Here is a 57,671-nt window from a genome sequence, read left to right on the forward strand (position 1 = left end):
CACGCCGCATCCGACCTTGGGAGCACCATGCCTGATGCGACGCTTATCGCGTCTTATCAGGCCTACAGGTCACACGTAGGTCGGATAAGGCGTTCACGCCGCATCCGACCTTGGGAGCACCATGCCTGATGCGACGCTTATCGCATCTTATCAGGCCTACAGGTCACACGTAGGTCGGATAAGGCGTTCACGCCGCATCCGACAAACAATGCCAAAGCAGATTACCCTACCTTAACCGCTTTACCCTTCAATAACTTCCGTACCCATAACCGATTTGGATTTAATGCCGCCAGCGTACTGGCATCCATCGGAACAGGTTCTTCACTCATCTGTGCCGCCAGAATCTCGGCGCACAGCGGGGCAGAGCACAAACCGCGCGAACCCAAAGCAGCAAGCATAAAGAGATCGTCATAGACTGGTGCGCTTACCGCTTCATCTTTCTGTTCCGCCAGCGAGGTATATTCCGCGAGCGTGGCGTCATAATCGGGGACATTTCCCACCATGGGCAGATGATCGCGCGTGGCACAACGTACACCACAACGAGCCTCTTTATCACTGACATCAACTTCTTTCGTCCACTGCGCCTGCGGGAAGCAATCAATCAACCGTTGGCGATTCTGCTGCTGATCGTCCTCACTGTAGGTCGTATCTTCACTACCGCGGTGATAACTGGCACCAATACAATGGTGCTGATTCGCCGGATTTTGTGGTGTGAGATAACCGTCATAGCACAGCACCTGCTTCAGTTTCGCCAGTTCCGGCGTTGTCGGAATATGACTGACCTGTCCGGCAACCGAATACACCGGTAGAGGTGACGTCTGGCTGAATCGGCTGATTTGATGCCCGTTCGCCAGTACCACCACGCTATGCATCACCTGCTGATGATCTGCAAATGTCAGTTGCCACCCGTCATCCTTACGCAATAAATCCTGCAACTGATGTTGATAACGAATCTGCAAACCTTGCTGTTCCGCCTGTTCCAGTACATTACGGGTAAGTTCTGCCGGACATAGCCAGCCGCCTTGCGGATAAGTAATACCGCCACAATTTGTCGCAACACCTGTAATGTTTTCAACCTCATTTGCGTTGACCGCCATCGCCAGATCTGCGGGTAAATCCATCGATAACATCTGCGCGATTTTGTGCTGGCTTTTCTCATCCCAGGCTAGCTGCGTTACGCCGCACCAGTCATGATTAAATTTAACGGGTAATTGACCGTAAAGCCGACGGGCAAAAGTAAATGCATTAGAGAAAAAGCGGTTCAGCGCCTCATCGTGTTTGCTTAATAACGGATACAGCGCTCCCTGACGATTACCAGAAGCACCAAGCGCGGGAGCGTTATCCGCGCAGTAAAGCGTTACCTGCCAGCCGCGCCGCAACAGCGCCAGTGACAACAACGCGCTGGCGATACCGCCGCCAATAATCGCCACTTCCCGTTTGTTGCTACCTGTGCGATTAAACCACGGTGCGGAAGAGGGCAGTGATAATGTCTGTTCCATCACGCCGCAAAGCATCTCCCGTTTCCGCCCAAAACCCTTACGCTTTTGCATCGTGAATCCAGCTTCCTGCAAGCCCCGGCGGACAAAACCGGCAGACGTGAAGGTCGCCAGCGTGCAGCCAGGACGTGCCAGACGCGCCATGGCGTTAAACAGATTTTGCGTCCACATATCCGGGTTTTTCGCTGGCGCAAAGCCGTCCAGAAACCAGGCATCCACTTTTTGATTTAGTGAATTGTCCAGTTGGCTGGTGAGTTCGTTAATATCGCCAAACCATAAATCCAGCGTTACGCGGCCTTCATCGAGCAATAAACGATGACAACCGGGCAAGGGTAAAGGCCACTGCGCCTGAAGCTGTTTCGTCCACGGTGCCAGTTCTGGCCAGTGTTGATGTGCTAACGATAAATCAGCCTGGGTGAGGGGAAATTTCTCAAAACTAATGAAGTGCAATCGCTGCAATTGTGCCTGTGGATGCGCTTCGCGAAACTGATCAAATGCCTGCCATAGCGTCAGGAAGTTTAATCCGGTGCCGAAGCCGCTCTCTGCTACCACAAACAGAGGATGTGGATGTGTGGGAAAACGTGCCTCTAATTGGTTACCCCCCAGAAAAACATAACGCGTCTCTTCCAGTCCGTTATCGTTGGAAAAATAGACATCGTCAAAATCTCGGGAAACAGGTGTACCCTCAGCATTAAATTCGAGGTTGGCAGGTTGTATAGCGTAGTGTTTCACGTAAGTTACTCGTCTTACAGGCGGTGGCTCGATCTTAGCGATGTGTGTCAGGCTGCGCAAATTTCTCTATAAATTGTCTGATCGGACTTGTTCGGCGTACAAGTGTACGCTATTGTGCATTCGAAACTTACTCTATGTGCGACTTACAGAGGTATTGAATGAAACGTGCAGTGATTACTGGCCTGGGCATTGTTTCCAGCATCGGTAATAACCAGCAGGAAGTCCTGGCATCTCTGCGTGAAGGACGTTCAGGGATCACTTTCTCTCAGGAGCTGAAGGATTCCGGCATGCGTAGCCACGTCTGGGGCAACGTAAAACTGGATACCACTGGCCTCATTGACCGCAAAGTTGTGCGCTTTATGAGCGACGCATCCATCTATGCATTCCTTTCTATGGAGCAGGCAATCGCAGATGCTGGCCTCTCCCCGGAAGCTTACCAGAATAACCCGCGCGTTGGCCTGATTGCAGGTTCTGGCGGCGGTTCCCCGCGTTTCCAGGTGTTCGGTGCTGACGCAATGCGCGGCCCGCGTGGCCTGAAAGCGGTTGGCCCGTATGTGGTCACCAAAGCGATGGCATCTGGCGTTTCTGCCTGCCTCGCCACACCGTTTAAAATCCACGGTGTTAACTACTCCATCAGCTCCGCTTGTGCGACTTCCGCACACTGTATCGGTAACGCAGTCGAGCAGATCCAACTGGGCAAACAAGACATCGTGTTTGCTGGTGGTGGCGAAGAGCTGTGCTGGGAAATGGCGTGCGAATTTGACGCGATGGGCGCGCTGTCTACCAAATACAATGACACCCCGGAAAAAGCCTCCCGTACTTATGACGCTCACCGCGATGGTTTTGTTATCGCTGGCGGCGGCGGTATGGTGGTGGTTGAAGAGCTGGAACACGCGCTGGCTCGTGGTGCTCACATCTACGCTGAAATCGTTGGCTACGGCGCAACGTCTGATGGCGCAGACATGGTTGCTCCGTCTGGCGAGGGCGCGGTTCGCTGCATGAAGATGGCGATGCACGGCGTTGATACCCCAATCGACTACCTGAACTCTCACGGTACTTCGACTCCGGTTGGCGATGTGAAAGAGTTGGCAGCTATCCGGGAAGTGTTCGGTGATAATAGCCCGGCGATTTCTGCAACTAAAGCGATGACCGGTCACTCACTGGGCGCTGCAGGTGTGCAGGAAGCAATCTACTCTCTGCTGATGCTGGAACACGGCTTTATCGCCCCAAGCATTAACATTGAAGAGCTGGACGAGCAGGCTGCGGGACTGAACATCGTAACCGAAACGACCGATCGCGAGCTGACCACCGTTATGTCTAACAGCTTCGGCTTCGGCGGCACCAACGCCACGCTGGTAATGCGTAAGCTGAAAGATTAATTCTGCGACATGTCGGAGTCGGTTGGAGCAGCTCGGATAAGACGCGTAAGCGTCGCATCCGACATTACGCGCCAGCTCCGCATTCGGCAGTAACGCAAAAGGGAGCCTGATGGTTCCCTTTTTCACATCATTGACAATCGCTGTTTGTTCCAGGCAAACTTCTTGCTTTGTCGATATCCTGCTGAAAATACGTACGCGTTAAACCCTTCCAACGCACTGTAACCCTGAAAACCAGAGAGATAAGACGGGGAAATTCTTCGCCTTGCGCTGCATTCTGGAGTAATGCATGACTGCTGTAAGCCAAACAGAAACACGATCTTCTGCCAATTTTTCGCTTTTTCGCATCGCTTTTGCGGTTTTTTTGACCTACATGACCGTAGGGTTACCTTTGCCGGTGATCCCACTTTTTGTCCATCATGAGCTAGGCTATGGCAACACCATGGTCGGAATTGCCGTTGGCATTCAGTTTCTGGCTACGGTATTAACACGAGGTTATGCCGGACGGCTGGCCGATCAATATGGGGCAAAACGTTCAGCACTTCAGGGCATGTTATCCTGTGGCCTGGCCGGTGGTGCTTTATTGCTGGCTGCGCTTTTACCCGTTTCTGCGCCGATTAAATTTGCCCTGCTGGTCGTCGGGCGTTTGATCCTTGGCTTTGGTGAAAGTCAGTTGCTGACTGGTGCTCTGACCTGGGGATTAGGCATCGTCGGGCCAAAACACTCCGGAAAAGTGATGTCGTGGAATGGGATGGCGATTTACGGCGCACTGGCTGTCGGCGCACCGCTTGGCTTACTGATCCATAGTCATTACGGTTTTGCCGTCCTGGCACTTACGACAATGATACTGCCGTTGCTGGCGTGGGCCTGCAATGGCACGGTGCGCAAAGTACCAGCTCTGGCGGGAGAACGCCCCTCGCTGTGGAGTGTCGTCGGTCTTATCTGGAAGCCTGGGCTGGGCCTGGCGCTTCAGGGCGTGGGCTTTGCGGTTATCGGAACCTTCGTTTCGCTTTACTTTGCCAGCAAAGGATGGGCGATGGCGGGCTTTACGCTCACCGCCTTTGGCGGCGCATTTGTCGTAATGCGCGTAATGTTTGGCTGGATGCCAGACCGTTTTGGTGGCGTAAAAGTGGCGATAGTCTCTCTGTTGGTAGAAACGGCCGGCTTGTTGATGCTCTGGCAGGCACCGGGAGCGTGGGTCGCATTAGCGGGCGCGGCGTTAACCGGGGCTGGGTGTTCGCTTATATTCCCGGCCCTGGGTGTGGAAGTGGTTAAACGCGTTCCTTCCCAGGTGCGCGGCACAGCGCTCGGTGGCTATGCCGCGTTTCAGGATATCGCCCTCGGTGTTTCCGGGCCGCTGGCGGGTGTTCTGGCGACCTCGTTTGGCTACTCTTCGGTATTTCTTGCCGGGGCGATATCGGCGGTGCTGGGGATTATTGTGACGATACTGTCGTTTCGCCGGGGTTAACCCACTAGCCAGATCAACATCACAATGATGACGACGAATAATATCCACAGGCTGGGGCGCATTGACATTTCTTTCATCGTGTCAATTAATGGGGTAAAGGGATTGAGCAGCGGTTGAATATCACGCGGTTCAATGCCTTTCACCCGCCGCTGATAGAGCTGGTTAAGGATATCTTCGGCCTGTGCAGACGTCAGGGCTGATTGTGTTGAAAGCCCATACTTTTGCTCAACATACGTCGATAATACCGTCAACTCGCTTGCATCCAGTGGCTGCTTTAGCGCCATCTGGAGTGACTCCAGCGTCGGAGTGTGTTGCTGACTTAACGCCTGACGGGCCTGTAACCAGGTGACCAGATGGTTAAACAGTTTCGCCGGAATCAACTCGCCATCTTTCACCCCTGAAAGTTCCAGCATCGATTGCCAAATCTGTTTGCTGGGTTCCCCTGTTGCCGCCGCGAGTTTGGTGACCAGTTGCTTGAGCGTATTGTGTTCCGCTGGTAATAAAGGTCGGTCGGTCGCCTGGCGCTGTTGCGGCTGCGGGATAACCATCTTCCCTTCCTGTAGTAGCGTCAGGACGGTTTTTAATTGCTCTGGTGAGAGTTGATTTAGCGGCGTCTGACCAAAGTTATGCCGGATATAATCCGTGACGGCCTGACGATTATTTCCCAGACGTAAATACTCCCCCAATTGGGCCAAAAGTTGGCGGACAGAATAACTTTTTTGCGCAGACAGCAAACGTTGCGCAAGGTTTTGTTCTGCTGCCGGGAAATGGCGTGAAAGCAAAGGTGAATCACCCGGCAGACCGATGTCGTGCTTTATATTGGCCCACAACTCTGCGCTCTGCTGTTGCGTCAGCGAAGTCACTTTGATCATCAAACTTTCCAACGCGGTACGTTGCAAGCTGGATAAAGGCTGATTGCCTGCGCCAGACGACAGGTTATCCCCCTGACCTGGTGGTTGCGCAGGAGGAGGGCCTGAAAGAGGTTGTATCATTACGTATCCTTATACCTGAAATCATCGCAAGTATGCCTGGCCGCGAGATTATGGCACACTTGTCCGGTTAACTCTCGTTCTCATACAGGTAGCACAAACGTGAAAATCCTTGTTGATGAAAATATGCCTTATGCCCGCGAATTATTTAGCCGTTTGGGTGAGGTGAAAGCGGTTCCGGGGCGTCCAATTCCAGTCGCAGAACTGGATGGCGCGGATGCGTTGATGGTGCGTTCGGTCACGAAAGTGAACGCGTCGCTGCTGACGGGGAAATCAGTAAAATTTGTTGGCACCGCCACTGCGGGGACCGACCATGTTGATGAGGCATGGTTGCAGCAGGCAGGGATCGGTTTTTCTGCCGCACCTGGCTGCAATGCGATTGCGGTAGTGGAATATGTTTTCTCGTCGTTGCTAATGCTTGCCGAACGCGATGGATTTTCACTGCATGACCGTACCGTGGGGATCGTGGGAGTTGGTAACGTTGGTCGTCGATTACAGGCGCGGCTGGAGGCGTTGGGAATTAAAACCTTGCTTTGCGATCCGCCACGCGCCGATCGTGGGGATGAGGGAGATTTCCGTTCTCTTGATGAGCTGGTTCAGCACGCGGATATTCTGACGTTCCATACACCACTCTTTAAAGATGGTCCGTACAAAACGCGGCATCTGGCGGATGAAAAACTGATCCGCAGCCTGAAGCCGGGGACGATTCTGATTAACGCTTGCCGTGGCGCAGTCGTCGATAATACCGCACTGCTGACCTGTCTGAATGAAGGCCAGAAGTTAAGCGTGGTGCTGGACGTCTGGGAGGGCGAGCCAGAACTCAACGTCGAGCTGCTGCAAAAAGTGGATATCGGCACGCCGCATATCGCGGGCTATACCCTCGAAGGTAAAGCGCGTGGCACCACGCAAGTGTTTGAGGCTTATAGCAAGTTTATTGGTCATGAACAGCACATCGCGCTGGATACCTTATTGCCAACACCAGAATTTGGCCGTATTACGCTGCATGGCTCGCTCGATCAGCCAACGCTAAAAAGGCTGGTGCATTTGGTGTATGATGTGCGCCGCGATGACGCACCGCTGCGTAAAGTCGCCGGGATACCGGGTGAGTTCGATAAACTGCGCAAAAATTACCTTGAACGCCGTGAATGGTCGTCTCTGTATGTGATTTGCGATGACGCCAGCGCGGCGGCATTACTGTGTAAATTGGGTTTTAACGCCGTTCATCATCCGGCACGTTAATCTCTTCTTCATGCTCTCTGCTGTAATATCGGCAGGGAGTTTTGCTATTTCTGGAGTAAACCACCATGTCTGAAGGCTGGAACATTGCTGTCCTGGGCGCAACTGGCGCTGTGGGCGAAGCCCTGATTGAAACGCTGGCTGAACGTCAGTTCCCGGTTGGGGAAATTTATGCACTGGCACGTAACGAAAGCGCAGGTGAACATCTGCGTTTTGGTGGTAAGACAATCACCGTGCAGGATGCTGCCGATTTTGACTGGACGCAGGCGCAACTGGCGTTTTTTGTTGCAGGTAAAGAAGCTACCGCCGCCTGGGTTGAAGAAGCCACTAACGCGGGATGTCTGGTCATTGATAGCAGCGGCCTGTTTGCTCTCGAACCTGATGTTCCGCTGGTGGTGCCGGACGTGAATCCGTTTGTACTGGCGGACTACCGTAACCGTAACGTTATTGCTGTTCCTGATAGCCTGACCAGCCAGTTACTGGCTGCACTGAAACCGTTAATCGATCAGGGCGGTTTGTCGCGCATCAGCGTTACCAGCCTGATTTCTGCCTCCGCTCAGGGCAAAAAAGCGGTGGATGCATTAGCCGGGCAGAGCGCGAAATTGCTCAACGGTATTCCGATTGATGAAGATGATTTCTTTGGTCGTCAGTTGGCGTTTAATATGCTGCCCTTGCTACCGGATCGCGAAGGTAACGTACGCGAAGAGCGCCGTATTGTCGATGAAGTGCGCAAAATTATGCAGGACGAAGGGCTGATGATTTCGGCTAGTGTCGTTCAGGCACCGGTATTTTACGGTCATGCTCAGATGGTCAACTTCGAAGCATTACGTCCGCTGGCGGCAGAAGAAGCGCGTGATGCGTTTTCCCAAAGCGAAGATATTGTGCTTTCTGAAGAGAATGAATTCCCAACGCAGGTGGGCGATGCGTCTGGTTCTCCGCATCTTTCTGTCGGCTGTGTTCGTAATGACTATGGTATGCCAGAGCAAATCCAGTTCTGGTCGGTGGCCGACAACGTCCGTTTTGGGGGGGCACTGATGGCGGTGAAGATCGCTGAAAAACTGGTGCAGGAGTACCTGTACTAATGTCCGACCAGCAACAACCGCCAGTTTATAAAATTGCGCTGGGTATTGAGTACGACGGCAGCAGATATTACGGCTGGCAACGGCAGAATGAAGTCCGCAGTGTGCAGGAAAAGCTGGAAAAGGCGCTCTCGCAGGTAGCGAACGAACCCATCACCGTGTTCTGTGCCGGGCGAACCGACGCAGGGGTACACGGCACTGGGCAGGTAGTGCATTTTGAAACCACCGCGTTACGCAAAGACGCTGCGTGGACGTTAGGCGTAAATGCGAATTTACCTGGTGACATCGCCGTGCGTTGGGTTAAAGCTGTACCCGATGATTTTCACGCCCGATTTAGCGCTACGGCTCGCCGTTATCGCTACATCATCTACAATCATCGACTGCGTCCGGCGGTACTGAGTAAAGGTGTTACCCACTTTTACGAACCGCTGGATGCCGAACGGATGCATCGGGCGGCACAATGCCTGTTGGGCGAGAATGATTTCACCTCGTTCCGCGCGGTGCAGTGTCAGTCCCGAACGCCGTGGCGTAACGTTATGCATATCAACGTCACGCGTCACGGTCCCTATGTGGTGGTAGATATCAAAGCGAATGCCTTTGTACATCATATGGTGAGGAATATTGTCGGCAGCCTGATGGAAGTGGGTGCCCACAACCAGCCGGAGAGCTGGATAGCAGAGCTGTTGGCGGCTAAGGACAGGACGCTGGCGGCAGCAACGGCGAAAGCGGAAGGGTTGTATCTGGTCGCGGTGGATTACCCGGACAGATTCGATCTTCCAAAGCCGCCAATGGGCCCGCTCTTTCTGGCGGACTAATTTTAGTCGTACAAGGCATAGGCAAATATGGACCTGATTTATTTCCTCATCGATTTTATCCTGCACATTGACGTGCATTTGGCGGAACTGGTCGCGCAGTATGGCGTCTGGGTTTATGCCATTTTGTTTGTGATTTTGTTCTGTGAAACTGGTTTGGTAGTGACACCGTTTCTGCCGGGAGATTCGCTGCTGTTTGTTGCCGGGGCGCTGGCCTCGCTGGGAACTAACGATCTCAATGTCCATATGATGGTAGTACTGATGCTGGTTGCCGCGATTGTTGGCGATGCCGTTAACTACACTATTGGGCGGTTGTTCGGTGAGAAATTATTCAGCAATCCGAACTCGAAAATTTTCCGTCGCAGTTATCTCGACAAAACCCATCAGTTTTATGAGAAACATGGCGGCAAAACCATTATTCTCGCCCGTTTTGTGCCAATTGTCAGAACGTTCGCCCCGTTCGTTGCGGGGATGGGCCACATGTCATACCGTCATTTCGCCGCTTATAACGTGATCGGCGCGCTGTTGTGGGTTCTACTTTTTACCTACGCAGGCTATTTCTTCGGTACAATCCCAATGGTTCAGGATAACCTTAAGCTGCTGATCGTCGGGATTATTGTGGTTTCCATTCTGCCGGGCGTCATCGAAATTATCCGTCACAAACGCGCTGCGGCACGCGCCGCAAAATAAAAAGTAACTCCGCGGTTCGACCACTTTTTTATCCAAAGTTTCGGGCTGTTATGTTTTAATGTGCAACATTCATGGTCTGTTGGGGGCAAAAATGGCATTATGCGTCCCCAAAGATAAAGCTGGCATCGAACCAGGTTCAGACAGAAAGGTCCCTAATGAGCTGGATTGAACGAATTAAAAGCAACATTACTCCCACCCGCAAGGCGAGCATTCCTGAAGGCGTGTGGACTAAGTGTGATAGCTGCGGTCAGGTTTTATACCGTGCTGAGCTGGAACGTAATCTTGAGGTCTGTCCGAAGTGTGACCATCACATGCGTATGACGGCGCGTAATCGCCTGCATAGCCTGTTGGATGAAGGAAGCCTTGTGGAGCTGGGTAGCGAGCTTGAGCCGAAAGATGTGCTGAAGTTCCGTGACTCCAAAAAGTATAAAGACCGTCTGGCATCTGCACAGAAAGAAACCGGCGAAAAAGACGCGCTGGTAGTAATGAAAGGCACCTTGTATGGAATGCCGGTCGTTGCTGCGGCATTCGAATTTGCCTTTATGGGCGGTTCAATGGGATCTGTGGTGGGTGCGCGTTTCGTGCGTGCCGTTGAGCAGGCGCTGGAAGACAACTGCCCGCTGATCTGCTTCTCCGCTTCCGGTGGCGCACGTATGCAGGAAGCGCTAATGTCGCTGATGCAGATGGCGAAAACCTCTGCTGCGCTGGCGAAAATGCAGGAGCGCGGTCTGCCGTACATCTCCGTGCTGACTGACCCAACCATGGGCGGTGTTTCTGCGAGTTTCGCGATGCTGGGCGATCTCAACATTGCTGAACCGAAAGCGTTAATCGGTTTTGCCGGTCCGCGTGTTATTGAACAGACCGTTCGCGAAAAACTGCCGCCGGGATTCCAGCGCAGTGAGTTCCTGATCGAGAAAGGCGCGATCGACATGATTGTCCGCCGCCCGGAAATGCGCCTGAAACTGGCGAGCATCCTGGCGAAGCTGATGAATCTGCCAGCGCCGAATCCTGAAGCGCCACGCGAAGGCGAAGTGGTGCCACCAGCACCGGATCAGGAACCAGAGGCCTGATAACTGATAAGGGCAGGGCCGCTGGCTCTGCCCTTTTGCTATTATCCCCGTAATGAATCAGCGGATACCATGATTATCAAACGCACACCTCAAGCCGCGTCGCCTTTGGCTTCGTGGCTTTCTTATCTGGAAAACCTGCACAGTAAGACTATCGATCTCGGCCTTGAGCGCGTAAGCCAGGTGGCAGCGCGTCTCGGCGTTCTGAAACCAGCACCGTTTGTGTTTACTGTCGCGGGTACTAATGGCAAAGGCACAACCTGTCGCACGCTGGAGTCGATTCTGATGGCGGCAGGGTACAAAGTGGGGGTCTACAGTTCGCCGCATCTGGTGCGTTATACCGAGCGCGTTCGTGTGCAGGGTCAGGAATTACCGGAATCGGCCCATACTGCCTCTTTTGCTGAGATTGAATCGGCACGCGGTGATATTTCTCTGACCTATTTCGAATACGGTACGCTGTCGGCGTTGTGGCTGTTCAAACAGGCACAACTTGACGTGGTGATTCTGGAAGTCGGGCTGGGCGGTCGTCTGGATGCCACCAATATTGTTGATGCTGATGTCGCGGTAGTGACCAGCATTGCGCTTGATCATACCGACTGGCTGGGGCCAGATCGCGAAAGCATTGGTCGCGAGAAAGCGGGGATCTTCCGCAGTGAAAAACCGGCGATTGTCGGTGAACCGGAAATGCCGTACACCATTGCCGATGTGGCGCAGGAAAAAGATGCATTGCTGCAACGTCGCGGTGTTGAGTGGAATTATTCTGTCACAGACCATGACTGGTCGTTTACCGATGCTCACGGTACGCTAGAAAACCTGCCGTTGCCGCTTGTCCCACAACCAAATGCCGCAACGGCGCTGGCAGCACTTCGCGCCAGCGGCCTGGAGGTCAGTGAACAGGCAATTCGCGAGGGCATTGCCAGTGCAATTTTACCGGGACGTTTCCAGATTGTGAGTGAGTTGCCACGCGTCATTTTTGATGTCGCCCATAATCCACATGCGGCAGAATATCTCACCGGACGTATGCAAGCGTTACCGAAAAGCGGGCGCGTGCTGGCGGTTATCGGTATGCTACATGATAAAGATATTGCCGGAACTCTGGCCTGGTTGAAAAGCGTAGTTGATGACTGGTATTGTGCGCCACTGGAAGGGCCACGCGGTGCTACAGCAGAGCAACTGCTGGAACATCTGGGTAATGGCAAACCATTTGACAGCGTTGCGCAGGCATGGGATGCCGCGATGGCGGACGCTAAACCGGAAGATACCGTGCTGGTGTGTGGTTCATTCCATACGGTCGCACATGTCATGGAAGTGATTGACGCGAGGAGAAGCGGTGGCGAGTAAGTTTCAGAATCGGTTAGTTGGCACAATAGTGCTGGTGGCGCTGGGGGTGATTGTGCTTCCAGGGCTGCTCGATGGGCAGAAAAAACATTATCAGGATGAGTTCGCAGCGATCCCGCTGGTGCCGAAAGCTGGCGATCGTGACGAGCCTGATATGATGCCAGCCGCCACTCAGGCGTTGCCGACACAGCCGCCAGAAGGCGCGGCAGAAGAGGTGCGGGCAGGCGATGCCGCAGCGCCTTCGCTCGATCCGACAACCATTGCGGCCAACAATACCGTGTTTGAACCGGAGCCTGCACCGGTCGCTCCACCGAAACCGAAACCGGTGGATCCGCCTAAGCCGAAGGTTGAAGTGCCGCCCCCGCCGAAGCCAGAACCGAAGCCGGTTGTTGAAGAAAAAGCGGCACCGACGGGTAAAGCGTATGTAGTGCAACTGGGCGCGCTGAAAAATGCCGATAAAGTGAATGAGATTGTTGCTAAGCTGCGTGGTGCGGGATATCGCGTTTATACGTCGCCGTCGACGCCAGTGCAGGGTAAAATCACCCGCATTCTGGTTGGGCCGGATGCTTCTAAAGAGAAGCTGAAAGGTTCGCTGGGTGAGTTGAGGCAGCTTTCTGGCTTGAGCGGCGTGGTGATGGGCTATACGCCGAATTAATACGGTTTGCCTGATGCGACGCTAACGCGTCTTATCAGGTCTACGCGGGAGCATAACCCCAGGTCGGATAAGGCGTTCACGCCGCATCCGACACGTATAGCCGGTGCCGCAAAGGCACAAAAAGTCGATGGCGTTGAATATTTTTTCAGCGCCATTTTTATTGATGCGCGGGAAGGAAATCCCTACGCAAACGTTTTCTTTTTCTGTTAGAATGCGCCCCGAACAGGATGACAGGGCGTAAAATCGTGGGACACATATGGTCTGGATTGATTACGCCATAATCGCGGTGATTGCTTTTTCTTCTCTGGTTAGCCTGATCCGCGGCTTTGTTCGTGAAGCATTATCGCTGGTGACATGGGGTTGTGCGTTCTTTGTCGCCAGTCATTACTACACTTACCTGTCAGCCTGGTTTACGGGCTTTGAAGACGAACTGGTTCGAAATGGGATTGCCATCGCGGTACTGTTTATCGCTACGCTTATCGTTGGCGCTATCGTGAACTTCGTGATAGGTCAGTTGGTGGAGAAAACGGGGTTGTCAGGCACCGATCGGGTGCTGGGCGTCTGTTTCGGTGCGTTGCGCGGCGTATTGATTGTTGCCGCTATTCTTTTCTTTCTCGACTCCTTTACCGGAGTGTCGAAAAGCGAAGACTGGAGCAAATCACAGCTGATCCCACAGTTCAGTTTTATCATCAGATGGTTTTTTGATTATCTGCAAAGCTCGTCAAGTTTCTTGCCCAGAGCGTAAGTGCTCTGAGATGTGGCTTAACGAGGAAAAAGACGTATGTGCGGTATTGTCGGTATCGCCGGTGTTATGCCGGTTAACCAGTCGATTTATGATGCCTTAACGGTGCTTCAGCATCGCGGTCAGGATGCCGCAGGCATCATCACCATTGATGCCAATAACTGCTTTCGTTTGCGTAAAGCGAACGGTCTGGTGAGCGATATATTTGAAGCTCGCCACATGCAGCGTTTGCAGGGCAATATGGGCATTGGTCATGTGCGTTACCCTACGGCTGGCAGCTCCAGCGCTTCTGAAGCGCAGCCATTTTACGTTAACTCTCCATATGGCATCACGCTTGCCCATAATGGCAATCTGACTAACGCTCACGAGTTGCGTAAAAAGTTGTTTGAAGAAAAACGCCGCCACATCAACACCACTTCTGACTCGGAAATTTTGCTTAATATCTTCGCCAGCGAACTGGATAACTTCCGCCACTATCCGCTGGAAGCCGATAACATTTTCGCCGCCATTGCCGCCACTAACCGTCTGATCCGTGGCGCATATGCCTGTGTGGCGATGATTATCGGCCACGGTATGGTTGCTTTCCGCGATCCTAACGGCATTCGTCCGCTGGTGTTGGGAAAACGCGATGTTGATGACAATCGCACAGAATATATGGTTGCCTCTGAAAGCGTTGCGCTCGATACCCTGGGCTTTGAGTTCCTGCGTGACGTCGCACCGGGCGAAGCGATTTACATCACTGAAGAAGGGCAGTTGTTTACCCGTCAGTGTGCCGACAATCCGGTCAGCAATCCGTGCCTGTTCGAGTATGTTTACTTTGCCCGCCCGGATTCGTTCATCGACAAAATTTCCGTTTATAGCGCCCGCGTTAATATGGGCACCAAGCTTGGCGAAAAAATTGCCCGTGAATGGGAAGATCTGGATATTGACGTGGTGATCCCGATTCCGGAAACCTCCTGCGATATCGCACTGGAAATCGCTCGCATTCTGGGTAAACCGTACCGCCAGGGCTTCGTGAAAAACCGCTACGTTGGCCGTACCTTTATCATGCCGGGCCAGCAACTGCGCCGTAAGTCTGTTCGTCGTAAACTGAACGCCAACCGCGCTGAGTTCCGCGATAAAAACGTTCTGCTGGTCGATGACTCCATTGTCCGCGGCACCACCTCTGAGCAGATTATCGAGATGGCGCGTGAAGCCGGAGCGAAGAAAGTGTATCTCGCCTCTGCCGCGCCGGAGATTCGTTTCCCGAACGTTTATGGTATTGATATGCCGAGCGCCACGGAACTGATCGCACACGGTCGTGAAGTGGATGAAATCCGCCAGATCATCGGTGCTGATGGGCTTATCTTCCAGGATCTAAACGATCTGATCGAAGCCGTTCGCGCTGAAAATCCGGATATTCAGCAGTTCGAATGCTCGGTGTTTAATGGCGTCTATGTCACCAAAGACGTTGATCAAGGCTACCTCGATTTCCTCGATACTTTACGTAATGACGACGCTAAAGCAGTGCAACGTCAGAACGAAGTTGAAAACCTGGAAATGCATAACGAAGGATAATACCTTCGTTCAGGGTGCCGGTCTGGCACCCTGACTTGCAACTCCCGCCGAAATCCTGCAAAGTCTGCCTGCAAGTCTGACAGGGCAATTATCTATGAAACGACTCATTGTAGGCATCAGCGGTGCCAGCGGCGCGATTTATGGCGTACGTTTATTACAGGTTCTGCGTGATGTCGCAGATGTTGAAACGCATCTGGTGATGAGCCAGGCAGCGCGCCAGACTTTATCCCTCGAAACGGATTTTTCCCTGCGCGAAGTTCAGGCATTAGCCGATGTTACCCATGATGCGCGCGATATTGCCGCCAGTATCTCTTCCGGGTCTTTCCAGACGTTGGGGATGGTGATTTTACCCTGTTCAATCAAAACCCTTTCCGGCATTGTCCATAGCTATACCGATGGTTTACTGACCAGAGCAGCAGATGTGGTACTGAAAGAGCGTCGCCCACTGGTGCTCTGCGTGCGTGAAACGCCGCTGCACTTAGGACACTTGCGTTTAATGACTCAGGCTGCGGAAATTGGTGCGGTAATTATGCCTCCCGTTCCGGCGTTTTATCATCGTCCGCAATCGCTTGATGATGTGATAAATCAAACGGTTAACCGTGTACTTGATCAGTTTACGATAACCCTTCCCGAAGATCTCTTTGCCCGCTGGCAGGGCGCATAACTTTGCTGTTGCCCTGTTTCGGGGCAATTTTGCAACCGTGATCAAATCCTCGACATTTTGTTCCTGCCATTGAATCGAAACGCTGCGATTCAACCGGCATACCTGCTATCTTCAACTTTAGGACAATAATGCAACGTCTTATTAACATATTTAACGTTAGATGTTTGAGCTGTTGTCAAGATGGCATAAGACCTGCATGAACGAGCCTGCAAACACACAACACAATACACAACATAAAAAAGCCATTTCACTTGAGGGTTATGTATGAAGAAGTCGATTCTTGCTCTGTCTTTGTTAGTCGGTCTGTCCGCAGCAGCTTCCAGCTCTGCGGCACTGCCGGAGACGGTACGTATCGGAACGGATACCACCTATGCGCCGTTCTCATCGAAAGATGCCAAAGGTGACTTTGTTGGCTTTGATATCGATCTGGGTAACGAGATGTGCAAACGCATGCAGGTTAAATGTACCTGGGTTGCCAGTGACTTTGATGCGCTGATTCCGTCACTGAAAGCGAAAAAAATCGATGCCATTATTTCATCGCTCTCTATTACTGATAAACGTCAGCAGGAGATTGCCTTCTCCGACAAGCTGTATGCCGCGGATTCTCGTTTGATTGCTGCTAAAGGTTCACCGATCCAACCAACGCTGGATTCGCTGAAAGGTAAACATGTCGGTGTGCTGCAAGGCTCCACCCAGGAAGCGTACGCCAATGACAACTGGCGCAGTAAAGGCGTCGATGTGGTGGCCTATGCTAACCAGGATTTGGTCTATTCCGATCTGGATGCAGGTCGTCTGGATGCCGCTCTGCAGGATGAAGTCGCTGCCAGCGAAGGTTTCCTCAAGCAACCCGCCGGTAAAGAGTTCGCCTTTGCTGGTTCATCAGTGAAAGACAAAAAATACTTCGGTGATGGTACAGGTGTAGGGCTACGTAAAGATGATGCCGAACTGAAAGCCGCCTTTGATAAGGCGCTTGGCGAACTGCGTCAGGATGGCACTTACGACAAGATGGCAAAAAAGTATTTCGACTTTAATGTCTATGGTGGCTGATACGTCGCAGGGAAGTAGCGCCTGATGGGGAATCATCATGGTGCATTCCAGGTTTGTTGCACTATCGTGGTGCATTAAAATGCATACTTAAGCAATTTTAATGAAAAATAATACGACTAACTGGCCTGGATATTTTGCCTTGTTGGTCAATTTTATGGCACGATAACTGTAACAAACCTGTAAATATTCCCTATAAAAAGACTGTCAGTTGAGGACATTATGAAAAAACTGGTGCTATCGCTCTCTCTGGTTCTGGCCTTCTCCAGCGTAACCGCTGCGTTTGCTGCTATTCCGCAAAATATCCGCATCGGCACCGATCCAACCTATGCACCATTTGAATCAAAAAATTCACAAGGCGAACTGGTTGGCTTTGATATTGATCTGGCGAAGGAGTTGTGCAAACGCATCAATACGCAATGTACCTTTGTTGAGAATCCGCTGGATGCGTTAATTCCGTCATTAAAAGCGAAGAAGATTGACGCCATCATGTCATCACTTTCCATCACGGAAAAACGTCAGCAGGAAATTGCCTTCACCGACAAACTGTATGCTGCCGATTCTCGTCTGGTGGTGGCGAAAAATTCTGACATCCAGCCGACAGTAGAATCGCTGAAAGGCAAGCGGGTAGGGGTATTGCAGGGCACCACCCAGGAGACATTTGGTAACGAACACTGGGCTCCCAAAGGCATTGAAATCGTCTCTTATCAGGGGCAGGACAATATTTACTCAGACCTGACTGCCGGACGTATTGATGCCGCGTTCCAGGATGAAGTTGCCGCCAGTGAAGGTTTCCTCAAACAGCCAGTCGGTAAAGATTACAAATTCGGTGGTCCGTCTGTTAAAGATGAAAAACTGTTTGGCGTAGGCACCGGCATGGGGCTGCGTAAAGAAGATAACGAACTGCGCGAGGCACTGAACAAAGCCTTTGCTGAAATGCGCGCTGACGGTACTTACGAGAAATTAGCGAAAAAGTACTTCGATTTTGATGTTTATGGTGGCTAATCGCCATCGGTGAAAGAAAGCCCGCTCCCTTCGAGGCACCGGAGGGAGATAAGAGGCGGTAAATTCACCACACACAACAGGACAGGCAGCATGTTGTATGGGTTTTCAGGTGTAATTTTACAGGGGGCGCTCGTCACGCTGGAGCTGGCTATCAGCTCTGTAGTGCTCGCTGTAATTATCGGTCTTATTGGCGCTGGCGGTAAGCTTTCGCAAAATCGGTTATCGGGACTGATTTTCGAAGGCTATACCACGCTGATACGCGGTGTGCCGGATTTAGTGTTAATGCTGCTGATATTCTACGGTTTGCAGATCGCGCTAAACACGGTGACGGAGGCGATGGGCGTCGGACAGGTTGATATCGACCCGATGGTCGCCGGTATTATAACCCTGGGGTTTATCTACGGCGCTTACTTCACCGAAACGTTCCGCGGCGCGTTTATGGCGGTGCCGAAAGGGCATATTGAGGCGGCAACAGCATTCGGCTTTACCCGTGGGCAAGTGTTTCGGAGGATTATGTTCCCGGCGATGATGCGTTACGCCCTACCGGGGATTGGCAACAACTGGCAGGTCATTCTTAAATCAACGGCTCTCGTTTCGTTACTCGGACTGGAAGATGTGGTGAAAGCCACTCAACTGGCAGGCAAAAGTACCTGGGAACCATTCTATTTCGCCATCGTCTGTGGCGTGATTTATCTGGTTTTTACCACCGTTTCCAATGGTGTGCTGCTGTTCCTTGAGCGCCGCTACTCCGTGGGTGTGAAGAGGGCTGACCTGTGATCGAAATCTTACATGAATACTGGAAACCGCTGCTGTGGACTGACGGTTATCGCTTTACCGGTGTGGCGATCACTCTCTGGTTGCTGATTCTGTCGGTGGTGATGGGGGGGATTCTGGCGCTGTTTCTGGCGATTGGGCGCGTCTCAAGTAATAAATACATTCAGTTTCCCATCTGGTTATTTACTTATATTTTTCGCGGTACGCCGCTGTATGTTCAGTTGCTGGTGTTCTATTCCGGCATGTACACGCTGGAGATTGTTAAAGGCACCGAGTTCCTTAACGCCTTTTTCCGCAGTGGCCTGAACTGTACCGTGCTGGCATTGACGCTCAACACCTGTGCTTACACCACTGAGATTTTTGCCGGGGCGATCCGGTCGGTGCCGCATGGGGAAATTGAAGCTGCCAGAGCCTATGGTTTCTCAACCTTTAAAATGTATCGCTACATTATTTTGCCGTCGGCACTGCGTATTGCATTACCGGCCTACAGCAACGAAGTGATTCTGATGCTGCACTCTACTGCGCTGGCGTTTACTGCCACGGTGCCGGATCTGCTGAAAATTGCCCGCGATATCAACGCCGCCACGTATCAACCTTTTACTGCCTTTGGCATTGCCGCGGTGCTCTATTTAATCATCTCTTATGTCCTGATCAGTCTCTTTCGCAAAGCGGAAAAACGCTGGTTGCAGCATGTGAAACCTTCTTCAACGCACTGAGAATACGATGTCCGAGAATAAATTAAACGTTATCGATTTGCACAAACGCTACGGCGAACACGAAGTGCTGAAAGGCGTTTCACTGCAAGCGAACGCCGGGGATGTGATCAGTATCATCGGATCGTCGGGATCAGGGAAAAGTACCTTTCTGCGCTGTATTAACTTCCTCGAAAAACCGAGCGAAGGCGAGATCGTGGTTAACGGGCAGAACATCAATCTGGTGCGCGATAAAGACGGCCAACTCAAAGTTGCCGATAAAAATCAGCTACGTTTACTGCGCACGCGCCTGACGATGGTGTTTCAGCACTTCAATCTCTGGAGCCATATGACGGTGCTGGAAAACGTCATGGAAGCGCCGATTCAGGTGTTGGGGCTGAGCAAGCAGGAAGCACGCGAGCGGGCGGTGAAATATCTGGCGAAAGTTGGCATAGACGAACGTGCGCAGGGGAAATACCCGGTGCATCTTTCCGGTGGTCAGCAACAGCGTGTTTCCATTGCACGGGCGCTGGCAATGGAACCGGAAGTTTTGCTGTTTGATGAACCTACCTCAGCGCTCGATCCAGAGCTGGTAGGCGAAGTTCTGCGCATTATGCAGCAACTGGCGGAAGAGGGGAAAACCATGGTGGTGGTGACTCATGAAATGGGCTTTGCTCGCCATGTCTCTACCCACGTCATTTTTCTCCATCAGGGGAAAATAGAAGAAGAGGGGACGCCGGAACAGTTATTTGGCAACCCGCAAAGCCCGCGTCTGCAACAGTTCCTTAAAGGATCACTGAAATAATTGCCTCTCCGGCGGCTAATGCTGCCGGAGTATTTTCAAGGCTAATTTGCGAGTTAGCTTCCATTGAAATGTATATATTTCAGCCCACTTAAAATACTTCTGAATTCGTTGTCCAAATATAAAAACTGCCTACTGCATTGGTTATAAAGGGTAGTTATTGTCTCGTCCTCTTAAATTTGATGGGTGACGGAACGCCATGACAATATCGACCACTTCCACGCCGCATGATGCGGTATTTAAATCCTTTTTACGCCATCCAGATACAGCACGAGATTTTATTGATATTCATCTTCCAGCACCGCTGCGCAATCTGTGTGATTTAACAACGTTAAAACTGGAACCAAACAGTTTTATTGATGAAAACCTGCGACAATATTACTCCGACGTTTTGTGGTCAGTGAAAACACAGGAGGGGATGGGGTATATTTATGTCGTCATTGAACACCAAAGTAAGGCGGAAGAATTAATGGCTTTTCGCATGATGCGTTATTCCATCGCGGCGATGCAAAACCATCTGGATGCGGGCTATAAAGAGCTTCCTTTGGTGATCCCAATGCTGTTTTATCATGGTTGCAGAAGTCCTTATCCTTATTCTCTCTGCTGGCTTGATGAATTTGCAGAACCTGCGATTGCCCACAAAATTTACTCATCGGCTTTTCCGTTGGTAGATATTACTGTAGTGCCGGATGACGAGATTATGCAACACCGTAAAATGGCATTGCTGGAGTTAATTCAGAAACATATTCGCCAGCGCGACTTATTGGGGTTAGTGGAGCAAATAGTTTCTCTTTTAGTTACAGGGAACACTAATGACAGGCAGCTACAAGCACTGTTTAATTACGTTTTACAAACGGGGGATGCCCAGCGTTTCCGTGCATTTATTGGTGAGATAGCGGAACGAGCACCACAAGAAAAGGAGAAACTGATGACTATTGCTGACAGATTACGTGAAGAGGGCGCAATGCAGGGCAAACATGAAGAAGCTCTGCGTATTGCTCAGGAGATGCTGGAGAGAGGTTTAGACAGAGAGTTAGTTCTGATGGTAACCCGACTTTCGCCAGATGAGCTTCTGGCGCAAAGTCACTGATCCAGTAAACCCCGAGGCTACCTGGCGGATGTTCGCGGCAAAGCGTATCAGCGAACAACATCCGCCAGCGCTTCGTCTAAATCGTACCAGCGAAAAGCGAACCCCGCTTCTTCCAGCCTTTTTGGCAGCGCACGTTGTCCGCCCAATACCAGAACCGATGATTCCCCCATCAGCAAGCGAATGGCTGCGGCAGGGACGCGCATAATCGCCGGGCGATGCAGTGCATGGCCTAGCGCGTGGGCAAATTGTTCATTGTGTACCGGATATGGCGAAACCATATTAAATGGTCCCCGCAGATCGTTATCCAGCAGCCAGAGAATACCGTTAACCATATCATCAATATGAATCCAGGGCAGATACTGCCGACCGGAGCCAATCGGACCTCCCAGACCAAGGCGAAACGGTGGCAGCATTTTGCTGAGGATACCGCCATCTGGTGCCAGCACCACACCGGTTCGTAGCAGGCATACTCGTGTTTTGTCACTTTGTGCCCGACAAGCTATTTCTTCCCAGCGGGCACAGAGTTTATGGGTAAATTCGTTATGCGGCGGTTCTTCTTCGGTGACCACCACTTCACCTAAATCGCCATAATATCCCGCCGCCGAGCCTGAAATAAGCACTGACGGCGGCGAGTCACTGGCGTTAATCAAATCCACCAGTTTTTGCGTGATATTCCAGCGACTTTGACAGAGGAGATCTTTTTGCTCGTGAGTCCAGCGTTTATCAGCAATGGGTTCACCAGCCAGGTTGACCACCACATCCACGCCGTTGAGATTGCGTTGATCGGCAAGCCCTTGCCATAGCGTCACCTGAGGGCCGAGGACGGAGCTGGCTTTCTGCGGGGTACGCGTCACCACCGTGACCTGATGCCCCAACTCTAGCAAACGAGGGATTAAATGACGACCAATTAATCCCGTCCCTCCGGTGATCACTATATTCATGCAGCCTCCCGATATGGCGGTTAACGCTGCCAGCTCAAGGTCATTGATACCGAATCGGCGTAGCGCAGCGCGTGAAGTTTATCGATCTCCACTTCAGCATACGTCACCCAGTGATGTTCACGTGCGATATCGAGCACATCCTGAGTTAATTTTTCCAGCAAAGAGAAACGGTTATTCTCTACATGCTGAATGATGTTTTTAGTAATGGTGCGATAATTCAGCGCGTCGTTAATATCTTCGCTGGTGCGCGCTTTATCGGCGGGGTAGTGGATCGTAACGTTGATAACAATATCCTGACGGTTGTTAATCTCTTCGTCTTTAATTCCGATAAACGTACGTAAACGAAGGTTCTTTATACGAATAATAGCGGCAGGTTGTGCCATTGCAGGTTCTCCGTTGTTTTATTTAGGATTAAATAATACACGAGAACCCGGTTCTGTTAACTATTCGAAATCTCATCATTTACTTGCGCTTTTAGCAGCGCCTGCCCGGTAGCAGGACGCGAACGGATTCGCTCATACCAGTTTTTTACTGCCGGATACATCGCGAGGTCAATGCGCTGGCGAGCCCAGGCATTGACCCACGGCCAGCAGGCAATATCTGCAATGCTGTAGTTTTCTCCGCCCAACCAGGGGGAGTTTTCCAACCGCTTATTCAGTACGTGATAGAGACGTTGGGTTTCAACCTGATAACGTTCAATTGCGTAAGGAATGCTTTGTGGTGCAGCGTGGTTAAAATGATGATTTTGCCCGAGCATCGGCCCCAGGCCGCCAACCTGCCAGAATAACCACTGTAATGTGGCGGCGCGTTCACGCGGTTCATGGCTCAAAAAGAGTCCTGTTTTCTCTGCCAGATACAACAAAATAGCCCCCGACTCAAACATGCTTAATGGTTTGCCGCCGTCAATTGGGGAGTGATCGACAATTGCCGGAATTTTATTGTTCGGTGAAATGCGCAAAAACTCCGGGCGAAACTGACTGCCTTTACCGAGGTCAACTTTGATTAAGCGATAATCCAGCCTTGCCTCTTCGAGAAACAACGTGATTTTGTGACCATTCGGTGTGGGGGCGAAATAGAGATCGATCATCGCAGCTCCGGTTATCTAATAATCTGAACATCTCAAGTATAGAAACCGTGGCGACTTGTGTGAGTTTTCATCACGTAACGGTGACAAAAAGGCTCTATAGTTTGATAGCAAGCCCATTTATCGCTGAGGACATAATGAGTAAACCCGCTATCACGCTTTGGTCAGATGCCCATTTTTTCTCCCCTTATGTGTTATCCGCCTGGGTGGCGTTGCAGGAAAAAGGTCTGCCTTTTCATATGAAGACCATCGACCTCGACAGCGGTGAACATTTGCAGCCGACGTGGCAAGGTTATGGGCAGACACGGCGCGTGCCGTTGTTACAAATTGATGATTTTGAGTTGAGTGAATCCTCTGCCATTGCAGAATATCTGGAGGACTGTTTTGCGCCGCCGACCTGGGAGCGTATTTATCCGCTTGATTTACAACACCGGGCGCGGGCACGGCAGATTCAGGCCTGGCTACGCAGCGATCTGATGCCCATCCGCGAAGAACGTTCTACGGATGTCGTTTTTGCCGGTGCGAAGAAAGCGCCACTATCGGCAATGGGAAAAGCCAGCGCGGAGAAACTGTTCGCGATGGCAGAACATTTACTGGCGCATGGTCAGCCGAATCTGTTTGGCGAATGGTGTATTGCGGATACTGATTTAGCGTTAATGATTAATCGTCTGGTACTACATGGTGATGAGGTGTCGGAACGTCTGGTGGATTATGCGGCATTCCAGTGGCAGCGGGCTTCAGTTCAGCGTTTTATTGCACTTTCAGCAAAGCAATCTGGCTGATAGCAACGACAGAATCCAGTATCATAGCTTACGTTTTTTCGACGAGGAGTGAGTGATGAAACTGATGTTTGCATCGGACATTCATGGGTCGTTACCGGCGACGGAACGTGTTCTGGATTTATTTGCCCAAAGCGGTGCCCAGTGGTTGGTGATTCTCGGAGACGTGCTGAATCATGGTCCGCGAAACGCCCTGCCTGAAGGGTATGCGCCAGCCAAAGTAGCCGAACGGCTGAATGAGATGGCGCATAACATTATCGCCGTGCGCGGCAACTGCGACAGCGAAGTGGACCAAATGCTACTGCATTTCCCGATAACCGCGCCGTGGCAACAGGTGTTACTGGAAAAACAACGTCTGTTTTTGACGCATGGCCATCTGTTTGGCCCGGATAATCTGCCTGCTTTAAACCAGAACGACGTGCTGGTGTATGGTCATACCCATCTACCAGTAGCGGAAAAGCGGGGGGATATTTTCCACTTTAACCCCGGTTCGGTAAGCATTCCGAAAGGCGGCTATCCGGCGAGTTATGGCACGCTGGATGATGACGTACTAAGCGTAATCGCACTCAATGATCAAAGTATCATTGCGCAGGTCGCGATTAATCCGTAATTTACCCCACAACTCAAAATGCGCCGTAAGAGCGCCAGAAAAAGAAGGTTTCCTGATAATGGAACAGCGTCGTTTGGCAAGTACTGAATGGGTGGATATTGTCAATGAAGAGAACGAAGTCATTGCACAAGCCAGCCGGGAACAAATGCGGGCACAGTGTCTGCGCCATCGTGCAACTTACATCGTTGTACATGATGGTATGGGCAAAATTCTTGTGCAGCGTCGTACCGAGACAAAAGACTTTTTACCCGGCATGTTAGATGCGACCGCAGGTGGCGTGGTCCAGGCCGATGAACAACTGCTGGAATCCGCACGTCGCGAGGCGGAAGAAGAGTTGGGCATTGCCGGAGTCCCCTTTGCCGAGCACGGGCAGTTCTATTTCGAAGATAAAAATTGCCGTGTCTGGGGCGCGTTATTCAGTTGTGTCTCCCACGGTCCTTTCGCTCTCCAGGAAGATGAAGTCAGTGAGGTTTGCTGGCTGACGCCGGAAGAAATTACCGCACGTTGCGATGAGTTCACACCTGACTCGCTGAAAGCCCTGGCATTGTGGATGAAGCGCAATGCCAGGAATGAAGTAGAAACGAAAGAAGATCCAGAAGAGGCTTAATAAGTTTCAGCAGCTTTCACGTAAACACAAACTGGGAGCGATGAGTACCTGATCGCTCCAGTTACCTTCTCTAATTCGTTCCAGCAAAGCCTTTCCTGCCTCCAGACCAATTTTCCTGTGAGGAACGGCCATTGTTGTTAATGGTGGTTGGCAAACTTTACTAACGTCACTGTCACCAAATCCCACTACGGCGAGATCGTCTGGTACTTTGATGCGTCTTCGTTGACATTCATACAGAACACCGCAGGCCAACTCATCTGACACACATACCAGGGCATCCAGTTCCGGCCATGCGAGTAAAAATTCCGGTAATTGTGATGCTCCGGTGGAAAAAACCGGTGGCAGAGCAGCGTTAATAACACGGTTGGGAGACATATGATGGCGTAACATAGCTTTATACCATCCCTGTAAATGCTGCTGAAAGATCCACTGTTCCTGGTTGGCGCATAGCAAACCGATATTCTGATAACCACGTTGTACCAGCATATCCGTCAGTTCGAACATTGCTGCGACATTATCAATGCCAATGTTCATATCAATCGGATCGGTACGAATGGCACCGATTTCCATAACGGGAATCGAGGCATTTTTGAGCCAGTTACGCACGGTATTATTATGCTCAACACTGAGCAAAATCGCTGCGGCGATATTAGAAGCCAGCAGAGTTTCCAGCAGTTTTTCTTCTTGCTCCAGACGATGGCGTGACTCAGCCAGGATTATCTGATATCCCGCTGGTTGTAGTACATGTTGCAGCCCGGCAAACATTTCCGTGCATCCTGCTTCAGCCAGGTTTGGTACGACCATTGCAATCGTGTGCGAAGATGCCGATGCCAGCGCGCTTGCAGTGAGGTTGGGCATGTACCCTAATTCATTAACTGCGGCTTCAATCTTCTCCCGCAGTTTATCGGAAACTTGTTCGGGAGTGCGTAACGCTCTGGATACAGTCATTGTGCCAACTCCTGCGAGTTGCGCGACATCGGCGATAGTGACTTTACCAGTACTACGACGTTTTCGGGTTATTGCCATACAAAATCCTGCTCAGCGACTACATATGGAGATCTTTTTTTACTTATCATCAACGGCTTCCTGTTGGTAGCAGAGTATACCCCTTAATTTCTGGTAGAAGTTTGGATTTCATCAGTGAAATCCGTTTTGATAGCGCTATCACAAATATGAATGATACATACTGATAGCGCTATCTTTGTGAGATTGATCTCAGATATGCCGCCGTTGCTTGCTTAAAGTCTGCTCATTGACACGGAAAATGAGGAGGACAAGTGCTTAATACCTGGCTTTCTGATTCAACAATCGCATTACGAAAGAATGTCACAACCTGGCAGCAAGCATTAGATATTTGTGCCAGACCGTTACTGGAGGCGGAGATAATTACGACGGATTATCTCAGTGCGATAAAAACACAACATGAAAAACTGGGGCCTTATTATGTCCTGGCGCCTGGGTTGGCAATGCCCCATGCCCGACCAGAAGAAGGTGCAAAAGGATTGGGGTTATCATTATTAAAACTCGAAGAAGGTGTCAGTTTTAATGCAGAGGAATTTGATCCTGTAGATGTCATCATTTTACTTGCCGCACCAGATAAACACAGCCATATCGAAATGATATCTGCACTGGCTGAGTTATTCTCCAGTGAGAAGGATTTACAGGAATTGCATCAGGCTCGCAACCTGGAGGAAATAAAAACGATAATTTCACGATTCTAATTACATTCAAAATTCAGTCTTGTCACAACATTACGCCGTTGCGTGATGAGAACTTCTACAACTTAACATGGTGAATATAATGAAAATTATGGCTATTTGTGGCTCAGGGCTTGGTAGTAGTTTTATGGTCGAAATGAATATTAAAAAAGTTCTGAAAAAAATGGAGATAGAAGCGGAAGTGGAACATTCCGATCTCTCATCAGCAACGCCAGGGGCTGCCGATTTATTTGTGATGGCTAAAGATATTGCCGCCAGTGCCAGCGTACCGGAAAGTCAGTTGGTGGTTATCAACAACATCATTGATATTAATGAACTTGAAACGCAACTGCGTAACTGGTTCGCAAAACAATAACCTTAATTGAAGCGAGGTGGATATGTTTATCCTTGAAACGCTGAATTTTGTTGTTGATATACTCAAAGTACCCTCGGTACTGGTCGGCTTGATTGCCTTAATCGGTCTGGTTGCTCAGAAAAAAGCATTTTCAGATGTTGTTAAAGGCACAATTAAAACCATTCTCGGATTTATTGTTCTGGGCGGTGGTGCCACTGTTCTGGTTGGTTCTTTAAATCCGCTGGGTAGTATGTTTGAACATGCCTTTAATATTCAGGGTATCATTCCGAATAATGAGGCTATTGTTTCTATTGCGTTGGAAAAATATGGCGCGTCGACGGCGCTTATTATGGCATTTGGTATGGTAGCGAATATTATTGTTGCCCGCTTTACCCGCTTGAAATATATTTTTCTGACCGGACACCACACATTTTATATGGCCTGCATGATTGGTGTGATTCTGACAGTGGCTGGTTTTGAAGGTATATCACTGGTATTTACCGGTTCTCTTATTCTGGGATTAGTGATGGCGTTTTTCCCTGCATTAGCACAACGTTACATGAGGCGTATTACCGGGAATGATGAAATCGCTTTTGGTCACTTTGGTACTTTGGGGTATGTACTCTCTGGCTGGATTGGCAGCATGTGCGGTAAAGGTTCGCGTTCCACCGAAGAGATGAATTTGCCCAAAAATCTGAGCTTCCTGCGCGATAGCTCCATCTCTATTTCCCTTACGATGATGGTGATTTATCTGATCATGGCGATCAGTGCGGGGCGCGAGTACGTTGAAAGCCAGTTTAGTGGCGGTCAAAACTACCTTGTCTACGCCATTATTATGGCCATCACCTTCGCCGCAGGCGTATTTATCATTCTGCAAGGTGTGCGTTTAATCCTTGCTGAAATTGTTCCGGCATTTACCGGATTTTCAGAAAAGCTGGTGCCGAATGCGCGTCCCGCCCTCGATTGTCCGGTTGTGTATCCGTATGCGCCAAATGCAGTGTTAGTTGGCTTCTTATTTAGTTTTCTTGGTGGTTTGGTGGGGCTATTTTTGTTGGGACAGATGAAACTGGTGCTGATTCTTCCTGGTGTCGTTCCTCACTTCTTCACCGGAGCAACTGCGGGTGTATTTGGTAATGCTACGGGTGGGCGTCGCGGCGCGATGATTGGTGCTTTTGCGAATGGTTTATTGATTACCTTCCTGCCAGTGCTGTTATTGCCAGTTCTGGGGGCGATAGGCTTTGCAAATACGACCTTTTCCGATGCGGATTTTGGTGCTGTCGGCATCGTTCTCGGGAACCTGGCGCGTTATCTCTCGCCTTTTGCCATAACCGGACTTGTAGTAGCGCTATTTGTGCTGCTGGTTGCCTGGAACATTTTCGCCAATAACAAACTCGCTGCCAAAGTGCAGGAGAAGAGCGGAGCCAAATCATGAATGTTAAAGAAGTGACACAACTTGCACGGGATATTCGTATCCAGACGCTTAAATCATTAACTCATCTTGGCTTTGGTCATTATGGTGGCAGCATGTCTGTTGTGGAAACGCTGGCAGTTCTTTATGGCGCGGTGATGAAAATTGATCCTGCTGATCCCGACTGGCCTGATCGTGACTATTTTGTATTGTCAAAAGGGCATGCCGGACCTGCGCTCTACAGTACTCTGGCGCTGAAAGGTTATTTTCCACTGGAAGAATTAAGCACCTTAAATCAGAACGGAACTCGCTTACCAAGTCATCCGGATCGGCTAAAAACGCGTGGTGTTGATGCCACTACAGGATCGCTGGGGCAGGGGATATCCATTGCAGGAGGGATGGCGCTGTCGCATAAACTGGCGGGGCGCAAGAATCGGGTTTTTTGTATTGTTGGCGATGGTGAACTTAACGAAGGCCAATGTTGGGAAGCCTTCCAGTTTATTGCTCATCATCGTTTGAATAATCTCACTGTGTTTGTGGACTGGAACAAACAGCAGCTTGATGGCGAACTGGATGAAATTATTAATCCATTTGATTTAGAAGGAAAATTCCGCGCTTTCGGTTTTGATGTCGTGACAGTGAAGGGCGATGATATTGAGGGGTTGTTGAATGTAGTTAAACCTGTTCTACCAGCCGAGGCCAGACCGAGAGTAGTCATTCTCGATAGTATCAAAGGGCAGGGGGTAGCGTGTCTTGAGCAACTTAGTAATTCTCATCATTTACGCCTCACGGAAGAAATGAAGGAGACGCTAAACGAAACAATTCGCCAACTGGAGGCCATGCATGATTAAGCTCGCACCGGCAGGACAAAAAGACAGCATCGAGATGCGCAAAATTTATGCAGGCTTTATTGCGCAACAGATTGAAAACGGTAATTCTGTCATTGCCCTTGAGGCTGATTTAATGAGTTCCATGGCAATGGACAGCGTGGCGCGGGATTATCCACAGTACGTCATTAATTGCGGCATTATGGAAGCTAATGTTATCGGCACCGCTGCAGGGCTGGCCTTAACCGGGCGCAAGCCATTCGTGCATACCTTTACCGCATTTGCCAGTCGTCGCTGTTTTGATCAGCTCTTTATGTCGCTTGATTACCAGCGTGCTAATGTCAAAGTGATTGCTTCTGATGCGGGTGTTACCGCTTGCCACAATGGCGGAACACATATGTCATTTGAAGATATGGGAATTGTGCGTGGGCTGGCGCATTCGGTGGTGATGGAGATGACCGATGCGGTGATGTTTAGTGATATTTTACGCCAGCTTGTAGAGCTTGATGGGTTTTACTGGGTTCGTACGATCCGTAAGCAAGCGACAAGTATTTATTCTCCTGGGACAACCTTCTCTATTGGTAAAGGCAATGTACTGCGTGAAGGTACTGACATCACGCTGATTGCTAATGGCATTATGGTGGCTGAAGCCCTGGAGGCCGCACGTCAACTGGAACAGAGCGGTGTAAGTGCGGCAGTAATTGATATGTTTACTCTTAAACCTGTTGACCGAATGTTGATTAAAAATTATGCCGAGAAAACGGGGCGTATTGTGACCTGTGAAAACCATAGTATTCACAATGGGCTAGGGTCAGCCGTTGCCGAGGTATTAGTCGAAAGTTGCCCAATACCAATGCGTCGCGTGGGCGTGAAGGAGCGTTATGGTCAGGTTGGAACTCAGGACTTTTTACAGAGAGAGTACGGGTTAACCGCGCATGATATTGTGGCGGCAGCCAGAGAGCTATTGTAATCAGTTCCCCTTGCCAGAGACTGGCAAGGGGATTATTGACTTAATGGTAACCCATTAACTGAGCGCCTATCACCACGACGCTGGACATAATAAACAGCAGTCCAAGCAGTGTTGCACCCACTTTCAGCCAGTTACGGAAATCTACCCGGCAAACACCGAGCGTCGCCATTAACGAAGCCGAGGTCGGGTAAATGATATGGCTGAAGCCATCGCCAAACTGGAACGCCAGCACGGTAACCTGACGGTTAACGCCAACCAGATCGCCAAGCGGTGCCAGTAAAGGCATGGTTAACGCTGCCTGACCAGAACCGGATGTCACAAAGAAATTGAATACCGCCTGGAAGAGCAGCATAAACCAGGCCGCGACCGCGTTATCCAGGCCGCTAATGGCATTGGCAATGCTATTGAGAATAGTATTCAGCACGCTGGCATCACCCGCTTCGCCATTGCCAACCAGCAGTAAAATCCCTTTGGCAAAACCGACCAGCAGTGCAGGAGCAATCATCATTCTCGCCCCTTCGGTAAATGACGAGGCCATGGTGTTAACGGTCATACCGTTAAGGCGGAAGGCAACGCCGATGATGCCAATCACCAGACCCATAGTGAAGAACTGGCTGGCAATCTCTGGAATAAACCAGGCGTTAACGATCACGCCCCAAATCACCCAGATCATGACGGCGGTCAGGACAATCAATACCAGCCAGTCACCGAAAGTGAACGGCCGCTGTTCAACATCAGCTTGTTTTTCGCGGAAGAAGCGATCGGAATCATGCACGCGTGACAACAAAGGATTCTTTTTCACCCGTGAGGCGTACACCATGGTAAAGATGAGGCCAATCAGAGTGGCGATAACCCACACCACAATGCGCAACCCGGAGCCGGAAAGGACAGGAACGCCAGCAATCCCCTGGGCGACAACCACGCAGAACGGGTTCATCCACGAGCTGGCAAAACCGATTTGCGTTGCGATGTAGGTTACCAGGACGGTGGTAATACTGTCGTAACCCAGGCGTACCATTAGTGGGGCAATGATGATGGCAAAGGCGACGGCCTCTTCCCCCATGCCAAATACCGCACCGCCGAGTGAAAAGAGAATAAACAGTGCCGGAATGAAAAGAATTTCATTCCCTCGAGTGTGGCGGATAAGCGCGAGAATCCCGTTATCAATGGTTCCTGTGCGCATCACGATACCAAACGCGCCGCCAATCACCAGCATAAACATGATGATGCCAACGGCTGTCCCATATTTCGAGCCAGAGGTTAGCCCTTCAAACGGGAAGTTCATCAAACCAGGGCGTTCATCTCCCGTCGTGAACAGTTGTACTCGGTGATACTCGGGTTCGCCTGCCTCGTTGGTCAGAATGCGAAATGAGTGAGGATCTACAACTTTGCGAGTCTTCGTCTGACCATCAACCTGATATTGCACTTCCTGACTGTCAAACATTCCCACCGGAACAACCCAGGTGGCGAGACTGGTTAAAATAGCAACAAAAAAGATAATCACCAACGTATCGGGCATTGCCCATCTTCTGGTTGGTTTGGATTCAGTTATTGCGGACATAGCGCAAATTTTCCCTTGCACAAGACAAAGTGGTAAGTATGCAAAGTGAGATGGCGCAATTCATTGATGCAGCGCAGTTAAGCAAGATAATCAGAAAGGAGTAATGCAAATTAAGAGAATAAAAAACCGGAAATAGTGACTATTTCCGGTTCAGATATCCGCAGCGCATGGCTGCGGATAATGACGAGATTACTGCTGCTGTGCAGACTGAATCGCGGTCAGTGCGATGGTATAGACGATATCGTCAACCAGTGCGCCACGGGACAGGTCGTTAACCGGCTTGCGCATACCCTGCAGCATCGGCCCGATGGAGATCAGGTCGGCAGAACGCTGTACCGCTTTGTAAGTGGTGTTACCGGTGTTCAGATCCGGGAAGATGAACACGGTAGCGCGACCTGCAACCGGAGAGTTCGGCGCTTTAGATTTCGCAACGTCAGCCATTACCGCAGCGTCGTACTGCAGAGGACCGTCGATCATCAGGTCAGGACGTTTTTCCTGAGCCAGACGAGTTGCTTCGCGAACTTTCTCTACGTCACTACCTGCACCAGAAGTACCGGTGGAGTAGGAGAGCATAGCCACGCGCGGTTCGATACCGAAAGCAGCGGCGGAATCAGCAGACTGAATTGCGATTTCAGCCAGTTGTTCTGCGGTCGGATCCGGGTTGATCGCGCAGTCACCGTAAACGTAAACCTGCTCCGGCAGCAGCATGAAGAACACGGAAGATACCAGAGAGCTGCCCGGTGCAGTTTTGATCAACTGCAGCGGCGGACGGATGGTGTTTGCGGTGGTGTGAACAGCACCGGAAACCAGACCATCAACTTCATCCTGTTCCAGCATCAGCGTGCCGAGAACCACGTTGTCTTCCAACTGTTCGCGTGCAACAGTTTCGGTCATGCCTTTGTTCTTACGCAGTTCGACCAGACGAGCAACATAGTTTTCGCGAACCACTTCTGGATCAACGATTTCAATGCCTGCGCCCAGTTCTACGCCCTGAGACGCTGCAACGCGGTTGATCTCTGCCGGGTTACCCAGCAGTACGCACGTTGCGATACCACGTTCGGCACAGATAGCGGCTGCTTTAACGGTACGCGGTTCGTCGCCTTCCGGCAGAACGATACGTTTGCCTGCTTTGCGTGCCAGTTCGGTCAGTTGATAACGGAACGCTGGCGGAGACAGACGACGGCTGCGTTCGGAAGTTGCAGTCAGGGAATCGATCCAGTCAGCGTTGATGTAGTTAGCAACGTATTCCTGAACTTTCTCGATGCGCTCGTGATCGTCAACCGGAACTTCCAGGTTGAAGCTTTGCAGGCTCAGAGAGGTTTGCCAGGTGTTGGTGTTCACCATGAATACCGGCAGGCCGGTAGCGAAAGCACGTTCGCACAGTTTAGAAATGCGCGCGTCCATTTCATAGCCGCCAGTCAGCAGCAGAGCACCGATTTCTACGCCGTTCATTGCAGCCAGACAAGCGGCAACCAGTACGTCAGGACGGTCTGCGGAAGTCACCAGCAGAGAGCCGGCACGGAAGTGCTCCAGCATGTGCGGAATGCTGCGTGCGCAGAAAGTCACAGATTTCACGCGGCGAGTGTTGATGTCGCCTTCGTTGATGATGGTGGCGTTCAGGTGGCGTGCCATATCGATCGCACGAGTTGCGATCAGATCAAAGCTCCACGGCACAGCGCCGAGAACCGGCAGCGGGCTGGAGTCTTGCAGCTTCGCCGGATCAACATTGTTGACTTTCGCTTTGGAAGAGTCATCGAAAATCTCAGACAGATCCGGGCGAGTACGACCCTGCTCATCAACCGGAGCATTCAGTTTGTTAACGATAACGCCAGTGATATTGGTGTTTTTTGCACCGCCGAAGCTGTTGCGAGTCAGTTCGATACGCTCTTTCAACTGCTCCGGGGTATCAGTGCCCTGAGACATAACGAAGACGATTTCCGCGTTCAGCGTTTTGGCGATTTCGTAGTTCAGAGACTGGGCAAACTGGTGCTTACGTGTCGGGACCAGACCTTCAACCAGAACCACTTCGGCATCTTTGGTGTTGGCGTGGTAGTTCGCGACGATCTCTTCCATCAGCACATCTTTCTTATTGCTGGAAAGCAGACCTTCAACGTAACTCATTTTCAGCGGTTCAGCGGCTGTCGTGGTGGAAGAACTCGCACGCACGATAGTCGTTGTCTGATCGGGCGCATCGCCACCGGTACGCGGCTGAGCGATAGGTTTAAAAACGCTCAGACGAACGCCTTTGCGTTCCATTGCACGGATCACGCCAAGACTGACGCTGGTCAGACCGACGCTGGTTCCGGTAGGGATCAGCATAATAATACGGGACACGGTTTATCCTCTTTCGTTACCGCCAGTTTGGCGGGTTACAAAACAGCACCGCCAGCAGGGCTGGCGGTGTGGAATCAGGCGGTCAGGCGGCAGGCGTCTTGCGCGATAACCAGCTCTTCGTTGGTCGGGATCACAACAGCAGGGCGGGTGCCTTCTTTGTTGATGAAACCAGATTTGCCGAAACGTGCAGCCAGGTTGCGTTCATGATCAACCTCAAAGCCCAGCACGCCCAGTTTGCCCAGAGACAGTTCACGAACCATCGCGGCATTTTCACCGATACCACCGGTGAATACAACTGCGTCCAGACGACCATCCATCAGCGCAGTGTATGCACCGATGTACTTCGCCAGGCGATGGCAGTAAACGTCCATTGCGCGCTTCGCGTCTTCTTTCGTCGCGTAGTTGTCTTCAACATAGCGGCAATCGCTGGTTACTTCGGTCAGACCTAGCAGGCCAGACTCCTTGGTCAGCATTTTGTTGATTGCGTCAACGCTCATGCCGAGGGTGTCGTGCAGGTGGAAGATGATAGCCGGGTCGATATCGCCAGAGCGAGTACCCATTACCAGACCTTCCAGCGGGGTCAGACCCATAGAGGTGTCAACGCATTTGCCGTTGCGGATAGCAGAAACGGAACCACCGTTGCCCAGGTGGCAGGTGATGATGTTCAGCTCTTCTACCGGTTTGTTCAGCATTTTCGCCGCTTCCTGGGTTACATAGAAGTGGCTGGTGCCGTGTGCGCCGTAACGACGAATGCCGTGCTCTTTGTACAGGTTGTACGGCAGGGCGTAGAGGTAAGACTCTTCCGGCATAGTCTGGTGGAACGCGGTGTCGAACACAGCAACGTTTTTGTCTTTCAGTTGCGGGAAAGATTTCAGTGCTTCTTCGATACCAATCAGGTGAGCCGGGTTGTGCAGCGGTGCAAAAGAAGCTGCATCTTTGATACCCTGAATAACAGACTCATCGATCACTACGGAGCTGGTATACTTCTCGCCGCCGTGTACGATACGGTGACCGATAGCAGTCAGTTGCGCAGAAAGTTCTGGTTTTTGTGCCAGAATAGTATTAACGATAAAGTTGAGCGCTTCGCTGTGAGCGGCGCCTGCACCTAGAGCCGCTTCTTGTTTATTGCCGTCCATTTTCCATTTGATGCGTGCTTCGGGCAGGTGAAAACATTCGGCTAAACCAGAAAGGTACTCTTCACCATTTACTGCATCGATGATTGCAAATTTCAGTGAAGAACTACCGCAGTTCAGAACCAGTACTAACTTACTCGACATGGAAGTACCTATAATTGATACGTGGCTAAAAAAACGTCAGGGAGCCATAGAGCGTAGCGCATGATGACGCTGACATTTATGATTAACATCATGCACTGCAAATTTTTTTTGCATGATGGAATAAATATCTTGAGTCTATGCCATTTTGCGTAATTTTCAGCCAATGGCATAATGTATATGAATTTGACGACTCAATGAATATGTACTACTTAGGCCTTCAGGCCGCTAAAGGATACCTGATAGTGGGTATGGAAGACAAAATGTTTTGAACGTTGTCCCGCTGAGTTGTGAATTTGCACAAATTTTTGAATATTTATATGTGAAGTTGAGGTGAAGCATGTCAACGCCGGATAATCGTTCTGTTAATTTTTTTAGTTTGTTCCGCCGGGGACAGCACTACTCAAAGACGTGGCCGCTGGAAAAACGCCTTGCCCCGGTGTTTGTTGAAAATCGCGTTATTAAGATGACGCGGTATGCGATCCGCTTTATGCCGCCGATCGCCGTATTTACTCTCTGCTGGCAGATTGCGCTGGGCGGTCAGCTTGGTCCGGCAGTTGCTACAGCATTGTTCGCTCTGAGTTTACCGATGCAGGGATTGTGGTGGCTGGGCAAGCGTTCCGTTACGCCATTACCGCCAGCGATCCTGAGTTGGTTTTATGAAGTTCGCGGTAAATTGCAGGAAGCCGGGCAAGCGTTAGCACCGGTAGAAGGCAAGCCTGACTATCAGGCATTAGCTGACACGCTTAAGCGCGCCTTCAAACAACTGGATAAAACTTTCCTTGATGATTTGTAATTGATCCCTGATTACGCATATAAAAGAAGGCAGACATCGGCCTTCTTTTTTTTCACCGTAGTAAAGTGATACAGGAGTCAACAATGGAAATGACCAACGCGCAACGTCTTATTTTGTCTAACCAGTACAAAATGATGACTATGCTCGATCCGGCAAATGCTGAACGTTACCGTCGCTTGCAAACAATCATTGAGCGTGGCTATGGGTTACAGATGCGCGAGCTGGATCGCGAGTTTGGCGAGCTGAAAGAAGAAACCTGCCGCACTATCATCGACATTATGGAGATGTATCACGCGCTGCATGTTTCCTGGTCTAATTTGCAGGATCAGCAAGCTATCGATGAACGCCGTGTCACTTTCCTCGGCTTCGACGCCGCTACTGAAGCGCGTTATCTCGGTTATGTACGCTTTATGGTTAATGTCGAAGGGCGTTACACGCATTTTGACGCTGGAACTCATGGCTTTAATGCCCAGACACCAATGTGGGAGAAATATCAGCGCATGTTGAACGTCTGGCATTCCTGCCCGCGTCAGTATCATTTGAGTACCAACGAAATTAATCAAATCATTAACGCCTGAGGAGGCCTGCGTGCGGTGCAAAGGTTTTCTGTTTGATCTTGATGGTACGTTAGTGGACTCCCTGCCTGCGGTAGAGCGGGCGTGGAGCAACTGGGCGAAACGGCATGGGCTAACGCCGGAAGAGGTGCTTGCTTTTATTCACGGTAAACAGGCAATAACGTCTCTGCGTCACTTTATGGCGGGGAAAACCGAGGCAGAAATTGCCGCCGAGTTTACGCGTCTGGAACAAATCGAGGCCACGGAAACCGAAGGCATTACCGCGCTCCCGGGGGCGATAGCTTTACTCAATCATTTGAATAAAGCGGGTATTCCGTGGGCAATTGTCACTTCAGGTTCTATGCCAGTTGCGCGAGCGCGCCATAAAGTGGCCGGACTTCCTGCGCCGGAGGTGTTTGTTACCGCTGAACGGGTTAAGCGTGGAAAACCTGAGCCGGATGCGTATCTGTTAGGCGCGCAACTGCTGGGGCTTGCGCCGCAGGAATGCGTGGTAGTGGAAGATGCTCCCGCTGGCTTGCTTTCTGGTCTGGCGGCAGGTTGCCATGTTATTGCTGTTAATGCACCGGCAGACACCCCGCGTCTGAATGAGGTAGATTTGGTCCTTCATAGTCTGGAGCAAATTACCGTGACCAAACAGCCAAATGGTGACGTTATTATTGCGTGAAACGCCAGATCATGATTTAGCCCCGTCCCGACGGGGCTTTTTTGTGGCAGAATCAAACCATCCCCCTCAATTAACAAGGATATGTTGTGAACGGTGAATTGATTTGGGTTCTCTCATTGCTGGCGATTGCGATAGTCTTGTTTGCGACGGGCAGAGTGCGTATGGATGCTGTCGCTTTGTTTGTCATTGTCGCGTTTGCATTAAGCGGTACGCTGACTATCACCGAAGTCTTTTCCGGCTTTTCCGATCCTAACGTTGTGCTGATCGCCGCCCTGTTTATTATTGGCGATGGTTTAGTTCGTACAGGCGTTGCAACCGTGATGGGGACATGGCTGGTCAAAGTTGCGGGCAGCAGTGAAATCAAAATGTTGGTTTTACTGATGCTGACAGTTGCCGGTCTTGGCGCGTTTATGAGTTCAACCGGCGTCGTCGCTATCTTTATTCCTGTTGTGTTAAGTGTTGCTATGCGTATGCAGACGTCGCCGTCGCGCCTGATGATGCCATTGAGTTTTGCCGGACTGATAAGCGGCATGATGACGCTGGTGGCGACGCCGCCTAACCTGGTGGTGAACAGTGAGCTGCTACGTGAAGGCTATCATGGTTTCAGTTTCTTTAGCGTAACCCCTATCGGCCTGGTCGTATTGGTACTTGGCATTTTATACATGCTAGTGATGCGCTTTATGCTAAAAGGGGATACCCAGGCTCCGCAGCGCGAAGGCTGGACGCGTCGCACCTTCCGCGATCTCATTCGTGAATACCGTCTTACCGGGCGTGCGCGTCGTCTGGCTATTCGTCCCGGTTCACCGATGATTGGCCAACGACTGGACGATCTCAAATTGCGTGAACGTTATGGCGCAAACGTCATTGGTGTTGAACGCTGGCGGCGTTTTCGTCGCGTTATCGTGAACGTGAACGGGGTGTCTGAATTCCGCGCGCGTGACGTTTTGCTTATTGATATGTCTGCGGCTGACGTCGATCTCCGTCAATTTTGTAGTGAACAATTGCTGGAGCCGATGGTTTTGCGCGGCGAGTATTTTTCCGATCAGGCTCTTGATGTCGGTATGGCAGAAATTTCATTAATTCCTGAGTCAGAGCTTATTGGCAAATCGGTGCGTGAAATTGGCTTTCGTACCCGCTACGGACTAAATGTGGTGGGGCTGAAACGCAACGGTGTGGCGCTGGAAGGTTCGCTGGCGGATGAGCCTCTGCTGTTGGGTGACATTATTCTGGTGGTCGGTAACTGGAAGCTTATCGGTATGTTGGCAAAACAAGGCCGCGACTTTGTGGCGTTAAACTTACCGGAAGAGGTGAGTGAAGCATCGCCCGCTCACAGTCAGGCACCCCATGCCATTTTCTGTCTGGTGTTGATGGTGGCGTTAATGTTGACCGATGAAATTCCTAATCCTGTTGCGGCTATCATTGCCTGCCTGCTGATGGGCAAATTCCGCTGTATCGATGCTGAAAGTGCCTATAAGTCTATTCACTGGCCGAGCATTATTTTGATCGTTGGGATGATGCCGTTTGCTGTGGCATTGCAAAAAACCGGTGGCGTCGCGCTGGCGGTGAAAGGATTAATGGATATTGGCGGTGGTTACGGGCCGCATATGATGCTGGTCTGTTTGTTTGTCTTGTCGGCGGTTATAGGCTTGTTTATCTCTAACACTGCGACGGCGGTGTTGATGGCCCCGATTGCGCTGGCTGCTGCCAAAACTATGGGCGTATCGCCTTATCCTTTTGCCATGGTTGTGGCGATGGCAGCATCCGCTGCCTTTATGACACCAGTCTCTTCACCCGTTAACACATTGGTTTTAGGGCCGGGGAATTACAGCTTCAGTGATTTTGTGAAGCTGGGGGTTCCGTTTACCATTATTGTGATGGCGGTTTGCGTGGTGATGATCCCGATGCTGTTTCCGTTTTGACGAGCTCCTGATGTCGCCACCGACGTAGGCCTGATGCGACGCTGGCGCGTCTTATCAGGCCTACGTCGGCTTACAGCGGTGAATCCTGGCTAATCTCATCGAGAGACAGATGGAAGCTGGGAACAAACACTTCCATAAAGTAGTCCATCTCCTGACTGCGGCGCGATTCAAGCGTCGTTTCCAGCCGCGTTTTTGCCAGTAAGAACTCATTATTGCCGGCTGCGAGTTCCTCCAGGCATTTCAGATACGCACACAGCGCATCTGCCTGTTTAACCAGCGACTTTTCTTCATCGCTATACGCATGTTCATCGATTAATGGTGCAAAAATATCCCGCAACTCCTCCGGAACCATATCGACCAGTTTTTGCTGAGCGATTTTCTCAATGGCTTTATATTCCTGGGCGATTTGCGAGTTGAAGTATTTCACCGGAGTAGGAAGATCACCAGTGAGCACTTCAGAGGCATCGTGGTACATCGCCAGCAACGCGATACGTTCTTCATTAACCTGGCCGCCAAATTTGCGATTCTTGATGGCTGCCAGCGCATGGGCGACCATCGCTACCTGCAAACTGTGTTCGGACACATTTTCAGTCCGCACGTTACGCATCAACGGCCAGCGGTTAATGAGCTTCAGGCGGGAGAGGTGGGCAAAAAAATGGCTCTGTTTCATAGCGACCTTACGAGTGATGGCATCATGAGGTCATTGTGGGGGGATAACACTGCCGGATGCAATCTCCGGCAGTGAATTTAAGATTACAACTGATGATAACCAGAAAGGAAACGAGCGAACTTGCTCAAGGACAGTTCGATATCATCAACACGCGGCAGCGTGACAATGCGGAAGTGATCCGGCCACGGCCAGTTAAATGCGGTTCCCTGTACCAGCAGAACTTTTTCCTGCAACAGGAAATCCAGCACCATTTTCTGGTCGTCGTGAATATTAAAGCGTTTGGCGTCTATTTTCGGGAACATGTATAGCGCGCCGCGAGGTTTTACGCAGGAAACGCCAGGAATATCATTAATCAACTCCCACGCACGGTTACGCTGCTCGTAAAGACGCCCGCCCGGCATGATAAACTCGCTGATGCTCTGATAGCCGCCCAGCGCTGTCTGTATCGCGTGTTGCGCGGGAACGTTGGCGCACAGCCGCATTGAGGCCAGCATTTCCAGACCTTCGATATAACCTTTGGCGTGTTTTTTCGGCCCGTTCAGCACCATCCAGCCCTGGCGGAATCCCGCAACACGATACGTTTTCGACAGCCCGTTAAAGGTAATGGTCAGCAGGTCAGGAGCCAACGGCGCGATCGAGTGATGCTCGGCGTCGTCGTAGAGGATTTTATCGTAAATTTCATCAGCGAAGATAATGAGGTTATGCTGACGCGCAATCTCCACAATCTCCATTAATAGCTCTTTGGAATAAACCGCGCCTGTTGGGTTGTTCGGGTTGATAATAACAATGCCGCGCGTGCGTGGCGTAATTTTGGCGCGAATGTCATCGAGATCCGGGAACCAGTCAGAGGATTCATCGCAAAGATAGTGCACCGCTTTACCGCCTGAGAGCGAAACTGCCGCTGTCCATAGCGGGTAATCAGGTGCAGGAACCAACATCTCATCCCCACTGTTCAGCAATGCTTGCATTGCCTGAACGATAAGCTCCGATACACCATTTCCGATGTAAATATCTTCCACGGTAACATCACGCATGCCACGTGCCTGGTAATGCTGCATGATAGCCTTACGTGCAGAATAGAGGCCTTTTGAATCGCAATAACCCTGAGCTGTCGGGAGGTTGCGTATCACGTCAACCAGAATCTCATCGGGAGCGTCAAAACCGAACGGGGCTGGGTTGCCGATGTTCAGTTTCAATACCTTATTACCTTCTTCTTCCAGGCGTTTTGCTTCTTTCAGCACCGGACCACGGATGTCATAACAGACATTCTCTAATTTGCTGGATTTTTCAATGGGTGACATGAATCTTGACCTTTTTTGCTGTTATCGCCACTCCCTGCCGTGGAAGTCAGCTTAGAACAATGTACTCCCCCGAGGCGGCGTTTTGAAGTTCTGCAGAACAAGATTTTGCCAGGAGAGAAAGCGGAATTGTGCTGTTAATAACTTAATAATCGTTAAATAATAAGATGCATATACTTAATAAATGAGATTTAGTAGTGATTTATTCTGTGTATTAATTCAGGATGTGGTTTTTTTACCTGTTAGATAAATGTGTAAAATTTCTTCGGTTTAAGAAATCACGAACATAAAGCATTCATGATATTTTCGTTATAAGTGAAACATTAACAGAGTAGTGATCGCCGGTGGGGCATATAGGTGGTGACGGAGGAAATTATTGTTAAGAGGAATTAATGTATGCAGGTGGTGCTAATTAATTATTATTTAATATTCAAAAAGACTTTGTTGTGCATATTAATAATAGAAGATTACTTTGCCTAACATAACATAACTTTGCATCAGATAATTCGCAATGACCCTTATAAATAAAAGGTTTTTAGGGTAAAATGCTTGCTTTAATGACGGAACACCTGCTTTGATGCAGGCTTACTCTCGCTATTTGTTCGCGCTCATGTTCGAGCCGCACCGTTGCGAGAGAGTGGAGCAAGGACCAACATTTACATTTACACAAACTCGCGCATGTCATAAATAGAAAAGAGTGAGTAACTTAATAGATATGCGATTCCTGAAGATATATTCTGTGATCTACTTCAGGCATTATAACGGAACAATGTGAGCCACATTTTTTAGTGCAACTCATATGCATTTTTACTTTCGTCCGGGTTCCGGATGAAACTGCCAGGGAGGCACATTACAAATGGAATTGCTTGTTTGTGTGTGCACAGCATTAACCAGCTCAGTATGAGCCGCCAGTAAGTGATAATATATGATAAGTGCAAATCGTCCGATAATTAACCTCGACCTCGATCTGCTGAGAACATTTGTTGCTGTTGCCGATCTGAACACTTTTGCTGCCGCAGCTTCCGCTGTGTGTCGTACTCAGTCCGCTGTTAGTCAGCAAATGCAACGTCTGGAACAACTCGTTGGGAAAGAACTGTTCGCTCGGCATGGTCGCAACAAACTGTTGACTGAACATGGTATTCAGCTTCTTGGCTACGCCAGGAAAATCCTGCGTTTCAATGATGAGGCTTGCTCATCATTGATGTTCAGTAATCTTCAGGGCGTGTTAACTATCGGTGCTTCAGATGAATCTGCTGATACGATCTTACCTTTCCTGCTCAATCGCGTAAGCTCGGTTTATCCGAAACTTGCGCTGGATGTCCGCGTTAAGCGCAATGCCTATATGGCAGAAATGCTGAAGTCCCAGGAAGTGGATTTAATGGTTACCACTCATCGTCCTGATACCTTTAAGGCGTTGAATCTGCGTACTTCTCCAACACACTGGTATTGCGCTGCGGAATATGTATTGCAAAAAGGTGAACCGATCCCTCTTGTGCTGCTGGATGATCCTAGTCCGTTCCGTGACATGGTTCTGGCAACGCTCAATAAAGCGGATATTCCCTGGCGTCTGGCTTATGTCGCCTCTACGCTACCGGCGGTTCGTGCTGCAGTAAAAGCGGGCCTTGGTGTGACGGCAAGACCGGTTGAGATGATGAGTCCTGACCTGCGCGTTTTGAGTGCGGTAGATGGTTTACCACCACTACCAGATACCGAATATTTGCTGTGCTATGATCCGTCCTGCGACAATGAGTTGGCGCAGGTGATATACCAGGCCATGGAGAGTTATCACAACCCGTGGCAATACAACCCGTTGACTGCTCAGGAAGGGGACGATTCCCTGTTGATTGAAGGGGATTACGAATAATCTCCAGGCAATAACAATTCAGTAAAAAACGCCATTGGTGATTAATAAAACGCCAGTGGCTTTTTTTTACAATAAAACCTTACGAATGTTCCCGACAACGAACAAAAATGTTCATTTTTCAATCACCAGCCATTCCCCACGCTAACGAACAAAAAATCGCCTGAAAAAAATCTCCTGCTACAATAATGTTAAAAAATGAGTAAAATTATTGCTGTGTTTTTGTTATGGGTTAACAAAAGCGTGTCACAGATCAAGAAAATACTCTCTTTTGGGGGGAGGAATCGTCACCAATTCCTGTCAAAATAGGCCCGTATTTTTTCCATTGCTTCACAACGGACACGATTCAACAACATCTAATTTTCCTGGAGTTGTCAACAATCTGGGGGTAAAGGCATTAAATGCAAAAGTTGTTGATATCATGTAAATTAATGTGAAGAAACCTTTGTTAAAGTTGACAAAAGGTTATAGAAAGGAGTAAAAGACCACATCAATTAGCTGTATAAAATAGTTTCTACAGCGATTGTAAGGTTTTTTTTATTCCTCCCCATGAATCGATGTGGCGTCCATCTGCCGTGAAGAGCAGTGAATCTGGCGCTACTTTTGATGAGTAAGCAATGAGTATGTCAACATCCACTGAAGTCATCGCTCATCACTGGGCATTCGCTATCTTTCTTATCGTTGCCATTGGCCTGTGTTGCCTGATGTTGATTGGCGGTTGGTTTTTAGGCGGTCGCGCGCGCGCGAGGTCAAAAAACGTGCCGTTTGAATCAGGTATCGACTCGGTCGGCTCCGCCCGCTTACGCCTGTCTGCCAAGTTTTATCTGGTGGCCATGTTCTTCGTTATCTTCGACGTTGAAGCGCTGTATCTGTTCGCATGGTCAACTTCCATTCGCGAAAGCGGCTGGATTGGCTTTGTAGAAGCGGCAATTTTTATTTTTGTGTTACTGGCAGGTCTGGTTTATCTGGTGCGTATTGGCGCGCTGGACTGGACGCCCGCGCGTTCACGCCGCGAGCGTGTGAACCCGGAAACGAACAGTATCGCTAATCGTCAACGCTAACCGCGAGGCATTAAGATGGATTATACGCTCACCCGCATAGATCCCAACGGTGAGAACGACCGTTACCCCCTGCAAAAGCAGGAGATCGTAACCGACCCTCTGGAGCAAGAAGTTAATAAAAACGTGTTTATGGGCAAGCTCAATGACATGGTTAACTGGGGTCGTAAAAACTCAATTTGGCCGTATAACTTCGGTCTTTCCTGCTGTTACGTTGAGATGGTGACCTCGTTTACCGCGGTTCATGACGTGGCGCGTTTTGGCGCAGAAGTATTGCGTGCTTCGCCGCGTCAGGCTGACCTGATGGTGGTGGCTGGAACCTGTTTTACCAAAATGGCGCCAGTTATTCAGCGTCTCTATGACCAGATGCTGGAGCCGAAGTGGGTTATCTCCATGGGCGCATGTGCGAACTCCGGCGGTATGTACGATATTTATTCCGTTGTGCAGGGTGTTGATAAATTCATTCCGGTTGATGTGTATATCCCGGGTTGCCCGCCGCGTCCTGAAGCGTACATGCAGGCACTGATGCTATTGCAGGAATCTATCGGCAAAGAACGTCGCCCGCTCTCCTGGGTGGTTGGCGATCAGGGCGTATATCGCGCCAATATGCAATCAGAGCGCGAACGCAAGCGCGGTGAACGCATTGCCGTTACCAACCTGCGCACACCTGACGAGATTTAATTTGCGCCTGTCGGCAAAGGCATTTTTCTTCGCTTATTCCTAAATCTATTTCGCGAAGTTAACTACGCCGACAGTCACCACGGACCATATGCAATGGTGAACAATATGACCGACTTAACCGCGCAAGAACCCGCCTGGCAGACCCGTGATCATCTTGATGATCCGGTGATTGGCGAACTGCGCAACCGTTTTGGGCCGGATGCCTTTACTGTTCAGGCGACTCGCACCGGGGTTCCCGTTGTGTGGATCAAGCGTGAACAATTACTGGAAATTGGCGATTTCTTAAAGAAACTGCCGAAACCTTACGTCATGCTGTTTGACTTACACGGCATGGACGAGCGTTTGCGCACACACCGCGAAGGGTTACCTGCCGCCGATTTTTCCGTTTTCTACCATCTGATTTCGATCGATCGCAACCGCGACATCATGCTAAAGGTGGCGCTGGCAGAAAACGATCTACATGTGCCGACTTTTACCAAACTGTTCCCGAACGCCAACTGGTATGAGCGCGAAACCTGGGATCTGTTTGGCATTACTTTCGACGGTCACCCGAACTTGCGTCGCATCATGATGCCGCAAACCTGGAAAGGTCACCCGCTGCGTAAAGATTACCCGGCGCGTGCTACCGAATTCTCGCCGTTTGAGCTGACCAAAGCCAAACAGGATCTGGAGATGGAAGCCCTGACCTTCAAACCGGAAGAGTGGGGGATGAAGCGCGGCACCGAAAACGAGGACTTCATGTTCCTCAACCTCGGTCCGAACCACCCGTCGGCGCACGGGGCTTTCCGTATCGTTCTGCAGCTCGATGGTGAAGAGATTGTCGACTGCGTACCAGACATCGGCTATCACCACCGTGGCGCGGAGAAAATGGGCGAACGCCAGTCCTGGCATAGTTACATACCGTACACCGACCGTATCGAATACCTCGGCGGTTGCGTTAACGAAATGCCATACGTGCTGGCGGTAGAAAAACTGGCCGGGATCACCGTGCCGGATCGCGTTAACGTAATCCGCGTAATGCTTTCCGAATTGTTCCGCATCAATAGCCACCTGCTGTATATCTCCACCTTTATTCAGGACGTCGGTGCAATGACGCCAGTGTTCTTTGCCTTTACCGATCGTCAGAAAATCTACGATCTGGTGGAAGCAATCACTGGTTTCCGTATGCATCCGGCGTGGTTCCGTATTGGCGGTGTGGCGCATGACCTGCCGCGAGGCTGGGATCGCTTGCTGCGTGAGTTCCTTGACTGGATGCCGAAACGTCTGGCTTCTTACGAGAAAGCCGCGCTGCGTAACACCATCCTGATTGGCCGTTCCAAAGGCGTTGCCGCCTACGGCGCGAAAGAGGCGCTGGAGTGGGGCACCACAGGTGCTGGCTTGCGTGCCACCGGGATCGACTTCGACGTGCGTAAGGCGCGTCCTTATTCTGGCTATGAAAACTTCGACTTTGAAATCCCGGTCGGTGGTGGCGTTTCTGACTGCTACACCCGCGTAATGCTGAAAGTGGAAGAGCTGCGCCAGAGTCTGCGCATTCTTGAGCAGTGCCTCAACAACATGCCGGAAGGCCCGTTCAAAGCGGATCACCCGCTGACTACGCCGCCGCCGAAAGAGCGCACGCTGCAACATATCGAAACCCTGATCACCCACTTCCTGCAAGTGTCGTGGGGGCCGGTGATGCCTGCCAATGAGTCCTTCCAGATGATTGAGGCGACCAAAGGGATCAACAGTTACTACCTGACCAGTGACGGTAGCACCATGAGTTATCGCACCCGTATCCGCACCCCGAGTTATGCGCATTTGCAGCAAATTCCGGCGGCGATCCGCGGCAGCCTGGTGTCTGACCTGATTGTTTATCTGGGCAGTATCGATTTTGTTATGTCAGATGTGGACCGCTAATTATGCACGAGAATCAACAACCACAAACCGAGGCTTTTGAGCTGAGTGCGGCAGAGCGTGAAGCGATTGAGCACGAGATGCACCACTACGAAGACCCGCGTGCGGCGTCCATTGAAGCGCTGAAAATCGTTCAGAAGCAGCGTGGCTGGGTGCCGGACGGCGCGATCCACGCGATTGCTGACGTTCTGGGTATTCCGGCAAGCGATGTTGAAGGTGTGGCAACGTTCTACAGCCAGATCTTCCGCCAGCCGGTGGGTCGCCATGTGATCCGCTATTGTGACAGCGTGGTTTGTCACATCAACGGTTACCAGGGAATTCAGGCGGCGCTGGAGAAAAAACTGAATATCAAACCAGGGCAAACGACGTTTGACGGTCGCTTTACGCTGCTGCCAACCTGCTGCCTGGGGAACTGCGACAAAGGGCCAAACATGATGATCGATGAGGACACTCACGCGCATCTGACCCCGGAAGCGATCCCTGAACTGCTGGAGCGGTATAAATGAAAAACATTATCCGTACTCCCGAAACGCATCCGCTGACCTGGCGTCTGCGCGATGACAAACAGCCGGTGTGGCTGGACGAATACCGCAGCAAAAACGGTTACGAAGGGGCGCGTAAGGCGCTGACCGGGCTTTCTCCGGACGAAATCGTCAATCAGGTCAAAGATTCCGGTCTGAAAGGGCGCGGCGGCGCGGGCTTCTCTACTGGCCTGAAGTGGAGCCTGATGCCGAAAGACGAATCCATGAACATCCGTTACCTGCTGTGTAACGCCGATGAAATGGAACCGGGCACCTATAAAGACCGTTTGCTGATGGAGCAACTGCCGCACCTGCTGGTGGAAGGTATGTTGATCTCTGCCTTTGCGCTGAAAGCGTATCGCGGCTACATCTTCCTGCGTGGCGAATATATCGAAGCGGCAGTGAATCTGCGTCGTGCCATTGCCGAAGCGACCGAAGCGGGGCTGCTCGGTAAAAACATTATGGGAACAGGTTTTGATTTCGAACTGTTCGTCCATACCGGGGCAGGACGCTACATCTGCGGTGAAGAAACTGCGTTAATCAACTCTCTGGAAGGGCGTCGCGCTAACCCGCGCTCGAAGCCGCCATTCCCGGCAACCTCAGGCGCATGGGGCAAACCGACCTGTGTTAACAACGTCGAAACCCTGTGTAACGTTCCGGCGATCCTCGCTAACGGCGTGGAGTGGTATCAGAACATCTCGAAAAGCAAAGATGCTGGCACCAAGCTGATGGGCTTCTCTGGTCGGGTGAAAAATCCGGGTCTGTGGGAACTGCCGTTCGGTACTACCGCGCGTGAAATCCTTGAAGATTACGCTGGTGGTATGCGTGACGGGCTGAAATTCAAAGCCTGGCAGCCAGGCGGCGCGGGCACTGACTTCCTGACAGAAGCGCACCTTGACCTGCCGATGGAGTTCGAAAGTATCGGTAAAGCGGGTAGCCGTCTGGGTACGGCGCTGGCGATGGCCGTTGACCACGAGATCAACATGGTGTCGCTGGTACGTAACCTGGAAGAGTTTTTCGCCCGTGAATCCTGTGGCTGGTGTACGCCGTGCCGCGATGGTCTGCCGTGGAGTGTGAAAATTCTGCGTGCACTGGAGCGTGGCGAAGGTCAGCCTGGCGATATCGAAACACTTGAGCAACTGTGTCGATTCTTAGGCCCGGGTAAAACCTTCTGTGCCCACGCACCAGGTGCAGTGGAGCCGTTACAGAGTGCCATCAAATATTTCCGTGAAGAATTTGAAGCGGGAATCAAACAGCCGTTCAGCAATACCCATTTGATTAATGGGATTCAGCCGAACCTGCTGAAAGAGCGCTGGTAACCGAATTTCGATTAACGCTCAGTCTATGACTGAGAAAACTGGAAGCATGCTAATGGCTACAATTCATGTAGACGGCAAAGAATACGAGGTCAACGGAGCGGACAACCTGCTGGAAGCTTGTCTGTCTCTGGGCCTTGATATTCCTTACTTTTGCTGGCATCCGGCGCTGGGAAGCGTCGGTGCTTGCCGCCAGTGTGCGGTGAAGCAATACCAAAACGCGGAAGACACGCGTGGTCGCCTGGTGATGTCCTGTATGACACCGGCTTCCGATGGCACCTTTATTTCCATTGACGACGAAGAAGCGAAACAGTTCCGTGAAAGTGTGGTCGAGTGGTTAATGACCAACCACCCGCACGACTGTCCGGTCTGTGAAGAGGGTGGTAACTGCCATCTTCAGGATATGACCGTGATGACCGGGCATACCTTCCGTCGCTACCGTTTCACCAAACGTACCCACCGCAATCAGGATCTGGGGCCGTTCATCTCTCATGAAATGAACCGCTGCATCGCCTGCTACCGCTGCGTGCGTTACTACAAAGATTACGCTGACGGTACGGATCTGGGCGTTTATGGCGCGCACGACAACGTTTACTTCGGTCGCCCGGAAGACGGCACCCTGGAAAGCGAGTTCTCCGGTAACCTGGTGGAAATTTGCCCGACCGGCGTATTCACCGATAAAACGCACTCCGAGCGTTATAACCGTAAATGGGATATGCAGTTTGCGCCGAGTATCTGCCAGCAATGTTCCATCGGTTGTAACACCAGCCCGGGTGAACGTTATGGTGAACTGCGTCGTATCGAAAACCGTTACAACGGTACGGTAAACCATTACTTCCTCTGCGACCGTGGTCGTTTCGGCTACGGCTACGTCAACCTGAAGGATCGTCCACGTCAGCCGGTACAGCGTCGTGGCGATGATTTCATCACCCTCAACGCCGAGCAGGCGATGCAAGGTGCGGCAGATATTCTGCGTCAGTCGAAGAAAGTCATCGGCATCGGTTCTCCGCGTGCCAGCGTGGAAAGCAACTTTGCGCTGCGTGAACTGGTTGGCGAAGAAAACTTCTACACCGGTATCGCTCACGGTGAGCAGGAACGTCTGCAACTGGCGCTGAAAGTGCTGCGTGAAGGTGGCATTTATACTCCGGCACTGCGTGAAATCGAATCTTACGATGCAGTACTGGTGCTGGGCGAAGATGTTACACAGACCGGGGCACGCGTCGCGCTGGCGGTTCGTCAGGCAGTAAAAGGCAAAGCGCGCGAAATGGCGGCAGCACAGAAAGTGGCTGACTGGCAGATTGCGGCAATCCTCAACATTGGCCAACGTGCCAAGCACCCGCTGTTTGTTACTAACGTTGATGACACCCGCCTGGATGACATCGCGGCGTGGACTTACCGCGCACCGGTTGAAGATCAGGCACGTTTAGGTTTTGCCATCGCTCACGCGCTGGACAACTCCGCACCAGCGGTTGACGGTATCGAGCCGGAGCTGCAAAGCAAAGTCGACGTCATCGTACAGGCACTGGCTGGTGCGAAGAAACCGTTGATTATCTCCGGCACTAACGCCGGTAGTACAGAAGTGATTCAGGCTGCAGCTAACGTAGCGAAAGCCCTGAAAGGTCGCGGCGCTGACGTAGGTATCACTATGATTGCCCGTTCCGTAAACAGTATGGGGCTGGGCATTATGGGCGGCGGTTCGCTTGAAGAAGCCCTGACCGAACTGGAAACCGGACGCGCCGATGCAGTGGTGGTGCTGGAAAACGATCTACATCGTCACGCTTCCGCGACCCGCGTGAACGCCGCGCTGGCAAAAGCGCCGCTGGTGATGGTGGTTGACCATCAGCGCACGGCGATTATGGAAAACGCCCATCTGGTGCTTTCCGCTGCCAGCTTTGCTGAAAGCGATGGTACGGTGATCAACAACGAAGGTCGTGCTCAACGTTTCTTCCAGGTTTACGATCCGTCTTACTACGACAGCAAAACGGTGATGCTGGAAAGCTGGCGCTGGTTGCACTCGCTGCACAGTACGCTGCTGAGTCGAGAAGTGGACTGGACGCAGCTCGACCATGTGATTGACGCCGTCGTGGCGAAGATCCCGGAACTTGCTGGCATCAAAGATGCCGCGCCGGATGCGACATTCCGCATTCGTGGTCAGAAACTGGCTCGTGAGCCGCACCGTTACAGTGGCCGTACCGCCATGCGCGCCAATATCAGCGTTCATGAACCGCGTCAGCCGCAGGATATCGACACCATGTTCACCTTCTCGATGGAAGGTAACAACCAGCCGACCGCGCACCGTTCGCAAGTGCCGTTTGCCTGGGCACCGGGCTGGAACTCCCCGCAGGCGTGGAACAAATTCCAGGACGAAGTGGGTGGCAAATTGCGCTTTGGCGATCCGGGCGTGCGTTTGTTTGAAGCCAGCGAAAACGGTCTGGATTACTTCACCAGCGTACCGGCACGCTTCCAGCCGCAGGAAGGGAAATGGCGTATCGCGCCGTACTACCATCTGTTTGGCAGCGATGAACTGTCACAGCGTGCTCCGGTATTCCAGAGCCGTATGCCGCAGCCGTATATCAAACTCAACCCGGCAGATGCCGCGAAGTTGGGCGTGAATGCGGGTACTCGCGTCTCCTTTAGTTACGATGGCAACACGGTCACGCTACCGGTTGAAATCGCAGAAGGGCTGACGGCAGGGCAGGTGGGCTTGCCGATGGGCATGTCCGGCATTGCTCCGGTGCTGGCTGGCGCGCATCTTGAGGATCTCAAGGAGGCACAACAATGACCTGGTTATCACCGGAACTGATTGAGATCCTGCTGACCATCCTCAAAGCGGTGGTGATCTTGCTGGTGGTTGTCACCTGCGGGGCATTCATGAGCTTTGGTGAACGTCGTCTGCTGGGGCTGTTCCAGAACCGTTACGGACCTAACCGTGTTGGCTGGGGCGGTTCGCTTCAGTTGGTCGCGGACATGATCAAAATGTTCTTTAAAGAAGACTGGATCCCGAAATTCTCGGATCGCGTCATCTTTACCCTTGCGCCGATGATCGCCTTTACCTCGTTGCTGCTGGCCTTTGCGATTGTACCAGTCAGTCCGGGTTGGGTGGTTGCCGACCTGAACATCGGGATTTTGTTCTTCCTGATGATGGCAGGTCTGGCGGTTTACGCAGTGCTGTTTGCGGGCTGGTCAAGTAACAACAAATACTCGCTGCTGGGTGCGATGCGTGCTTCTGCGCAGACCCTAAGCTACGAAGTGTTCCTCGGGCTTTCCCTGATGGGCGTGGTGGCGCAGGCCGGTTCATTCAACATGACCGACATCGTTAACAGCCAGGCGCATGTATGGAACGTCATCCCGCAATTCTTTGGTTTTATTACCTTTGCCATCGCGGGCGTGGCGGTATGTCACCGTCACCCGTTTGACCAGCCGGAAGCCGAGCAGGAACTGGCGGATGGTTACCACATTGAATATTCCGGGATGAAATTCGGCCTGTTCTTCGTGGGTGAATACATCGGGATTGTGACCATCTCCGCACTGATGGTGACGTTGTTCTTCGGTGGCTGGCAAGGCCCGTTGTTACCGCCATTCATCTGGTTCGCGCTGAAAACTGCGTTCTTTATGATGATGTTCATTTTGATTCGTGCGTCGTTGCCGCGTCCGCGTTATGACCAGGTAATGTCCTTCGGCTGGAAAATCTGCCTGCCGCTGACGCTGATCAACTTGCTGGTAACGGCGGCTGTCATTCTCTGGCAGGCGCAATAAGGGGCACTAAGACCATGACCTTAAAAGAATTGTTAGTAGGTTTCGGCACCCAGGTTCGTAGTATCTGGATGATCGGCCTGCACGCGTTTGCCAAGCGCGAAACGCGAATGTACCCGGAAGAGCCGGTCTATCTGCCGCCCCGTTATCGTGGTCGTATCGTTCTGACCCGCGATCCGGACGGCGAAGAGCGTTGCGTAGCCTGTAACCTCTGCGCAGTAGCCTGCCCGGTCGGCTGTATCTCGCTGCAAAAAGCAGAAACCAAAGACGGTCGCTGGTATCCGGAATTTTTCCGCATCAACTTCTCACGCTGCATTTTCTGTGGTCTGTGCGAAGAAGCCTGTCCGACCACGGCGATTCAGTTAACCCCGGATTTCGAGATGGGGGAATACAAACGCCAGGATCTGGTTTACGAGAAAGAGGATCTGCTGATCTCCGGTCCGGGCAAATACCCGGAATATAACTTCTACCGGATGGCAGGTATGGCAATCGACGGCAAAGATAAGGGCGAAGCAGAGAACGAAGCCAAGCCTATCGACGTCAAGAGCCTGTTACCGTAAGGAGAGGGGCAATGGAGTTCGCTTTTTATATCTGTGGCCTGATAGCCATACTTGCGACCTTGCGAGTGATCACCCATACCAATCCGGTACACGCACTGCTGTACCTGATTATTTCGCTGCTGGCGATTTCCGGGGTGTTCTTCTCACTGGGCGCTTACTTTGCCGGTGCGCTGGAAATTATCGTCTACGCGGGTGCCATTATGGTGCTGTTCGTGTTCGTGGTGATGATGCTCAACCTGGGCGGTTCGGAAATCGAACAGGAACGCCAGTGGCTGAAACCGCAGGTGTGGATTGGTCCGGCAATTTTGTCGGCCATCATGCTGGTGGTGATTGTTTACGCCATTCTCGGTGTTAACGATCAGGGTATCGACGGTACGCCAATCAGCGCCAAAGCAGTGGGTATTACGCTGTTCGGGCCTTACGTGCTGGCGGTTGAACTGGCCTCTATGCTGCTGCTGGCCGGTCTGGTTGTGGCCTTCCACGTCGGTCGCGAAGAGCGTGCGGGTGAAGTGCTGAGCAATCGCAAAGACGACAGCGCGAAAAGAAAAACGGAGGAGCACGCATGATCCCCTTACAACATGGACTGATCCTCGCGGCAATCTTGTTCGTTCTTGGCTTAACCGGTCTGGTTATCCGTCGCAATCTGCTGTTTATGCTGATTGGTCTGGAAATCATGATTAACGCCTCCGCGCTGGCCTTTGTGGTCGCCGGGAGCTACTGGGGCCAGACCGACGGTCAGGTGATGTACATTCTTGCCATCAGCCTCGCGGCGGCGGAAGCGAGTATCGGTCTTGCGCTGCTGCTGCAACTTCACCGTCGTCGCCAGAACCTGAACATCGATTCAGTAAGTGAGATGCGCGGATGAACATGCTTGCCTTAACCATTATTTTGCCATTAATTGGCTTCATTCTGCTGGCGTTCTCTCGCGGACGCTGGTCTGAAAATGTCTCAGCGATCGTTGGCGTTGGCTCTGTGGGCCTGGCTGCGCTGGTGACTGCTTTTATCGGCGTCGATTTCTTCGCTAACGGTGAGCAGGCTTACAGCCAGCCGCTGTGGACGTGGATGTCGGTAGGCGACTTTAACATCGGTTTCAACCTGGTGCTGGACGGCCTGTCACTGACCATGCTCTCAGTGGTCACCGGTGTGGGTTTCCTGATCCACATGTACGCCTCCTGGTATATGCGCGGTGAAGAGGGCTACTCTCGCTTCTTCGCTTACACCAACCTGTTCATTGCCAGCATGGTGGTTCTGGTTCTGGCCGACAACCTGCTGCTGATGTACCTCGGCTGGGAAGGCGTGGGCCTGTGCTCCTATCTGCTGATCGGTTTCTATTACACCGATCCGAAGAATGGTGCCGCGGCAATGAAAGCGTTTGTCGTGACCCGTGTCGGTGACGTGTTCCTCGCTTTCGCGCTGTTCATTCTCTACAACGAACTGGGCACGCTGAACTTCCGCGAAATGGTGGAACTGGCACCGGCGCACTTTGCAGACGGCAATAACATGCTGATGTGGGCGACGCTGATGCTGCTGGGTGGTGCGGTTGGTAAATCTGCGCAGTTGCCGTTGCAGACATGGCTTGCCGACGCGATGGCTGGCCCGACGCCTGTCTCTGCGCTGATCCACGCCGCAACCATGGTAACCGCAGGTGTTTACCTGATCGCCCGTACCCACGGCCTGTTCCTGATGACCCCGGAAGTTCTGCATCTGGTGGGTATTGTCGGGGCGGTTACCTTGCTGCTGGCTGGTTTTGCTGCGCTGGTACAGACCGACATCAAACGTGTTCTCGCTTACTCCACCATGAGTCAGATTGGCTACATGTTCCTCGCGCTTGGCGTGCAGGCATGGGATGCGGCGATTTTCCACTTGATGACCCACGCATTCTTTAAAGCGCTGCTGTTCCTGGCATCCGGTTCTGTCATTCTGGCCTGTCATCACGAACAGAACATCTTCAAGATGGGCGGTCTGCGTAAATCTATTCCGCTGGTTTATCTCTGCTTCCTGGTGGGCGGCGCGGCGCTGTCGGCACTGCCGCTGGTCACTGCGGGCTTCTTTAGTAAGGATGAGATCCTCGCGGGTGCGATGGCGAATGGTCATATCAATCTGATGGTGGCTGGTCTGGTCGGTGCGTTTATGACCTCGCTCTACACCTTCCGTATGATTTTCATCGTCTTCCACGGAAAAGAACAAATTCACGCTCACGCCGTGAAAGGGATCACCCACAGCCTGCCGCTGATTGTGCTGCTGATCCTTTCCACCTTCGTTGGCGCACTGATTGTACCGCCGCTGCAGGGCGTGCTTCCGCAAACCACGGAGCTGGCACACGGCAGTATGTTGACCCTGGAAATTACCTCTGGCGTGGTTGCGGTTGTTGGCATTTTGCTGGCAGCCTGGCTGTGGCTGGGTAAACGTACTCTGGTGACTTCTATCGCCAACAGTGCACCGGGTCGTCTGCTGGGGACCTGGTGGTACAACGCCTGGGGCTTTGACTGGCTGTACGACAAAGTGTTCGTCAAACCGTTCCTGGGGATCGCCTGGTTGCTGAAACGCGATCCGCTGAACTCAATGATGAACATCCCGGCGATCCTCTCGCGCTTTGCGGGTAAAGGTCTGTTGCTCAGTGAGAACGGCTACCTGCGCTGGTATGTGGCATCCATGAGCATCGGTGCGGTCGTGGTGCTGGCACTGTTGATGGTACTGCGTTGAGTTAAGGATTGTGGGATTTGCCCTCGGGCATATAAGAACGTAGGTCGGATAAGCCACTACAGCGGCGCATCCGACACTCCCCCCAATCCGAAGTGAATTTTCTGTCGTGAGAATTCGTTGAAAATCCGGTCCTGACGGGACTTTTACAAGGAATAAAGATCGCCATGTTACTACCCTGGCTAATATTAATTCCCTTTATTGGCGGCTTCCTGTGCTGGCAGACCGAACGCTTTGGCGTAAAGGTGCCGCGCTGGATCGCGCTAATCACCATGGGATTGACGCTGGCGCTGTCGCTGCAACTGTGGTTGCAGGGCGGTTATTCACTGACGCAATCCGCCGGAATTCCGCAGTGGCAGTCTGAATTCGACATGCCGTGGATCCCGCGTTTTGGAATCTCTATTCACCTCGCCATTGATGGTCTGTCGTTGCTGATGGTCGTGCTGACAGGTCTGCTCGGCGTGCTGGCGGTACTTTGCTCGTGGAATGAGATCGAAAAATATCAGGGCTTCTTCCACCTCAACCTGATGTGGATCCTGGGCGGTGTTATCGGCGTGTTCCTTGCCATCGACATGTTCCTGTTCTTCTTCTTCTGGGAAATGATGCTGGTGCCGATGTACTTCCTGATCGCACTGTGGGGGCATAAAGCTTCTGACGGTAAAACGCGTATCACGGCGGCAACCAAATTCTTCATCTACACCCAGGCGAGTGGTCTGGTGATGTTGATCGCCATCCTGGCGCTGGTCTTCGTTCACTACAATGCGACTGGTGTCTGGACCTTCAACTATGAAGAGCTGCTGAATACGCCAATGTCCAGCGGTGTGGAATATCTGTTGATGCTGGGCTTCTTCATCGCCTTTGCGGTGAAAATGCCGGTGGTTCCACTGCACGGTTGGTTGCCAGATGCCCACTCCCAGGCACCGACTGCCGGTTCCGTTGACCTCGCGGGGATCTTGCTGAAAACCGCCGCTTACGGTCTGCTGCGTTTCTCCCTGCCGTTGTTCCCGAACGCGTCGGCAGAGTTTGCGCCAATCGCGATGTGGCTGGGTGTTATCGGCATCTTCTACGGTGCGTGGATGGCCTTTGCCCAGACTGATATCAAACGTCTGATCGCCTACACCTCGGTTTCCCACATGGGCTTCGTGCTGATTGCTATCTATACCGGCAGCCAGTTGGCCTACCAGGGCGCGGTTATTCAGATGATTGCGCACGGCTTGTCGGCGGCGGGTCTGTTTATTCTCTGCGGTCAGCTCTATGAACGTATCCACACCCGTGACATGCGCATGATGGGCGGTCTGTGGAGCAAAATGAAATGGCTGCCAGCACTGTCGCTGTTCTTTGCTGTGGCAACGCTTGGGATGCCGGGCACTGGTAACTTCGTCGGTGAATTTATGATTCTGTTCGGCAGCTTCCAGGTCGTCCCGGTCATTACCGTTATCTCTACTTTTGGGCTGGTCTTTGCGTCTGTTTATTCGCTGGCAATGCTGCATCGCGCTTACTTCGGTAAGGCGAAAAGCGAGATTGCCAGCCAGGAACTGCCAGGGATGTCGCTGCGTGAGTTGTTTATGATCCTGTTGCTGGTGGTGCTGCTGGTACTGCTGGGCTTCTGGCCGCAGCCGATTCTGGATACCTCGCACTCCGCGATTGGCAA

54 protein-coding genes (1 of these 54 running past the window's edge) are annotated in these 57,671 nt (G+C 51.5%); 43 read left to right on the top strand and 11 right to left on the bottom strand.

The annotated features are described in order from the left end of the window. Nucleotides 1-221: 221 nt before the first annotated feature. Entirely contained in the window at nt 222-2,228 is a 2,007-nt protein-coding gene (gene mnmC / locus BEA93_RS12690; protein ID WP_105224635.1) for a bifunctional tRNA (5-methylaminomethyl-2-thiouridine)(34)-methyltransferase MnmD/FAD-dependent 5-carboxymethylaminomethyl-2-thiouridine(34) oxidoreductase MnmC, read from the bottom strand. A 158-nt stretch (nt 2,229-2,386) separates the two neighbouring features. On the opposite strand from mnmC, the gene fabB reads away from it, so the two are divergent. Next, complete coding sequence (gene fabB / locus BEA93_RS12695) at nt 2,387-3,607, top strand: beta-ketoacyl-ACP synthase I (protein ID WP_000817180.1); 1,221 nt, start codon at nt 2,387-2,389, stop codon at nt 3,605-3,607. A gap of 286 nt (nt 3,608-3,893) precedes the next feature. Further along, entirely contained in the window at nt 3,894-5,072 is a 1,179-nt protein-coding gene (locus BEA93_RS12705) for an MFS transporter (RefSeq protein ID WP_000127795.1), read from the top strand. Here BEA93_RS12705 and flk read toward each other — a convergent pair. Further along, entirely contained in the window at nt 5,069-6,064 is a 996-nt protein-coding gene (gene flk, locus BEA93_RS12710) for a flagella biosynthesis regulator Flk (RefSeq protein WP_000615850.1), read from the bottom strand. The two genes, BEA93_RS12705 and flk, sit on opposite strands and share 4 nt — an antisense overlap. 99 nt (nt 6,065-6,163) lie before the next feature. On the opposite strand from flk, the gene pdxB reads away from it, so the two are divergent. The 16 genes from pdxB to rpnB all read left to right on the top strand — a co-directional run bounded on the left by pdxB (nt 6,164) and on the right by rpnB (nt 21,308). Then, nucleotides 6,164-7,300 (top strand): 4-phosphoerythronate dehydrogenase PdxB, encoded by a 1,137-nt coding sequence (pdxB, locus tag BEA93_RS12715; RefSeq protein ID WP_016249023.1) that lies wholly within the window; start codon nt 6,164-6,166, stop codon nt 7,298-7,300. Nucleotides 7,301-7,365: 65 nt separating this feature from the next. Beyond that, entirely contained in the window at nt 7,366-8,379 is a 1,014-nt protein-coding gene (locus BEA93_RS12720) for an aspartate-semialdehyde dehydrogenase (RefSeq protein ID WP_001289148.1), read from the top strand. Next, nucleotides 8,379-9,191, top strand: a complete 813-nt coding sequence (gene truA, locus BEA93_RS12725) for a tRNA pseudouridine(38-40) synthase TruA (RefSeq protein WP_001283594.1) — start codon at nt 8,379-8,381, stop codon at nt 9,189-9,191. Before BEA93_RS12720 ends, truA begins: the two co-directional genes overlap by 1 nt. Nucleotides 9,192-9,218: 27 nt before the next feature. Continuing rightward, nucleotides 9,219-9,878, top strand: coding sequence for a DedA family protein (locus BEA93_RS12730; RefSeq protein WP_000364342.1), 660 nt, complete (start codon nt 9,219-9,221; stop codon nt 9,876-9,878). A 155-nt stretch (nt 9,879-10,033) separates the two neighbouring features. After that, entirely contained in the window at nt 10,034-10,948 is a 915-nt protein-coding gene (accD, locus tag BEA93_RS12735) for an acetyl-CoA carboxylase, carboxyltransferase subunit beta (RefSeq protein ID WP_000118402.1), read from the top strand. Nucleotides 10,949-11,017: 69 nt separating this feature from the next. Continuing rightward, on the top strand, nt 11,018-12,286 hold the full coding sequence (folC, locus tag BEA93_RS12740) for a bifunctional tetrahydrofolate synthase/dihydrofolate synthase (RefSeq protein WP_085449106.1): 1,269 nt from the start codon (nt 11,018-11,020) through the stop codon (nt 12,284-12,286). Beyond that, complete coding sequence (gene dedD / locus BEA93_RS12745; protein WP_000157018.1) at nt 12,276-12,938, top strand: cell division protein DedD; 663 nt, start codon at nt 12,276-12,278, stop codon at nt 12,936-12,938. The genes folC and dedD overlap by 11 nt, the downstream gene beginning before the upstream one ends. A 256-nt stretch (nt 12,939-13,194) precedes the next feature. Then, nucleotides 13,195-13,683 (top strand): colicin V production protein, encoded by a 489-nt coding sequence (cvpA, locus tag BEA93_RS12750; protein WP_000262105.1) that lies wholly within the window; start codon nt 13,195-13,197, stop codon nt 13,681-13,683. A gap of 36 nt (nt 13,684-13,719) precedes the next feature. Next, a complete protein-coding gene (gene purF / locus BEA93_RS12755) occupies nt 13,720-15,237 on the top strand; it encodes an amidophosphoribosyltransferase (protein ID WP_000334207.1) in 1,518 nt (505 codons plus the stop codon). A gap of 94 nt (nt 15,238-15,331) precedes the next feature. Beyond that, nucleotides 15,332-15,901, top strand: a complete 570-nt coding sequence (gene ubiX, locus BEA93_RS12760; RefSeq protein WP_000825693.1) for a flavin prenyltransferase UbiX — start codon at nt 15,332-15,334, stop codon at nt 15,899-15,901. 264 nt (nt 15,902-16,165) lie between these two features. Then, complete coding sequence (gene argT / locus BEA93_RS12765) at nt 16,166-16,948, top strand: lysine/arginine/ornithine ABC transporter substrate-binding protein ArgT (RefSeq protein ID WP_000748242.1); 783 nt, start codon at nt 16,166-16,168, stop codon at nt 16,946-16,948. Nucleotides 16,949-17,167: 219 nt separating this feature from the next. Next, nucleotides 17,168-17,950: a histidine ABC transporter substrate-binding protein HisJ gene (gene hisJ / locus BEA93_RS12770; RefSeq protein WP_000737632.1), complete on the top strand. Its 783-nt coding sequence runs from the start codon at nt 17,168-17,170 to the stop codon at nt 17,948-17,950. A 90-nt stretch (nt 17,951-18,040) separates the two neighbouring features. Then, the gene (gene hisQ, locus BEA93_RS12775) at nt 18,041-18,727 is read left to right on the top strand and encodes a histidine ABC transporter permease HisQ (RefSeq protein WP_016249019.1); all 687 of its coding nucleotides are present in this window, start codon (nt 18,041-18,043) and stop codon (nt 18,725-18,727) included. After that, the gene (locus BEA93_RS12780) at nt 18,724-19,440 is read left to right on the top strand and encodes an ABC transporter permease (RefSeq protein ID WP_105224636.1); all 717 of its coding nucleotides are present in this window, start codon (nt 18,724-18,726) and stop codon (nt 19,438-19,440) included. The genes hisQ and BEA93_RS12780 overlap by 4 nt, the downstream gene beginning before the upstream one ends. A gap of 7 nt (nt 19,441-19,447) precedes the next feature. Further along, the gene (gene hisP, locus BEA93_RS12785) at nt 19,448-20,221 is read left to right on the top strand and encodes a histidine ABC transporter ATP-binding protein HisP (protein ID WP_016249017.1); all 774 of its coding nucleotides are present in this window, start codon (nt 19,448-19,450) and stop codon (nt 20,219-20,221) included. A gap of 196 nt (nt 20,222-20,417) precedes the next feature. Continuing rightward, complete coding sequence (gene rpnB, locus BEA93_RS12790; RefSeq protein ID WP_105224637.1) at nt 20,418-21,308, top strand: recombination-promoting nuclease RpnB; 891 nt, start codon at nt 20,418-20,420, stop codon at nt 21,306-21,308. 47 nt (nt 21,309-21,355) lie between these two features. On the opposite strand, the gene BEA93_RS12795 is transcribed toward rpnB, so the two are convergent. The 3 genes from BEA93_RS12795 to yfcG are packed head-to-tail and all read right to left on the bottom strand — an operon-like array spanning nt 21,356 to nt 23,336. Then, on the bottom strand, nt 21,356-22,249 hold the full coding sequence (locus BEA93_RS12795; RefSeq protein ID WP_001516790.1) for a TIGR01777 family oxidoreductase: 894 nt from the start codon (nt 22,247-22,249) through the stop codon (nt 21,356-21,358). A 20-nt stretch (nt 22,250-22,269) separates the two neighbouring features. Further along, nucleotides 22,270-22,632: a dihydroneopterin triphosphate 2'-epimerase gene (gene folX, locus BEA93_RS12800; protein ID WP_016249014.1), complete on the bottom strand. Its 363-nt coding sequence runs from the start codon at nt 22,630-22,632 to the stop codon at nt 22,270-22,272. A gap of 56 nt (nt 22,633-22,688) precedes the next feature. Continuing rightward, a complete protein-coding gene (yfcG, locus tag BEA93_RS12805) occupies nt 22,689-23,336 on the bottom strand; it encodes a GSH-dependent disulfide bond oxidoreductase (protein WP_000566507.1) in 648 nt (215 codons plus the stop codon). Nucleotides 23,337-23,470: 134 nt separating this feature from the next. On the opposite strand from yfcG, the gene yfcF reads away from it, so the two are divergent. From yfcF to yfcD, 3 genes are read left to right on the top strand one after another with little or no spacing between them, the layout of a single operon-like run. Continuing rightward, entirely contained in the window at nt 23,471-24,115 is a 645-nt protein-coding gene (yfcF, locus tag BEA93_RS12810) for a glutathione transferase (protein WP_000042426.1), read from the top strand. A 55-nt stretch (nt 24,116-24,170) separates the two neighbouring features. Beyond that, a complete protein-coding gene (yfcE, locus tag BEA93_RS12815; protein ID WP_001516787.1) occupies nt 24,171-24,722 on the top strand; it encodes a phosphodiesterase in 552 nt (183 codons plus the stop codon). 58 nt (nt 24,723-24,780) lie between these two features. Beyond that, nucleotides 24,781-25,329 (top strand): NUDIX hydrolase YfcD, encoded by a 549-nt coding sequence (gene yfcD, locus BEA93_RS12820; RefSeq protein WP_000437936.1) that lies wholly within the window; start codon nt 24,781-24,783, stop codon nt 25,327-25,329. 6 nt (nt 25,330-25,335) lie between these two features. On the opposite strand, the gene BEA93_RS12825 is transcribed toward yfcD, so the two are convergent. Beyond that, on the bottom strand, nt 25,336-26,355 hold the full coding sequence (locus BEA93_RS12825) for a LacI family DNA-binding transcriptional regulator (RefSeq protein WP_001516786.1): 1,020 nt from the start codon (nt 26,353-26,355) through the stop codon (nt 25,336-25,338). Nucleotides 26,356-26,606: 251 nt separating this feature from the next. On the opposite strand from BEA93_RS12825, the gene BEA93_RS12830 reads away from it, so the two are divergent. The 5 genes from BEA93_RS12830 to BEA93_RS12850 all read left to right on the top strand — a co-directional run bounded on the left by BEA93_RS12830 (nt 26,607) and on the right by BEA93_RS12850 (nt 30,586). Next, a complete protein-coding gene (locus tag BEA93_RS12830) occupies nt 26,607-27,050 on the top strand; it encodes a PTS sugar transporter subunit IIA (RefSeq protein ID WP_000935564.1) in 444 nt (147 codons plus the stop codon). A gap of 79 nt (nt 27,051-27,129) precedes the next feature. Beyond that, the gene (locus tag BEA93_RS12835; protein ID WP_000699821.1) at nt 27,130-27,402 is read left to right on the top strand and encodes a PTS sugar transporter subunit IIB; all 273 of its coding nucleotides are present in this window, start codon (nt 27,130-27,132) and stop codon (nt 27,400-27,402) included. A 22-nt stretch (nt 27,403-27,424) separates the two neighbouring features. Then, complete coding sequence (locus tag BEA93_RS12840) at nt 27,425-28,813, top strand: PTS ascorbate transporter subunit IIC (RefSeq protein WP_001516785.1); 1,389 nt, start codon at nt 27,425-27,427, stop codon at nt 28,811-28,813. Then, entirely contained in the window at nt 28,810-29,640 is an 831-nt protein-coding gene (locus tag BEA93_RS12845; RefSeq protein WP_038354604.1) for a transketolase, read from the top strand. The genes BEA93_RS12840 and BEA93_RS12845 overlap by 4 nt, the downstream gene beginning before the upstream one ends. Then, entirely contained in the window at nt 29,633-30,586 is a 954-nt protein-coding gene (locus BEA93_RS12850; RefSeq protein WP_000593041.1) for a transketolase family protein, read from the top strand. The genes BEA93_RS12845 and BEA93_RS12850 overlap by 8 nt, the downstream gene beginning before the upstream one ends. Before the next feature lie 40 nt (nt 30,587-30,626). On the opposite strand, the gene yfcC is transcribed toward BEA93_RS12850, so the two are convergent. From yfcC to ackA, 3 genes are all read right to left on the bottom strand, one after another. Further along, complete coding sequence (yfcC, locus tag BEA93_RS12855) at nt 30,627-32,147, bottom strand: putative basic amino acid antiporter YfcC (protein WP_032141354.1); 1,521 nt, start codon at nt 32,145-32,147, stop codon at nt 30,627-30,629. A gap of 189 nt (nt 32,148-32,336) precedes the next feature. After that, a complete protein-coding gene (gene pta, locus BEA93_RS12860; protein WP_000086737.1) occupies nt 32,337-34,481 on the bottom strand; it encodes a phosphate acetyltransferase in 2,145 nt (714 codons plus the stop codon). 74 nt (nt 34,482-34,555) lie between these two features. Continuing rightward, nucleotides 34,556-35,758 carry an acetate kinase gene (ackA, locus tag BEA93_RS12865; RefSeq protein WP_000095712.1) on the bottom strand — a complete coding sequence of 401 codons (1,203 nt, stop codon included), beginning with the start codon at nt 35,756-35,758 and terminating at the stop codon, nt 34,556-34,558. 337 nt (nt 35,759-36,095) lie between these two features. Here ackA and yfbV point away from each other — a divergent pair, with 337 nt between their 5' ends. The 4 genes from yfbV to BEA93_RS12885 all read left to right on the top strand — a co-directional run bounded on the left by yfbV (nt 36,096) and on the right by BEA93_RS12885 (nt 39,709). After that, nucleotides 36,096-36,551, top strand: a complete 456-nt coding sequence (gene yfbV, locus BEA93_RS12870; RefSeq protein WP_000106629.1) for a terminus macrodomain insulation protein YfbV — start codon at nt 36,096-36,098, stop codon at nt 36,549-36,551. A gap of 83 nt (nt 36,552-36,634) precedes the next feature. Next, nucleotides 36,635-37,129 carry a YfbU family protein gene (locus tag BEA93_RS12875; protein WP_000426118.1) on the top strand — a complete coding sequence of 165 codons (495 nt, stop codon included), beginning with the start codon at nt 36,635-36,637 and terminating at the stop codon, nt 37,127-37,129. 10 nt (nt 37,130-37,139) lie between these two features. Next, entirely contained in the window at nt 37,140-37,790 is a 651-nt protein-coding gene (gene hxpA, locus BEA93_RS12880; RefSeq protein WP_001203379.1) for a hexitol phosphatase HxpA, read from the top strand. An 86-nt stretch (nt 37,791-37,876) separates the two neighbouring features. Further along, complete coding sequence (locus tag BEA93_RS12885) at nt 37,877-39,709, top strand: SLC13 family permease (RefSeq protein WP_001012850.1); 1,833 nt, start codon at nt 37,877-37,879, stop codon at nt 39,707-39,709. A gap of 70 nt (nt 39,710-39,779) precedes the next feature. Here the strand turns inward: BEA93_RS12885 and yfbR are convergent, their stop codons facing one another. After that, a complete protein-coding gene (gene yfbR, locus BEA93_RS12890; RefSeq protein WP_000813873.1) occupies nt 39,780-40,379 on the bottom strand; it encodes a 5'-deoxynucleotidase in 600 nt (199 codons plus the stop codon). An 83-nt stretch (nt 40,380-40,462) separates the two neighbouring features. After that, complete coding sequence (gene alaA / locus BEA93_RS12895) at nt 40,463-41,680, bottom strand: alanine transaminase AlaA (RefSeq protein ID WP_000074519.1); 1,218 nt, start codon at nt 41,678-41,680, stop codon at nt 40,463-40,465. A 922-nt stretch (nt 41,681-42,602) separates the two neighbouring features. Here alaA and lrhA point away from each other — a divergent pair. The 13 genes from lrhA to nuoM all read left to right on the top strand — a co-directional run. Then, complete coding sequence (gene lrhA, locus BEA93_RS12900) at nt 42,603-43,541, top strand: transcriptional regulator LrhA (RefSeq protein WP_001516780.1); 939 nt, start codon at nt 42,603-42,605, stop codon at nt 43,539-43,541. A 614-nt stretch (nt 43,542-44,155) separates the two neighbouring features. Beyond that, entirely contained in the window at nt 44,156-44,599 is a 444-nt protein-coding gene (gene nuoA, locus BEA93_RS12905; RefSeq protein WP_000062991.1) for an NADH-quinone oxidoreductase subunit NuoA, read from the top strand. 15 nt (nt 44,600-44,614) lie between these two features. Further along, a complete protein-coding gene (nuoB, locus tag BEA93_RS12910; RefSeq protein ID WP_000386733.1) occupies nt 44,615-45,277 on the top strand; it encodes an NADH-quinone oxidoreductase subunit NuoB in 663 nt (220 codons plus the stop codon). 93 nt (nt 45,278-45,370) lie between these two features. Next, nucleotides 45,371-47,173 carry an NADH-quinone oxidoreductase subunit C/D gene (gene nuoC / locus BEA93_RS12915; protein ID WP_000247865.1) on the top strand — a complete coding sequence of 601 codons (1,803 nt, stop codon included), beginning with the start codon at nt 45,371-45,373 and terminating at the stop codon, nt 47,171-47,173. 2 nt (nt 47,174-47,175) lie between these two features. Then, nucleotides 47,176-47,676, top strand: a complete 501-nt coding sequence (gene nuoE, locus BEA93_RS12920; RefSeq protein ID WP_000545042.1) for an NADH-quinone oxidoreductase subunit NuoE — start codon at nt 47,176-47,178, stop codon at nt 47,674-47,676. Further along, complete coding sequence (gene nuoF / locus BEA93_RS12925; protein WP_000789507.1) at nt 47,673-49,010, top strand: NADH-quinone oxidoreductase subunit NuoF; 1,338 nt, start codon at nt 47,673-47,675, stop codon at nt 49,008-49,010. The genes nuoE and nuoF overlap by 4 nt, the downstream gene beginning before the upstream one ends. A gap of 52 nt (nt 49,011-49,062) precedes the next feature. Next, nucleotides 49,063-51,789 carry an NADH-quinone oxidoreductase subunit NuoG gene (gene nuoG / locus BEA93_RS12930; RefSeq protein ID WP_010376987.1) on the top strand — a complete coding sequence of 909 codons (2,727 nt, stop codon included), beginning with the start codon at nt 49,063-49,065 and terminating at the stop codon, nt 51,787-51,789. Beyond that, the gene (nuoH, locus tag BEA93_RS12935) at nt 51,786-52,763 is read left to right on the top strand and encodes an NADH-quinone oxidoreductase subunit NuoH (RefSeq protein WP_000220077.1); all 978 of its coding nucleotides are present in this window, start codon (nt 51,786-51,788) and stop codon (nt 52,761-52,763) included. The genes nuoG and nuoH overlap by 4 nt, the downstream gene beginning before the upstream one ends. 14 nt (nt 52,764-52,777) lie before the next feature. Next, nucleotides 52,778-53,320, top strand: a complete 543-nt coding sequence (gene nuoI, locus BEA93_RS12940; RefSeq protein WP_000172749.1) for an NADH-quinone oxidoreductase subunit NuoI — start codon at nt 52,778-52,780, stop codon at nt 53,318-53,320. A gap of 11 nt (nt 53,321-53,331) precedes the next feature. Beyond that, nucleotides 53,332-53,886 (top strand): NADH-quinone oxidoreductase subunit J, encoded by a 555-nt coding sequence (gene nuoJ, locus BEA93_RS12945; protein ID WP_000393511.1) that lies wholly within the window; start codon nt 53,332-53,334, stop codon nt 53,884-53,886. Further along, nucleotides 53,883-54,185, top strand: coding sequence for an NADH-quinone oxidoreductase subunit NuoK (gene nuoK, locus BEA93_RS12950; RefSeq protein ID WP_000612644.1), 303 nt, complete (start codon nt 53,883-53,885; stop codon nt 54,183-54,185). The genes nuoJ and nuoK overlap by 4 nt, the downstream gene beginning before the upstream one ends. Beyond that, nucleotides 54,182-56,023 carry an NADH-quinone oxidoreductase subunit L gene (gene nuoL, locus BEA93_RS12955; protein WP_001516778.1) on the top strand — a complete coding sequence of 614 codons (1,842 nt, stop codon included), beginning with the start codon at nt 54,182-54,184 and terminating at the stop codon, nt 56,021-56,023. Before nuoK ends, nuoL begins: the two co-directional genes overlap by 4 nt. A 164-nt stretch (nt 56,024-56,187) precedes the next feature. Beyond that, nucleotides 56,188-57,671: the 5' portion of an NADH-quinone oxidoreductase subunit M gene (gene nuoM / locus BEA93_RS12960; RefSeq protein ID WP_001516777.1), read on the top strand. 46 nt of this gene lie beyond the right edge of the window; the window shows 1,484 of its 1,530 coding nt (coding positions 1-1,484); it begins with the start codon at nt 56,188-56,190; its stop codon lies beyond the right edge, outside the window.

The organism is Escherichia sp. MOD1-EC5950, assembly GCF_002965345.1.
Lineage (GTDB): Bacteria > Pseudomonadota > Gammaproteobacteria > Enterobacterales > Enterobacteriaceae > Escherichia > Escherichia marmotae.

Coding starts and splice junctions, on each gene's coding strand:
- yfbR (WP_000813873.1), bottom strand. CDS start 40,379: ATGAAACAGAGCCATTTTTTTGCCCACCTCTCCCGCCTGAAGCTCATT.
- fabB (WP_000817180.1), top strand. CDS start 2,387: ATGAAACGTGCAGTGATTACTGGCCTGGGCATTGTTTCCAGCATCGGT.
- nuoB (WP_000386733.1), top strand. CDS start 44,615: ATGGATTATACGCTCACCCGCATAGATCCCAACGGTGAGAACGACCGT.
- truA (WP_001283594.1), top strand. CDS start 8,379: ATGTCCGACCAGCAACAACCGCCAGTTTATAAAATTGCGCTGGGTATT.
- BEA93_RS12795 (WP_001516790.1), bottom strand. CDS start 22,249: ATGAATATAGTGATCACCGGAGGGACGGGATTAATTGGTCGTCATTTA.
- BEA93_RS12705 (WP_000127795.1), top strand. CDS start 3,894: ATGACTGCTGTAAGCCAAACAGAAACACGATCTTCTGCCAATTTTTCG.
- nuoI (WP_000172749.1), top strand. CDS start 52,778: ATGACCTTAAAAGAATTGTTAGTAGGTTTCGGCACCCAGGTTCGTAGT.
- nuoA (WP_000062991.1), top strand. CDS start 44,156: ATGAGTATGTCAACATCCACTGAAGTCATCGCTCATCACTGGGCATTC.
- BEA93_RS12835 (WP_000699821.1), top strand. CDS start 27,130: ATGAAAATTATGGCTATTTGTGGCTCAGGGCTTGGTAGTAGTTTTATG.
- rpnB (WP_105224637.1), top strand. CDS start 20,418: ATGACAATATCGACCACTTCCACGCCGCATGATGCGGTATTTAAATCC.
- BEA93_RS12875 (WP_000426118.1), top strand. CDS start 36,635: ATGGAAATGACCAACGCGCAACGTCTTATTTTGTCTAACCAGTACAAA.
- nuoF (WP_000789507.1), top strand. CDS start 47,673: ATGAAAAACATTATCCGTACTCCCGAAACGCATCCGCTGACCTGGCGT.
- yfbV (WP_000106629.1), top strand. CDS start 36,096: ATGTCAACGCCGGATAATCGTTCTGTTAATTTTTTTAGTTTGTTCCGC.
- yfcD (WP_000437936.1), top strand. CDS start 24,781: ATGGAACAGCGTCGTTTGGCAAGTACTGAATGGGTGGATATTGTCAAT.
- lrhA (WP_001516780.1), top strand. CDS start 42,603: ATGATAAGTGCAAATCGTCCGATAATTAACCTCGACCTCGATCTGCTG.
- nuoC (WP_000247865.1), top strand. CDS start 45,371: ATGGTGAACAATATGACCGACTTAACCGCGCAAGAACCCGCCTGGCAG.
- BEA93_RS12845 (WP_038354604.1), top strand. CDS start 28,810: ATGAATGTTAAAGAAGTGACACAACTTGCACGGGATATTCGTATCCAG.
- nuoK (WP_000612644.1), top strand. CDS start 53,883: ATGATCCCCTTACAACATGGACTGATCCTCGCGGCAATCTTGTTCGTT.
- cvpA (WP_000262105.1), top strand. CDS start 13,195: ATGGTCTGGATTGATTACGCCATAATCGCGGTGATTGCTTTTTCTTCT.
- hisP (WP_016249017.1), top strand. CDS start 19,448: ATGTCCGAGAATAAATTAAACGTTATCGATTTGCACAAACGCTACGGC.
- hisQ (WP_016249019.1), top strand. CDS start 18,041: ATGTTGTATGGGTTTTCAGGTGTAATTTTACAGGGGGCGCTCGTCACG.
- alaA (WP_000074519.1), bottom strand. CDS start 41,680: ATGTCACCCATTGAAAAATCCAGCAAATTAGAGAATGTCTGTTATGAC.
- BEA93_RS12720 (WP_001289148.1), top strand. CDS start 7,366: ATGTCTGAAGGCTGGAACATTGCTGTCCTGGGCGCAACTGGCGCTGTG.
- yfcC (WP_032141354.1), bottom strand. CDS start 32,147: ATGTCCGCAATAACTGAATCCAAACCAACCAGAAGATGGGCAATGCCC.
- nuoL (WP_001516778.1), top strand. CDS start 54,182: ATGAACATGCTTGCCTTAACCATTATTTTGCCATTAATTGGCTTCATT.
- nuoH (WP_000220077.1), top strand. CDS start 51,786: ATGACCTGGTTATCACCGGAACTGATTGAGATCCTGCTGACCATCCTC.
- purF (WP_000334207.1), top strand. CDS start 13,720: ATGTGCGGTATTGTCGGTATCGCCGGTGTTATGCCGGTTAACCAGTCG.
- yfcF (WP_000042426.1), top strand. CDS start 23,471: ATGAGTAAACCCGCTATCACGCTTTGGTCAGATGCCCATTTTTTCTCC.
- yfcG (WP_000566507.1), bottom strand. CDS start 23,336: ATGATCGATCTCTATTTCGCCCCCACACCGAATGGTCACAAAATCACG.
- yfcE (WP_001516787.1), top strand. CDS start 24,171: ATGAAACTGATGTTTGCATCGGACATTCATGGGTCGTTACCGGCGACG.
- folC (WP_085449106.1), top strand. CDS start 11,018: ATGATTATCAAACGCACACCTCAAGCCGCGTCGCCTTTGGCTTCGTGG.
- argT (WP_000748242.1), top strand. CDS start 16,166: ATGAAGAAGTCGATTCTTGCTCTGTCTTTGTTAGTCGGTCTGTCCGCA.
- BEA93_RS12730 (WP_000364342.1), top strand. CDS start 9,219: ATGGACCTGATTTATTTCCTCATCGATTTTATCCTGCACATTGACGTG.
- nuoJ (WP_000393511.1), top strand. CDS start 53,332: ATGGAGTTCGCTTTTTATATCTGTGGCCTGATAGCCATACTTGCGACC.
- BEA93_RS12840 (WP_001516785.1), top strand. CDS start 27,425: ATGTTTATCCTTGAAACGCTGAATTTTGTTGTTGATATACTCAAAGTA.
- BEA93_RS12850 (WP_000593041.1), top strand. CDS start 29,633: ATGATTAAGCTCGCACCGGCAGGACAAAAAGACAGCATCGAGATGCGC.
- hisJ (WP_000737632.1), top strand. CDS start 17,168: ATGAAAAAACTGGTGCTATCGCTCTCTCTGGTTCTGGCCTTCTCCAGC.
- nuoG (WP_010376987.1), top strand. CDS start 49,063: ATGGCTACAATTCATGTAGACGGCAAAGAATACGAGGTCAACGGAGCG.
- BEA93_RS12825 (WP_001516786.1), bottom strand. CDS start 26,355: ATGGCAATAACCCGAAAACGTCGTAGTACTGGTAAAGTCACTATCGCC.
- folX (WP_016249014.1), bottom strand. CDS start 22,632: ATGGCACAACCTGCCGCTATTATTCGTATAAAGAACCTTCGTTTACGT.
- nuoE (WP_000545042.1), top strand. CDS start 47,176: ATGCACGAGAATCAACAACCACAAACCGAGGCTTTTGAGCTGAGTGCG.
- flk (WP_000615850.1), bottom strand. CDS start 6,064: ATGATACAACCTCTTTCAGGCCCTCCTCCTGCGCAACCACCAGGTCAG.
- ubiX (WP_000825693.1), top strand. CDS start 15,332: ATGAAACGACTCATTGTAGGCATCAGCGGTGCCAGCGGCGCGATTTAT.
- ackA (WP_000095712.1), bottom strand. CDS start 35,758: ATGTCGAGTAAGTTAGTACTGGTTCTGAACTGCGGTAGTTCTTCACTG.
- accD (WP_000118402.1), top strand. CDS start 10,034: ATGAGCTGGATTGAACGAATTAAAAGCAACATTACTCCCACCCGCAAG.